Here is a 57,671-nt window from a genome sequence, read left to right as displayed (position 1 = left end):
ATGGCGTCACAAAATCTTTCTGCGCCAACGGTGATGTCTGCCCTTTCTGCAAATAATGTACAAACTGCGGCTGGTAATGATAACGGCTACTATGTCACTTACCGTAACAAAGTTGAAACAACGACCAAATCGGTTGAGCAATTAGGTAACTTAATTGTCGCTTCTCGTGGCGATGATTTAGTACGCCTACGCGATATTGCAACCATTGAATTAAACAAAGAAAGCGATAATTCTCGTGCAACTGCAAACGGTGCAGATTCTGTCGTATTAGGCATCAATCCAACTTCATCAGCTAACCCATTAACCGTTGCAGAAAAAATCCGCCCGCTCTTTGAAAGTATTAAAAAGCAACTACCGGATAGCATGGAAACTGACATTCTTTATGACCGCACTATTGCGATTAATAGTTCAATCCATGAAGTAATTAAAACTATTGTGGAAGCAACTGTTATTGTATTAGTGGTTATCTTGATGTTTATCGGATCGCTTCGCGCAATTTTAATTCCAGTTCTCACCATTCCGATTTCTTTGATCGGTGTTTTAATGATGTTACAAAGTTTAGATTTTTCTATTAACTTAATGACATTATTAGCGCTTATTCTCGCTATCGGATTAGTAGTTGATGATGCGATTGTAGTGTTAGAAAACGTAGATCGCCATATAAAAGAAGGGGAAACACCATTCCGCGCAGCAATTATTGGTACTCGTGAAATTGCCGTGCCTGTAATTTCCATGACTATCGCATTGATCGCGGTTTACTCACCAATGGCTTTAATGGGGGGTATTACTGGCACATTGTTTAAAGAGTTTGCTTTAACTCTAGCTGGCTCGGTATTTATTTCTGGTATCGTGGCATTAACGTTATCGCCAATGATGAGTAGTAAATTACTTAAATCCAACGCTAAACCAACATGGATGGAAGAACGCGTAGAACATACCTTAGGTAAAGTAAATCGTATTTACGAATACATGCTTGATCTAGTTATGCTCAATCGTAAATCAATGCTGGCTTTTGCAGTCGTGATTTTCTCAACGCTCCCATTTTTGTTTAATTCACTTTCTAGTGAATTAACTCCAAATGAAGATAAAGGTGCCTTTATTGCGATTGGTAATGCGCCATCTAGCGTAAATGTGGATTATATTCAAAATGCAATGCAACCATACATGAAAAATGTAATGGAAACACCTGAAGTCTCTTTTGGGATGAGCATTGCAGGCGCGCCAAATTCTAATGGTTCGTTAAATATCATCACATTGAAAGACTGGAAAGAACGCTCACGCAAACAATCTGCCGTAATGAATGAAATCAACGCAAAAGCGAAATCAATTCCAGAAGTCTCCGTATCTGCATTTAACTTTCCTGAAATTGATACAGGGGAACAAGGCCCTCCAATCGCTATTGTGTTAAAAACGGCTCAAGATTACAAATCGTTGGCAAATACCGCAGAGAAATTCCTAAGTGCGATGAAAGCCTCTGGCAAATTTATTTATACAAATTTAGATTTGACCTATGACACGGCGCAAATGACAATTTCGGTAGATAAAGAGAAAGCTGGTACTTACGGTATTACGATGCAACAAATCAGTAATACTTTAGGCAGTTTCTTATCTGGTGCAACAATTACACGAGTCGATGTGGATGGACGTGCTTATAAAGTCATTTCGCAAGTCAAACGTGATGACCGTTTATCGCCTGAAGCATTCAAAAACTATTACTTAACAGCAAGTAATGGGCAATCTGTGCCATTAAGCAGTTTAATCACAATGAAGCTAGAAACACAGCCAACTTCATTATCGCGCTTTAGCCAATTAAACTCAGCACAGATTAGCGCAGTACCAATGCCAGGTTCATCAACGGGAGATGCTGTTGCATGGCTACAACAATATGCGACTGACAATTTACCGCAAGGCTATACGTTTGACTTTAAATCTGAAGCTCGTCAATTAGTACAAGAAGGTAACGCATTAGCTGTCACTTTTGCCTTGGCTGTTATCATCATATTCTTGGTACTTGCTATTCAGTTTGAATCTATACGTGACCCAATGGTAATTATGATTTCCGTGCCATTAGCCGTAAGTGGGGCATTAGTGAGCTTAAATATTTTATCCTTCTTTGGCATCGCGGGAACAACATTAAATATCTACTCTCAAGTCGGGTTAATTACTCTCGTAGGATTAATCACCAAGCACGGTATCTTAATGTGTGAAGTGGCAAAAGAAGAGCAGCTAAAGCATGGTAAAACTCGAATTGAGGCAATCACGCATGCTGCAAAAGTACGTTTACGCCCAATCCTAATGACAACGGCGGCAATGGTAGCAGGCTTAATTCCATTGCTCTATGCTACAGGTGCGGGAGCGGTATCTCGCTTTAGTATGGGGATAGTGATTGTAGCAGGATTATCCATTGGTACTATTTTCACCTTGTTCGTATTGCCTGTGGTATATAGCTATGTCGCAACCGAACATAAACCATTACCGGTTTTTGATGAAAATAAAATAACCCACTAATTAAAACATAGAAAAAACAAACCGCACTTAGGTGACCCCAAGTGCGGTTTATTTTTTTAGATTATTTTTAGCCTAAGATTTTATCTAACTCTTGGCTAACTTCTTCCACTTTTTGTGTACCATCTAAACGGAAATATTGAGTATTCCCCGCTTTCGCTTCTGCTTGGTAATAATCAATTAATGGGCTGGTTTGTTTATGATATACGGCTAAACGATCTAATACAGTTTCTGGTTTATCATCTGCACGAATAATTAAATCTTCACCTGTCACATCATCTTTACCTTCCACTTTTGGTGGATTATAAACGATGTGGTAAGAACGGCCAGATGCTTGGTGTACACGACGGCCGCTCATACGTTCAACAATCACTTCGTCTGGCACATCGAATTCTAAAACAAAGTCAATTTTAACGCCTGAATCTTTCAGCGCATCGGCTTGAGGAATAGTACGAGGAAAACCATCTAATAAGAAACCATTTGTGCAGTCAGGTTGAGCAATACGATCTTTTACAAGGGCAACGGTTAATTCATCTGGTACTAATTTACCTTCATCCATTAATGCTTTGGCTTGTTTGCCAAGTTCAGTCCCCGCTTTGATTGCAGCACGGAACATATCGCCAGTTGAAATTTGTGGGATACCAAATTTGTTCATAATAAATTGTGCTTGAGTGCCTTTACCTGCGCCCGGTGCACCTAAAAGAATAATTTTCATAAAAAATCTCCATTAATAAAAAACGTGATTAAGATACTGATAAAGCATAGTGCGGTCAAATTTTTTATAATTTTTACCGCACTTTTATAGTGAATTAGCCGTATTATTTTCTTGATTCCAAGGTGCTACCCAAAATAAACAAAGCATGCCTGGAATCGCTAAAAATAAACAAAACCAAAAATACTGATAATACCCCACTGATCCCACAACATAACCAGAAAGCATACCTAAAACTTTACTTGGCAAAGCTGAAAGGCTTGTAAAAAGTGCAAGCTGTGTTGCGGTATAAAGAGGATTACTCTCACGCGCCATAAAAGCCACAAAAGCCGCAGTGCCAAGTCCAACGCCGATATATTCTGCCGCAATCACAACACCTAGTTTCCATAACTCGGCTGATGTAATAACATCAAAATGACCGAAAGCAGCCAACCAAATAAACCCACCAATTGTCACCAGCTGTACAAGCCCAAATAGCCACAATGCACGGTTAATACCTAGTTTTAGCATTATCACACCGCCAGCAAGCCCAGATAAAATGCTTGACCAAAGTGCGGTACTTTTTACAACAATGGCTATATCCTCTTTGCTAAACCCCATATCATAAATAAATTTGGTTTGTAGCGTTGTGGCAAAAGAATCCCCGAACTTATACAAAAACAAAAACAGTAAAAAACCGATAGCCTGAACGACGCCCTTACGCTGGAAAAATTCTTGTAATGGAATCCAAAATGCTTGATAGAACGGTTGATTAGATTGTTGCACGTTGATTTTGGGCTCTTTGGCTAAAAATAGTGTCATGAAGATGCCCGCTAACATACAAAGTGCGGTCCATAAAAAGACGGTTTCCCAAGGATAAATTGCCGCCAAATATAGCGATAATCCACCGGGAATTAATCCCGCAATTCGATAAGCATTAATATGAATAGTGTTTCCCAAACCTAATTCATGATCACTCAAAATTTCACGACGATACGCATCTAACACGATATCTTGTGTGGCTGAAAAAAAGGCGATAAGCAACGCAATATTTGCCACTGTGCTCAGTTGTGTGAGAGGATCAAAAAGGCTAATTATGTAAAGTAAGATCAATAATGCCACTTGTGAAAGTAACATCCAGCTACGACGACGCCCTAAAAAACTCGGGAAATAACGATCCAATAATGGTGCCCACAAAAATTTTAACCCATAAGGCAACATCACACCGGTTACTGCACCAATAAGCTCAATTGAGAGATGTTTATCCGTCAGCCAAACAGGCAACATTTGCAATAACACAAATAATGGCAAACCAGAATTAAAACCTGTGAATACGCAAATCAACATCTTGCGTGTAAAAAATTGGGAAGAAAGGGAATTTGACATAAAGTGCGGTTAATTTTGGTTGTATTTTAGAAACTTTGCCTTTCAATTAAAGGGTAAGTGTAAAAATGAGGGGGATTTTTAATCACATCCCCCAATGTTTAGCATTCTTCTTCCTAAAAAAGAAAAACAAATATTAGAGAATATTAATCTCTATACCCTTTTGGATTATTTTTCTGCCAGTTCCACGTATCTTGCATCATTTTTTCAAGACCACGTTCTGCCACCCAACCAAGCTCTTTTGCAGCTAAACTAGGATCAGAATAGCATGTCGCAATATCACCAGGACGGCGCTCTACAAGTTTATATGCAATGGTAATGTTGTTGGCTTTTTCAAATGCTTTTACCATATCTAATACGGAATAACCATGACCTGTACCAAGGTTATAAATATGTAAACCAGCATCATTTTCATGACGTTGAAGCGCTTTTAAATGCCCCACAGCTAAATCCACTACATGAATATAATCACGCACCCCTGTTCCATCAAGAGTGTCGTAATCACTACCAAATACAGAAAGTTGTGCTAATTTACCGATAGCAACTTGGCTAATATAAGGTAATAAATTATTTGGAATACCATTTGGATCTTCACCAATTAAGCCACTTTCATGCGCCCCAACCGGATTAAAATAACGCAAGATGGTCATGCTAAATTTTGGTTCCGCTTTTGCTGTATCACGTAAAATCTGTTCAACCATATATTTAGAGGTACCATAAGGATTGGTCGTACCGCCGACCTCACAATCCTCTGTAATTGGAATAATTTTTGGATCACCATAAACCGTTGCAGATGAGCTAAATACAAAGTTCCAAACACCTGCTTTTTTCATTTCTTGAATTAATACAAGGGTGCCAGCTACATTGTTCATGTAATATTCTGTCGGCTTTTGAACACTTTCCCCTACGGCTTTCAATCCAGCAAAGTGAATAACAGAGTTAATCTCATTTTCTGCAAAAATTTTTTGTAACAAAGCACGATCTAAAATATCGCCTTCATAAAACTTTGCGTCTTTGCCTGTAATTTGTTTTACACGCTCAAGGGATTTTGGTGATGAATTGCAAAGATTATCTAATACCACCACCTCTTTGCCAGCATTTAATAATTCTACAACTGTGTGAGAACCGATATAGCCGGCGCCACCTGTCACTAAAATAGCCATAATGATTTCCTTATTAATTATTGAGACTAAAAAATTATATCACTATTTTGTGTGATAAGAACGATGTCTTGTATGCCCTTGCGGTGGTACTGCACGTTTTAACCGATACGGTTTCGGCAGTTCAAGCAAGGCTTCTGTTTCATATTGGCTCACTGGGATAGAATGGCCAATATATTCTTCAATAGCGGGTAAATTCATCGCATATTCTTCGCAAGCAAAACTAATCGAAACACCACTTTCCCCTGCTCGTCCAGTACGACCGATTCGGTGAACATAATCTTCTCGATCATCGGGTAAATCATAATTGAAAACATGCGTCACATCAGAAATATGCAAGCCACGAGCAGCCACATCTGTTGCTACTAAAATATCTAAATCACCGTCGGTAAATTGTTTCAATAACGACAAACGTTTTTTCTGTGCTACATCGCCAGTTAGTAAACCAACACGATGCCCATCAGCCGCTAAATAACCCCAAATTTCTTCACAACGATGTTTCGTATTAGCAAATACAATACAACGCTCAGGCCATTCATCTTCCATTAAGGTTAAGAGAAGTGCCATTTTATCCTGATTAGATGGATAAAAAAGTTCTTCCTTGATTCGGTGCCCTGTTTTTTGTTCTGGTTCAATTTCAATATATTCAGGGTCATTCATATCTTCAAATGCTAATTCACGCACTTTATAAGAAAGTGTCGCTGAAAATAACATCGTTAAACGAGCTTGCGGAGCGGGGCATTTACGCAATAAATAACGAATATCACGGATAAACCCAAGATCGAACATTCGATCCGCCTCATCTAGCACGACAACTTGGATTTCATCTAAACCAATTACGCCTTGTTTCACATAATCAATAACTCGCCCCGTCGTACCAATCAAAATATCTACGCCACGCTCAATCGCTTGTAATTGTTTATCATAACCATCGCCACCATAGGCAAGAGCGGTCTTTAATCCACTCGCTTTTGCAAGAAATTCTGCGTCATTACTAATCTGCACAGCTAATTCTCGAGTAGGCGCTAAAATCAAAGCTCTTGGATGAGGATATTCAAGATTAGGATCTTGATGAGTTAAGAGATGGTGAAAAGTAGCCGTTAAAAAAGCCATTGTCTTGCCTGTACCAGTTTGAGCTTGTCCTGCGACATCTCGTCCATTTAAACTGATAGGCAAGGATAAAGCCTGAATTGGGGTACAAAAATCAAAGCCTTTTTTTGCCAAAGCATCTCGTACAATTGGATGTAGAAGAAGATCGGAGAATCGTTGTTGGCTTAAATAATCTTGTTGCATAAAAATCACATCTTAGAATAATAAAATTACGTTTAGCATAGCATGCTTAGGGAAAATCCTCAAAAAAGGACCGCACTTATAAAAATTAACCGATAGGGTTTCCTATCGGTTAATCTCTATTTAATGCTCCATTCGTCACTCACATTTGGATCCATTGCAAAATCAGCAGTATCACTTGGAATCGCTTTTTCTTCAGCCGCCCATTCGCCAAGATCGATTAACTGGCAACGTTTGCTACAAAAAGGTCGAAAAGTACTTTCATTTGTCCAAGGCACAGATTTTTGGCAAATCGGACAAGGTACTTCAATCATTTCGTCAGACATTTTTCTTTTCCGCTTGTTGTAAATAAAACTGGTGCAATTCTAGCACCTTTTGCTGCAAGTGCGGTAAGTTTTGGGCCAGTTCAGCATCATTATTAATCACATCATTCGCCCATTTTAAACGCGCTTGTTGAGAAACTTGAGAATTCATAATTCGTTGAATTTGTTCAAAATTATTGTTATCTCGTTGAGCTGAGCGAGCAAGTTGAGTTTGTGGACTCACATCCACCACCAAAATACGATCACAAAGTGCGGTCAATTTATTTTCTATTAATAAAGGGACGACAAATAATGTGTAAGGCGCAGTTTGTTCAGCGAGTTGTTGTTTCATTCGTTCACGAATAGCGGGATGTAAAAGATTATTTAACCACAATTTATCTTCATTATGGCTAAACACTCGTTCTCGTAAAGCCGCGCGATTAAGCTCGCCTTGTTCCGTTAAAATTTGAGTACCAAAATGTTCAACAATTTTAGACAATAAAGGGGAATCTTTCGCGACGACTTCTCTAGCAACCACATCCGCATCCACTAGAGGTACGCCAAGATCGGCAAATAAATTAGCAATCGTTGTTTTACCACTACCAATACCACCAGTTAAGCCAACAATATAAGTCATATGATTTCCCATAAAAAATTTCCAATATTATACAAAATAACGCTAGTAAAAATCAGTTCTCCAAGCCAATAGTTAGTGAACCATAACAAATTAGTTTATCTACATTATCATGCTTTTATATATTGAAAAATAAAAGAAAAATATAACCATGGAAAAACGACAACCCAAAGAAATGCACTAATAACAACAATAAATTTAAAACTAAAATGCAGCGTTTTATGACGAAAATGTTTCATAGCCAAATGCATTCCCATAAAACCACCTAAAAAGCTTAGAAGAAAAAATGTTTTTTCAGGAATTCTCCACTCGTTACGCACGGCACGAATTTTATCTCTCCACATAAAAAAATAAGCGGCGATATTGATCGCCGCTAACCATATAATCAACGAAAGAAAATAAATCATTTCGGATAAACTGGAAGACGTTTACAAATTGCTAATACTTTTTCTTTAGTTTCAGCAATCACTTGTTCTTCATTTTCTTTGCCTAAAGCATCTAAAACATCACACATCCAGCCAGCTAATTCACGCACATCATTTTCATTGAAACCACGACGAGTCACCGATGGTGTACCTACACGAATACCTGAAGTAACAAATGGTTTTTGCGGATCGTTTGGCACAGCGTTTTTATTCACGGTAATGTTTGCTTTACCTAATGCCGCATCAGCTGCTTTACCTGTTAATCCTTGTTTAATGAAACTGACTAAGAATAAATGGTTTTCTGTGCCATTTGAAACCACGTCATAGCCGCGTTGTTTAAACACTTCCACCATTGCTTTCGCATTTTTAATCACGTTTGCTTGGTATTCTTTATAAGCTGGTTCTAATGCTTCTTTGAAACATACTGCTTTCGCCGCAATAATGTGAACTAATGGACCACCTTGGTTTGCAGGGAATACGGATGATTGTAATTTTTTGTAGATTTCTTCATCGCCACAAGATGAAAGAATTAAACCACCACGCGGACCGCCCAATGTTTTATGGGTTGTTGTTGTCACAACATGTGCATGAGGTAATGGGTTTGGATATAAACCCGCTGCAATTAATCCCGCTACATGTGCCATATCCACAAATAAATACGCACCAACTTCATCCGCGATTTCACGCATTTTCGCCCAATCCACAACTTGTGAATAAGCCGAGAAACCCGCAACGATAAGTTTTGGCTTACATTCTAATGCTTTTTGACGAACATCTTCATAATCAATTAAGCCATCCGCAGTGATTCCATAAAGCACAGAGTTATAAATCTTGCCAGAGAAACTTACTTTTGCACCGTGAGTTAAGTGCCCACCGTGAGCCAAATCCATACCTAAAATAGTATCGCCCGCATTAATCAATGCACCATACACTGCAGCGTTTGCTTGTGATCCAGAGTGCGGTTGAACATTCACGTAATCAGCACCAAATAATTCTTTTGCACGATCAATCGCTAACTGCTCCACAATGTCTGCATACTCACAACCACCGTAATAACGTTTACCTGGATAGCCTTCAGCGTATTTATTAGTGAATTGTGAACCTTGAGCTTCCATCACACGCGGACTAGCATAGTTTTCAGATGCAATTAGTTCGATATGTTCTTCTTGACGACGATTTTCATCTTGAATCGCTTGCCACAATACGGGATCGTAATCAGCGATAGTCATATTTCTAGTAAACATTGTGTTCTCCTGTTATGTAATTTATGGCAGATAGTTTAACTGTTTATGGATAAAAACTTAATTAAAATTTCATTCCTAAATTTTCATCACTTAAATGAAATTAATTCATCATAATGATATGAATTATTTTTGCAATTCTCGTTCCACAGCTCGGTAACCAATGTCTCGACGATAAAAACGCCCAGACCATTGAATTTGCTCAGCCAATTTTAACGCTTTCTGTTGTGCCTCAAATACGCTTTCACTCAATGCCGTAGCGCAAAGCACGCGGCCTCCATTGGTAACTAACTTGCCCGCTTTCGCTTCTACGCCCGCCAAGAAAACTTTCTCATTTTCGACAGCACTTTGAGGCAAACCGCTGATTTCATCGCCTTTGCGGTAATCACCCGGATAACCTTCTGCTGCTAATACGATACCTAAAGAAGCCTTCGAGTTCCATTGGGATCTTACTTCATCCAATTTGCCATCACAGGCTTTAAGACAAAGTTCCACCAAATCCGATTCCAAACGTAACATAATCGGTTGGGTTTCCGGATCACCGAAACGACAGTTAAATTCGATCACTTTCGGCTGTCCATTTGGCATGATCATCAAACCGGCATACAAGAAACCCGTGTAAACATTGCCTTCTGCCGCCATGCCGTTAACCGTTGGATAAATCACTTCTCGCATAATGCGATCATGAATTTCTGGTGTCACCACTGGCGCAGGCGAATACGCGCCCATACCGCCAGTATTTAAGCCTGTATCATTTTCGCCCACGCGTTTATGATCTTGACTAGTCGCCATAGGTTCGACGTTTTTGCCGTCCACCATGACGATAAAGCTCGCCTCTTCTCCATCTAAAAATTCTTCAATGACCACTCGACTGCCGGCTTCACCAAAGGCATTGCCGGAAAGCATATCGCGCACAGCCTCTTCCGCTTCTTGCAACGTCATCGCGACGATCACGCCTTTGCCTGCCGCCAAGCCATCCGCTTTAACGACAATCGGCGCGCCTTTTTCACGCAAATAAGCCAATGCCGGTTCGACTTCGGTGAAGTTTTGATATTCCGCTGTTGGGATTTTATGACGAGCTAAAAAATCTTTGGTGAATGCTTTTGAACCTTCCAATTGTGCCGCCGCTTGAGTCGGGCCAAAAATTTTTAGTCCAGCCTTACGAAATTCATCAACCACACCAATCACTAACGGGGCTTCCGGTCCTACAATTGTCAATCCAATTTGGTTATCTTGAGCAAATTTCACTAATGCGGGAACATCAGTCGCAGAAATATTCACGTTTTCTACTTTGTGTTCCAATGCGGTACCCGCGTTGCCTGGTGCGACAAAAACTTTATCTGCTAGTGGAGATTGTGCAGTTTTCCAAGCCAAGGCGTGTTCACGACCGCCATTTCCGATGATGAGGATGTTCATGTTGTAGTCCTTGTGTCTTTTTGAATTTAATCCCCTCTTTAGCAAAGAGGGGTAGGGGAGATTTAGCAGAAGTTATTTCAACCTCATAGTACATTTAGCATCGTTTAAATCTCTCCCCAGCCCCTCTTTACGAAAGAGGGGGGATAAGTAAAAAAGTAAGTCGCTCATTGAGCGAAGTGACGACATAAATTAATGTCTAAAATGCCGCATTCCGGTCAATACCATCACCATATTATGCTCATCTGCGGCATCAATCACTTCCTGATCGCGCATTGAGCCGCCTGGATGGATAACACATTGAATCCCTACTTTCGCCGCCGCATCAATGCCATCACGGAATGGGAAGAAAGCATCAGATGCCATCACACAACCCGCTACAGTTAAACCTTCATCCTGCGCCTTAATACCCGCAATCTTCGCAGAATATACGCGGCTCATTTGGCCTGCACCAATGCCGATAGTTTGATTGTCTTTGGCATAAACGATGGCATTGGATTTCACAAATTTCGCCACTTTCCAGCAGAATAATAAGTCTTTTAATTCTTGTTCAGTTGGTTGACGTTTACTGACCACTTTTAAGTCATCCAAGCCCACCATACCTAAATCCGCATCTTGCACCAACAAGCCGCCATTCACGCGTTTGAAATCTAAACGTTGGGTACGTGCTTGCCATTCTCCACATTCAAGCAAACGTACATTTTTCTTACGTTTCACCACTTCTTGTGCTTCAGTAGAAACTTTCGGTGCAATAATCACTTCAACGAATTGGCGCTCCACAATTTCATTCGCAGTTTTTTCGTCTAATTCACGGTTAAAAGAAATGATGCCGCCAAAGGCTGAGGTTGGGTCTGTTTGATAGGCACGGTTGTAGGCCTCTAAAATGTCTTTGCCTAAAGCCACACCACACGGATTGGCGTGTTTAACAATCACGCAGGCCGGCTCATCAAATTCTTTCACACATTCAAGGGCTGCATCGGTGTCGGCAATATTATTGTAAGACAAGGCTTTACCTTGCAGTTGGTTTGCTGTTGCCACACTCGCTTCTTTTACATTGAGATCCACATAAAATGCGGCATTTTGATGGGCATTTTCGCCATAACGCATAGTTTGTTTACGCACGAAATTCAAATTTAAAGTCCGCGGGAATTGACCGCACTTAGCCTCTGAATCTTCTTCAGCAGCAACATGATAAGGTTTCACCAATTGTCCGAAATAATTGGCAATCATGGAATCGTATTGCGCGGTGTGTTCAAATGCTTTAATCGCAAGGTCAAAACGGGTTTCAAGCGTTAAGCTGTTTTGATGTTTATCCATCTCTGCAAGAATTGCATTGAAATCATGATTATTCACCACGATCGCCACATCTTTATGGTTTTTCGCTGCAGAACGTACCATTGTTGGGCCACCAATATCGATATTTTCTACCGCATCAGCCAAGGTACAATCTGGTTTAGCCACGGTGGCTGCAAACGGATATAAATTCACGACAACCATATCAATGCCTTCAATGCCATGTTGCTGCATGATGGCATCATCTGTACCACGACGACCAAGAATCCCGCCATGCACTTTTGGATGTAAGGTTTTCACGCGACCGTCCATCATTTCTGGGAATCCCGTATAATCAGACACTTCAGTCACCGGTAAACCATGTTGCTCCAATAATTTTGCGGTACCGCCTGTGGAAAGTAGTTTTACACCACGCTGTACTAAGCCTTGAGCAAATTCTACGATACCGGTTTTATCAGAAACACTCAGTAAAGCCTGACGAATTGGACGATCTGTCATTACATTTTCCTTCATTAAATAGTTAAAAATAAGCAGAGTGAATTATAGCGCAAACGTTTGCGCAAATATAGAAAAGATTAAATAAAATGTAATCAGAATAAAGTGCGGTAAATTTTAAGCATAAAAAAGCCCACATAAATGTGGGCAAATAAAAGGATTAAATTATGAAACTACAACTAAACTACTTTTTAAAAAACTTGTTATCTAAGGCACAAGCACCTGCACCAAAAAATACAAAATATAAGAAGAGTACAGAATAAAGTAACGCAAGCTCACCGCCATTTGCAATTGGAAATAGTAAATTCCCTTTTCCAGCCACATGCATAAAGAAATACGCAAAAGCCATTTGGCCAGATAAAATAAACGCAGCTGGGCGCGTAAATAATCCTAAAATTAATAAGATTGAGCCAACAATTTCAATCACGCCACCTACAATCATCATAGAGTCACCGACTGAACCATTTCCACCCGTCATGGAAATTGGGAACTCCCAAAATTTTGCTGTGCCATGTAAGATAAACATGTAAGCAGCAGTGATGCGTAATAGCGTTAATACATAAGGGCGATATTTTTCAAGATTGTTCATTTGCTTTCCTTTTGTTTAAAGATGAATTAAAACGGCGTCATATTAATCTTTAACGGATAGTTAAACAATAATCAAAATTGAAAAATACTTTTCACCAAAAGTAAAAAATAACTAAAGTAGCTTTTCAATCCAACTAGAAAAAGAATCAGCATCCATAAAGCCCGTTACCCTACTTCCTTGAATCTCATTATTTTGCTTATCAAAAAATAAAATTGTGGGTAATCCCATCACATTAAAGCGCTCCATTAATGCTTTATTTTCTGGGCTATTCTTTGTCATATTCACTTGTAACAATAAGATATTTTGAAATTGCTGTTGCACTTTTGGATCTGAAAAAGTCAGCTTTTCAAATTCTTTACAAGCAACACACCAATCCGCGTATAAATCCAACATTGCGATCGAATGCGGATTTTCCGCTAAAGTGCGGTCAAGTTCTTCAATATTTTTAATTTGCTTAAATTTAACCTGAGAAACAGGCTTATTTTCTACCGCACTTTCTGTTGTTGCCTGAGTTTGCCAAATCCAATTTTGCAAAGGTTGTACGGAAACCATAGCCAACGCAAAACTAATAATTTTAATGGAATAGCCAAAACCACTCTTAGGCATCTGCAACGCAAACCAAATAAAGAATGCTGTCGCTAATCCAGCCCATAAGCGTGGCTCCCATACTTCAGGCAAAATACGAGAAAGTAAAAACACAGGTAACGCTAACATAACAAAGCCGAATGTTTGTTTCACTGTGTTCATCCACTCACCTGATTTTGGCAAAATTTTATTACCAAACAATGTGATTAACATTAGCGGCACGCCCATACCAAGTGCGAGTAAATAAAGGGTTGCTGCGCCTGTGAATAAATCACCACTTTGCGCAACATAAAGTAAAGCACCAGAAAGTGGTGCAGATGTGCAAGGTGATGCCACAAGCCCAGCAATCATGCCCATCGCAAAGGAACCGCCAAAAGCACCTGAGGTTTGTTTTTGGCTCCATGTATTCAATTTATTTTGTAAGCTATTTGGCAATTGAATAGTAAATAAGCCAAACATTGAAAGGGCAAGAACAACAAATAAAATAGAAAGCCCGATCATCACATAAGGATGTTGCAAGGCAATTTGAAACGGCAAACCGATAGCCGCTACTGCGAGCCCTAACAAGGTGTAAGTCAGTGCCATGCCTTGAACATAAAGAAAAGCTAAACTAAACGCTCGCATCATATTTGGACGTTGTTGCTGACCGATAACAATGGCAGAAAGCAACGGTAACATTGGCAATACGCAAGGCGTAAAAGCCAATCCTAATCCCAATAAGAAGAAACCAAAAATCGCCCATTTACTATGGAATAAACCATCAGCTAAACGATCTTGTTCAGATAAAAGTGCGGTATTTTTTTCAAGTGTTTTTTCGACAGTTTTCTCTTGAGAAACGGCTAAATCCCCAATTCGTAATACTTTAGTTTCAGGCGGATAGCAAAAACCTTCGGTACATCCTTGATAAGTGATTTCAAGCTGATCATCAGAATGACTAAATGCTCCGCTAAATACGCCATCAATTGAGCGAGTAAACACCTTCACTTCACCAAAATAAGGATCTTGATGTAATTCAGCGGTTTGCTGAGCATGCAAAGTGAGAGAATCCGATTTACCCACTAATTCAGCACTGATCTTATCTTGATATAGATAATAGCCATCGGCAATGTCCCAATGAACCTGTAACTGACTTTTATCCGTAGATAAAGTGGCAGAGAATGCAAAAGCATCATCTACTTTCAAGAAAGATTGTTTTTTATCAAATAGGCCTGCATTAGCTGCAAGTGCGGTAAAAATCAGTGTAAAAAAAAGAAAAAGTTTTTTCATAGAATTGAAAGAAAAAGTAAAAATGCGCGAAATTCTATCACAAAGAAACTTGAATATCTAAAACTATGATTTAGATCATAAAAAGGAAAATCTTATAAAAAATAACCGCACTTTTTTATTGTTACAACAATGTTACACCGCTAGAATGGAATCATGATAGCATACATCAAAATAAGTATAAGGATGGAAAATGGCTACTCCACAAATTCTCGTTGTTGAAGATGAAATCGTTACCCGAAATACGCTTAAAGGGATTTTTGAAGCGGAAGGGTATGATGTGCTTGAAGCAGAAAATGGCGCAGAGATGCATCACATGTTAGAAAACCACAATATAAATTTGGTTGTAATGGATATTAATTTACCGGGTAAAAACGGTTTATTATTAGCAAGAGAGCTCCGCGAAGAACTTAACTTGCCACTTATTTTCTTAACTGGTCGTGATAATGAAGTCGATAAAATTCTAGGGCTAGAAATCGGTGCTGACGATTATTTAACCAAACCTTTTAACCCTCGAGAATTGACTATCCGTGCACGAAATTTATTGCATCGCACAATGCCACATCAAGAAAAAGAAAATACATTTGGTCGAGAATTCTATCGTTTTAATGGCTGGAAATTAGATTTAAATAGTCACAGTTTAATTACGCCAGAAGGTCAAGAATTTAAACTTCCTCGCAGTGAATTTCGTGCAATGCTACATTTCTGTGAAAATCCAGGAAAATTACAAACCCGCGAAGAATTACTAAAAAAAATGACTGGACGTGAATTGAAACCTCAGGATCGTACCGTAGATGTCACAATTCGACGCATTAGAAAACATTTTGAAGATCATCCTAATACCCCAAATATCATTATGACGGTACATGGTGAAGGATATCGTTTTTGTGGGGATATAGAATAAAGTCATTATTTCTATCAACTGAGAGACTATTTTAAAATTCCTTTTTGAAATTAATTTCCCATTTTGATAGAATCCATACGCTTTTATTGTGATTATCACAATGAAAAGTGAGTTCGGATGAAGGTAGCTGGAGAGCGGGGAATTGACCCCACACCGACGATGTAAAATCTTTCAGGTGCGATGGCAGGGACTGTTACTGGACGAACCCTTGGAGAGATCCATTTTAGAAATGGACGCCGAAGGCGCAAAAGAGCGGTTAATTTTTTAATCGTTTTTCAAACGCTCAGGCAAAAGGACAGGGGCAAAAGACAATCTATCGTAAGTGTGGAAATTATCTATCTTTTCACCGCACTTTCTTTTCCATTGTATCTTTTCGTCTTCTTGTCGTGTTTATTTTTGATTTAAACGACGAGGAATCACATGACAATTGAGTCAATTCTTTCAGCTATTGATAGCTTTATTTGGGGCGCACCGCTACTCATACTCTTATCGGGCACAGGGCTCTATTTAACGCTACGTTTAGGCTTTATTCAAATTCGCTATTTACCACGTGCATTGGGCTATTTATTTAAAAAAGATAAAGGTGGAAAAGGTGATGTCTCATCTTTTGCCGCACTTTGTACCGCATTAGCAGCAACGATCGGAACTGGGAATATTGTGGGTGTTGCAACTGCTGTACAAGCAGGTGGACCTGGCGCTATTTTTTGGATGTGGTTGGTCGCCTTGTTAGGAATGGCAACAAAATATGCCGAATGTTTACTTGCGGTTAAATACCGTGTTCGCGATAAAAATGGCTTTATGGCTGGCGGCCCAATGTATTACATTGAACGCGGGCTAGGCATCAAATGGCTAGCAAAATTATTTGCATTATTTGGTGTAATGGTTGCCTTTTTTGGGATCGGTACATTCCCACAGGTCAATGCGATTACCCATGCAATGCAAGATACTTTTAATATTCCTGTTTTAGTTACTGCAATTATTGTGACGCTTTTAGTCGGCTTAATCATTCTTGGTGGTGTAAAACGCATCGCAACTGCATCATCGGTAATTGTGCCGTTTATGGCGATTTTATACGTCACAACTTCACTGGTTATTATCCTTTTAAATATAGAAAAAGTACCAGATGCGATCTCATTAATTATTTATAGTGCTTTTAATCCGCAAGCTGCGCTAGGTGGGGCTGTTGGCTTCACTGTAATGAAGGCTATTCAATCAGGCGTCGCTCGAGGTATTTTCTCCAATGAATCTGGTTTAGGAAGCGCACCAATTGCAGCTGCAGCGGCACAAACTCGTGAGCCTGTTCGCCAAGGCTTAATTTCTATGACAGGAACATTCTTGGATACCATCATCGTTTGTACAATGACAGGTATTGTATTAGTGTTAACAGGCGCTTGGAATAACCCTGAATTAGCGGGTGCAACAGTCACAAACTACGCCTTTGCACAAGGTTTAGGGGCATCAATTGGCGCAACGATTGTAACCGTCGGTTTATTATTCTTTGCATTCACAACTATTTTAGGCTGGTGTTACTATGGTGAACGTTGCTTTGTTTATCTCGTTGGGATTCGTGGCGTAAAACTATATCGTTTAGCTTATATTGTGTTGGTAGGGTTAGGCTCATTCTTACACTTAAATTTAATATGGATTATCGCTGATATCGTAAATGGTTTAATGGCCTTTCCAAATCTCATCGCACTCATTGGATTGCGAAAAGTTGTGATTGAAGAAACAAAAGATTATTTCCAACGCTTGAAAATAAATCATCACGATCAAGATGAAATCGTAGAATAATCAAATGAAAAAAGGTATGGATACAATCAATATTCACACCTTTTTTCTTATCACAATCTCTCATCTTAACAACTTATCTTAGAAAGAAAAGCAGCTTTTTTCAGAAATTAGACATAGATCATATTTTTAAAAATTACTTTGACATTTCCTCTTAAAGCCCTTGAAAACCCGAATTAAGAAAGCTATTTTGTAGTTAAAGAAAACTGTAAATCACGCAACAAAGAGGTAAATGCTATGACACTTAATATCACCAGCAAACAAATGGAAATCACCCCTGCAATTCGTGAACACGTGGAGGAAAGACTCGCGAAATTAGGTAAATGGCAAACACAGTTAATTAACCCCCATTTTGTTTTAAACAAAGTACCGAATGGATTTACTGTAGAAGCATCTATTGGCACGCCACTGGGCAATTTATTGGCAAGTGCAACCTCAGATGATATGTATAAAGCAATTAATGAAGTTGAGGAAAAATTGGAACGCCAGCTTAATAAACTTCAACATAAAAGTGAATCTCGTCGAGCAGATGAACGCTTAAAAGATTCGTTTGAAAGCTAATATTGAAAATAAACTAAACAAAGAAAAGCAAAAGAGCGGTGAAATTTTTCACCGCTCTTTTTTCTTAACTAGGATTAGATTTGTGTTAAATCTACATTTTTAGTTTCTTTTGACGCTAATAATGCCAATAGGGTCATGAGTGCATTGATTGCTAAATAAATACCTACGCCCATCACACCAAATGATGCATTAATTTTTAAAGAAATCATCGCCGCAATCGTTGCACCAATAATGGATGCCAAATTATAGGCGAGAGATGCGCCTGAATAACGCACTTCCGTTGGAAATAATTCTGGTAATAGCGCAGCCATTGGACCAAATGTCATCCCCATGATCGCCATACCAATTACTAAAAATGCAAATACACTCATTGGTGTACCATTTTCTAAGAAGAATGGCATGGTTAAACCGAGCACACCAACAGCTACAGTCACCCAAATTAACCATTTACGGCGACCAATTTTATCGGCATAAACACCAGAAATACTGATAAAGATACCAAATACAATAGCACTAATTAATAACAAGCCAGTAAATGTATTTGCTGGGATACCTAAGCCAAGCGCATAACCTGCTTCAGAAAGCTTTGGTGCTGTTCGAGAATATGCCTGAGCAAAAGCCGTCATAATGTAAAACAGAGAATAAGTTGCCACCATGATAAATGTGCCAATAACCATTGGTTTTAAGTGTTTAGTAAAAACAACACTCACTGGTGCATTCAATTTTTTCCCTTTTTGCTCCGCTTCCACAAATACATGGCTTTCGTGCAAAGTTAAGCGAACATATAAGCCAACCGCAACTAATAAAACAGAAGATACAAACGGAATACGCCATGCCCATTCCACAAGCGCATCTTGACCGAGGAAATAGCTAACTAAGAAAAATGTTGCATTCGCTACAAATAAGCCAATTGGCGCACCTAATTGAGGGAAAGTACCGTACCAAGCTCGTTTGCCTTCTGGCGCATTTTCTGTGGCGACTAAAGCTGCACCGCCCCATTCACCACCGAGTCCAATACCTTGACCAACACGGCATACGCAAAGCAAAATTGGCGCCCAGATACCGATTTGAGCATAGTTAGGAAGTAAGCCAATTACTACCGTTGAACCACCCATTAAAACAAGGGAGGCAACCAAGGTTTTTTTACGACCAATTTTATCGCCGAAGTGACCAAATAATGCCGAACCAATAGGACGTGCAAAAAATGCAAGCGCAAGCGTAGAAAGAGAAAGTAAATCATTAGAAAGCGGATCATCGCTATGGAAAAATTGCGTATTGAAAACTAATACAGCGGCAGCCGCATAAATATAATAATCAAAAAATTCGATTGCAGTACCGACCATCGAGGCTAACGCCACTTTCATCGGATTATTACGAAGTTGTGTAGACATTGTGTTTCCTTAGTAGTTTATTATAAAGAGAAAGGATTGAATCCTAGCATTTTAACTAAGGTCTAGCAATTTTTAATATGCAATTTTCTATTTTTTCAGAGAAATATTTTGAATTTTCTAAATGTGAGTTATGCCCAGCGGAAGGAATGGTTACTAAATTAATTTGATTTTCTTTGGCTAAAACTTGGAACTTATGATCTCGTTCCCCACAAAAATAAAAAAATGGCAAAGAACTTAACCGCACTTTTTCACTAAAATCAGGTTGTTTAGATAGACTTGTCGCCAGCAGCATCTTGCCAATATTTTCACCGCAATTTGATTTTCGTTTTTCAACTAACTGCAGTCTTTCTTCTGCGGTCAAATGAGAAAACACGGGCTGTTGATACCAATCATTTAATACATTTTCTGGCGATTCTTGTATAAAACGTTGCGCCCACTCAAAATCCTGCTTAAAACGGGCCTGCTTTTCTTCGTTGGTTTTTAAACCTAGATTCACCCCTTCTAAAATAACACCTTGCAAATTAGAGCGTTCCACCTGAGCTTTCAGCGCATAGTACAAAGCGCTCCGTCCACCTAGAGAATACCCAACAAGAAAATACGGTTCATTTTTCACCGCACTTTTAATTTGCTGAGCCAAATACTCCGCCGTTTCTTCAAAATTTGTGACTTCAATATCTTTAGCTTGCCCGTGAAAAGGCAAATCTAACGCAATACAATTAAAGTGCGGTAGATTTTCAATAACTTTTTGCCAGTCCTCTTTTGTACCAAGAAGTCCGTGAAGAAAAATGATGTTTATCATTGAAGGGATTATTGATAGAAATAATAAAATATGGCGGGGCTAAAGCCCACCTACAGAATACTTAAGCACCAATCACGGCGTGACTAATTTGCTCGATTAAGCGTTTATATAAACCGCTACCATCACTCGGATTCGTTTTAATTTCAATTAACGTTGCCTTGCGACGACTATAAGCCTGTTTCACAACAGAATTGAGATCTGCCCAAGTATAAGGATGAGCGTATTTAAGATCGAACATTGCCGCGATTTGAGAAAAATCGCCATTATGCGGTAATCGGTAGAACTGATCTTTGACTTGTTCATCCACAGGTAACATATCAAAAATTGCGCCGCCATTATTATTGATCACAAAGATTACAGTTGGTTGCGTAACATTTTTGAATAATGCGAAAGAATTCAAATCATATAAAGTGGACGTATCGCCAATCACTGCAACAACAGGTTTATTTGAACCAATACCAATTCCAGCAGCCGTAGCCAACAAACCATCAATTCCACTTGCGCCACGATTGGTATAAACAGGGTAACTTTCTGGTAATTGAGTTAGCGCATCAACCAGACGAACAAGTAAACTATTACCTAAAAATAAAACACCGTTATAAGGTAAAAGTGTTGGTAAACGTAATGCGAGCGAGGCTTCCGTTAAATTTCCGCCTACTTGCTGTTCAATAAAGGTCGCACAGAACTTAGATAAAGCTAACGGCTCAAGCAACCAAGGCTTTTGGCGTAAAGGAGGATGTGCACGCAACCAATGATGTACTTTAGCATTAAATCTTGTCAATGAATGATGGTAAGGATCTAGTGCTTTACCACTTTGTTCAACCAACCAAAATTCACCTTTAAACGCCTGTAAGAATTGATTAATTCGTTTACTAATAAAGCGTGCACCAAATTGAATAACAATATCAGCTTGCAGAAGCTTTTCACGAACAGTTTGATTCGCTAGCCAAATATCTTCATAAGGCGTCGTTGGAACAACACCAGATTGAATATCCGTCAGTAACACCCAGCCCATTGCACTTGCCCAAGAGTTAATGCCCATAGCTTGTTCTGCAGGTAATTGACCAACCACAACGACACCACGTTTGGTACGCCAATGATCCCAATTTTCATGCATTAATACTTCGTTCTGTTGCGCTTCCACATTCATCCAAGGCTTAGTTTGAATTAACCAGCGTTGTAACGGCTGCAGCCAAGTGTGAGAATCGACTTCCTCATCAGTTGCATCATACAGTGGCTCGTCAAATGGTACATTAATATGAACAACGCCACCTTGTTGTTTTTGTTGGAAGGCAGCCTGTTCAAGTAGAGAAATTAACCACTGCGCAGAATAATCCGTATTCGGTTTAGGTAAATTAACATTTGCAACTGGATACTGACCGAACATATTTTGCTGTAAAATGGCCTGATTTGCACCGCACTCCCAAAGTTCTGGTGGACGATCCGCAGTTAAAACAAATAAATTCACACCTGTTTGGCGTGCTTCAATAATGGCAGGATAAAGGTTTGCAGTTGCCGTGCCTGATGTCACAATAATGGCAACAGGTGATTGAGTTGCCTTAGCAATACCCAAAGCAAAAAAACCTAAACCACGTTCATCAAAATGTGTATGACAAGTGACCGAACCCGCATTTTGCAAACGTACAGCTTCAAGAGTTAAAGGTGTCGAACGCGAACCTGGCGCGATACAAACGTGAGAAACGCCTTGGCGCACCAAGGTTTCTAAAATCACTTTCGACCAACAACGATTAAACACGCTTACCGACATTTTTTTCTCCGTTATCATTTTTCTTCTGCAAACAAGGAAATTAACCCTGCTGCTTTACGTTCAATTTCTTTCCATTCTTCCAATGGCTGCGAGCCCGCCACTATGCCCGCACCAGCAAATACACGAATACGATGACCTTCAATAAAGGCAGAACGAATCGCTACACAAAACTCTGAACATTCATCGCTCATCACGCCCAATGTTCCCGCATACCAGCCACGATCAAAGGTTTCTATTTCTGACAAAATTATTTTGGCCTGTTGCTGTGGCAAACCAGATACTGCAGCTGTAGGATGAATCGCTTTTAATATATTTACATCTGCATAATGTGCGGTCAAATTTGCACGAATTTTACGAATCAAATGTTGTACTTTGCGTAACGGTTTCAATTCTACATTGCTTACATCAAAACTTTCTACTTGATTACGTAAATTCTGCGAAATATCTTCTACGACCAACCAATTTTCTTTTAAATTTTTCTCGTCATTTAACAACCAATTAGCTTGAGATTGCGTTTCTTCCTCACTTTCAGAAACTGATGCGGTCCCTGCCAAAGCTTCGGTTAGCAACAAGTTATACTCACGAACAAATAGGCGTTCTGGCGTAGAACCAACAAAAACTGAATGAGGATTTTCAGCCCACAAAAAATGATAACAACCTTGATTTTGTTTTTCGCTTTCTGCTAAAAAATCGTACGCATTAATCGCTTGCTTTAAATGAAAAGTGGTTTCATTGGCTAATACAATTTTTGTCAGTTCTCCACTTTTAATTTCTACCAAAGCCTGATTTACCCAATCACACCAAGTTCTTTCGTTAGCTCGAGGCCCTGTATGCAAAGGAATTTGTTTTGGCAAAGCAGAAAGTGCGGTGATATTTTCAAAAGTTTTTAGGTGGGCTAAGGTATCATTAGCACTTTGTTCATCTTTCACAAAAAATGATACCAACGCGCCTTTCTCATCCTGTTCAACAAGAATTTTGGGTAATACAAATTGTGCGGTACCTTGAAATTTCAAACCACCTACCAGTGGAAAACCACTTTCTTCAATAAACTCTTGCGCTAAATTTAACTGTGAAAATGACCGCACTTCACCAATAGCAGCTAATGCTTTTGCTTCATCTCGAAAATGTAAATAAAATTGTGGATACGCAGATTGACCTTTCAGCCACGCCAACAAATCGACCTTGTCCAGTTTCACCTGAAAACGGACAAGTTCATTCGTTGATTGCTGTAAATATGCGTGAATTTGCGATTTTAACTCGCCTATTGCCTGCGCTAAATAACTCATTAGATTTTGTTTTAAATACACAAAAAATTAGCCGTATTCTACCGCAGATTGTTAATGACAAAAAATTTTTTTACAAAATCTTTTCAATATTGAAAATTCAGCGTAAATTAACCGCAATTTTCTCGAAAAATTTATTAGAAACAAAAGGATTTCACTATGCGATTATTCCCAAAATCCGACAAATTAGAACACGTATGTTATGACATTCGCGGACCAGTGCACAAAGAAGCACTACGCTTAGAAGAAGAAGGCAATAAAATTTTAAAACTTAATATCGGCAATCCCGCACCTTTCGGCTTTGAAGCACCTGATGAAATTTTGGTTGACGTATTACGTAATTTGCCGTCAGCGCAAGGCTACTGTGATTCAAAAGGTTTATATTCTGCTCGTAAAGCCATTGTTCAATATTATCAATCAAAAGGGATTCACGGTGCGACCGTCAATGATGTATATATTGGCAACGGCGTATCTGAGCTTATCACAATGGCTATGCAAGCATTACTCAATGATGGCGATGAAGTACTCGTGCCGATGCCTGATTATCCGCTTTGGACTGCTGCGGTAACACTTTCTGGCGGTAAAGCCGTTCATTACCTTTGTGATGAAGAAGCAAATTGGTTCCCCGCTATTGATGATATTAAAGCGAAAGTGAATGCGAAAACTAAAGCGATTGTCATCATCAACCCGAACAACCCAACGGGTGCAGTGTATAGCAAAGAATTATTACAAGAAATTGTAGAAATCGCTCGCCAAAATAATTTGATTATCTTCGCTGACGAAATCTACGACAAAATTTTATATGATGGCGCAGTACATCATCATATTGCCGCACTTGCTCCTGATTTATTAACCGTTACTCTGAATGGTTTGTCAAAAGCTTATCGAGTTGCAGGCTTCCGCCAAGGTTGGATGATTTTAAACGGCCCAAAACATAATGCGAAAGGTTATATTGAAGGCTTGGATATGCTGGCATCAATGCGTTTATGCGCTAACGTACCAATGCAACATGCAATTCAAACCGCACTTGGTGGCTATCAAAGTATTAATGAGTTTATTTTGCCAGGCGGTCGATTACTTGAGCAACGTAATAAAGCCTATGATCTCATCACTCAAATTCCGGGTATTACTTGCGTGAAACCTATGGGGGCGATGTATATGTTCCCGAAAATTGATGTGAAAAAATTCAATATTCACAGTGATGAAAAAATGGTACTGGATTTACTCCGCCAAGAAAAAGTACTACTTGTGCACGGTAAAGGATTTAATTGGCATTCGCCAGATCACTTCCGTGTTGTCACCCTTCCTTATGTGAATCAACTTGAAGAAGCCATTACAAAATTAGCAAGATTTTTGTCGGATTACCGTCAATAATGTATGCTTTGACAAAATTACAAAGGGGACTGAATGTCCCCTTTTTTATTATAAATTTCAAAAATAAAGTGCGGTCATTTTTTTGACTAAATTTATTTAGCCATTTTTATCTTTAGCGGCTTTATAAAGCTCCATCGCTTCAGGTAATAAACGTTGTAAGTTTTCTTGACGAGACTGATCACTAGGATGAGTAGAAGCTAACACATCAAGAGCCCCTCGAGAACCACCAGACACTTTTGCCATTTTTTGCCACAATCCTGGCGCTACCTGTGGGTTGTATCCAGAACGAGCCATTAACATTAGTCCGACTTCATCTGCTTCAGTTTCAGCGCTACGAGAATAAGGTTTGTCTAAAGCAAAATCTTTAGTAAGCGAAACCAAATCAGTCACATCCGTCCCTACTGCAATAGATAATGCTGTTCCTCCAATGGCACCAACAATATTACTCACGGTTCCAAAGTTAGTTTTAGCTTTACCATGCTCTTTTAATGCATGAGCCATTTCATGCCCCATTACAACTGCGATTTCATTATCATTAAGTTGTAAAGTATCAACTAACCCAGTATAGAACGCCATTTTACCGCCTGGCATAGCCCAAGCATTCAATTCTTTTGACTTAATAACATTAATTTGCCAGTTAAACTGCTGTCCAGTTTCATTAGCTTGGTTTGCATAATTCACCATTTTATGAAACACATGGTGAATTCGTTTTGCAGTATTTGATGAAGTATCAATTGCACCATGAGTACGAATTTTTCCCATTTCTTGTGCATAACTACTCGCAGCCTCTCGATTTATAGAAGCCGAATCAGCACAAGCCGTTATAAGTGAACTAGCTAATAGCGCAAAAGCAAAACTTTTCAGTTGTTTTTTCATAAGTTATCCTTTTTTGAACTGAAGCAGATTATATAAATTTATTATTTTTTGTCGATATAAATATATTGCACTTTCCTTTTGCACTACTATAATAGTGCAAATTTATTTTAGAGGCATTTTATGACACAACAAAGATCACCTTCTCTCTTGGGCGGTGCTATGATCATCGCTGGTACAGCTATTGGTGCAGGCATGCTGGCTAACCCAACTTCAACGTCTGGTGTATGGTTTATTGGTTCGATTCTGGCTTTAATTTATACTTGGTTTTGTATGACAACATCAGGATTAATGATCCTAGAAGCTAATCTACATTATCCAACAGGTTCAAGTTTTGACACCATCGTTAAAGATTTATTAGGAAAAAGTTGGAATATTATCAACGGCCTTTCCGTTGCTTTCGTCTTGTATATTTTGACTTATGCCTATATAACCTCAGGCGGAGGCATTACACAAAATCTACTCAACCAAGCATTCAGTTCTGCTGAAAGTACGGTGGATATTGGAAGAACTTCAGGATCTTTAATTTTCTGTCTTATCCTTGCAGCCTTCGTGTGGCTTTCAACCAAAGCTGTGGATCGTTTCACAACCGTGTTAATTGTCGGGATGGTTGTCGCGTTTTTCCTTTCTACTACTGGTTTATTAAGCTCTGTAAAAACAGAAGTTTTATTCAATACCGTTGCTGAAGGCGATCAAACATATTTACCTTATTTATTCACCGCACTTCCAGTTTGCTTGGTGTCTTTTGGTTTCCACGGAAATGTGCCGAGCTTAGTAAAATATTACAATCGTGATGGTCGCCGAGTCATGAAATCAATCTTTATCGGTACGGGATTAGCACTTGTGATTTATGTTTTATGGCAACTTGCTGTGCAAGGCAATTTACCACGCAACGAATTTGCCCCAGTAATTGAAAAAGGCGGCGATGTTTCCGCATTACTAGAGGCGTTACATAAATATATTGAAGTAGAATACCTTGCCGTCGCATTAAATTTCTTTGCTTATATGGCAATTGCTACGTCATTCTTAGGCGTAACTTTAGGCTTATTTGACTATATTGCGGATCTGTTTAAATTTGATGACAGATTGTTAGGACGAACAAAAACTACGTTGGTGACATTTTTACCACCGCTATTATTAAGTTTACAATTCCCTTATGGCTTTGTGATTGCCATTGGTTATGCAGGATTAGCAGCAACCATTTGGGCTGCAATCGTACCTGCACTTCTTGCTAAAGCAAGCCGTCAAAAATTCCCACAAGCGAGTTATAAAGTTTACGGTGGCAATTTTATGATTGGCTTTGTGATCTTATTCGGTGTGTTAAACATTGTGGCACAAGTCGGCGCAAACTTAGGATGGTTTGCCAATTTCACAGGATAAGTTTTACTCGATACAATAAGGGCGTATATCATGCGCCCTTTTTATTTGTAATATAGGATACGAGATGAATAATAAAACTAGCGTTTATGACAAAGAAAACTTCTTTGATCTTTATCAGAAACTCCGCGCAAATCCAATTAGTCTCAATGAAATTGTCGAAAAGCCCACCATGCTCTCATTATTGCCTGATTTAAAAGGGAAAAAATTACTCGATTTAGGCTGTGGCACGGGAGGGCATTTACAACTTTATCTAGAACGAGGCGCGGCTAAAGTGATTGGAACCGATCTTTCAGAAAAAATGCTCGAACAAGCTGAAAAAGATCTACAAAAGTGCGGTGAATTTTCAGGGCGTTTTTCCTTATATCACTTACCAATGGAAAAATTAGCTGAGTTACCAGAACGTCATTTTGATGTGATTACTAGCTCTTTCGCCTTTCATTATATTGAAAATTTTCCAGCATTATTATCAGCCATCCATAACAAACTCTCGTCTAATGGCATATTGGTTTTCTCACAAGAACACCCAATAACCACCTGCCACAAAGAAGGTGATCGCTGGGAAAAAAATGACAAAAAACAGCAAGTTGCTTATCGTTTAAATCATTATCGAGAAGAAGGAAAACGCGATAGAAATTGGTTCAAACAGCCGTTTCAAACCTATCATCGAACAACAGCGACAATTATCAATAATTTAATTCATGCAGGGTTTCAAATCGAGCAAATGGAAGAACCAATGCTTGCCGATCAACCGCAATGGCATAATGAATTTAAAGATTTATCCCACCGCCCACCATTGTTATTTATCAAAGCAAGAAAAGTAGAGAAATAAACAAAATAAACTGGTTTTTAACCGCACTTTATGGTATAAATCGCCCCGCTGTTTTTGCCTTTCAAAAGCAGCTTTTTAATTACTAACAACACACACATATCAACAAGGCTTAATCGGGGTGCCAAACGGTCGATTAGCTGATATGTGGAGGCTCAACCCCAACAAAAGGAAAATATTATGGCACAAGTTTCAATGCGCGACATGATCAACGCAGGCGTACACTTCGGACACCAAACTCGTTACTGGAACCCACAAATGAAACCTTTCATTTTTGGTGCTCGTAACGGTGTTCACATCATCAACTTAGAAAAAACTTTACCTTTATTCAACGAAGCTTTAGCGGAATTAACTCGCATTGCTAGCAACAACGGTAAAGTATTATTCGTTGGTACAAAACGTGCAGCATCTGAAGCAGTTCAAGCAGCAGCATTAGATTGTCAGCAATATTACGTAAACCACCGTTGGTTAGGTGGTATGTTGACTAACTGGAAAACCGTTCGTCAATCAATTAAACGTTTAAAAGATTTAGAAACCCAATCTCAAGACGGTACTTTTGATAAATTAACCAAAAAAGAAGCGTTAATGCGTAGCCGTGAGATGGAAAAACTTGAATTAAGCCTTGGCGGTATCAAAGATATGGGTGGCTTACCAGATGCGTTATTCGTTATCGGTGCTGACCACGAACATATCGCAGTTAAAGAAGCAAACAACCTAGGTATTCCTGTATTTGCTATCGTTGATACTAACTCAACTCCAGCTGGCGTAGATTTCGTTATCCCAGGTAACGATGATGCGACTCGTGCTATCCAACTTTACGTTTCTGCAGCTGCAGCAGCGGTTAAAGAAGGTCGTGGTAACGAAGCTCAAGTTGCTGAAGAATTAGCAGCTGACGCAGAATAATTTAAGTTTTACAATAAGGCGAAGCCCTTTAATAATCAAACGATTAATTGGCATAGGGGCTAAAATTTAGCCCCTATATTTTTATCTAAAAGTGCGGTCAAAATAAACCGCATTTTCGACAGAGGATTTTTAAAATGGCTGAAATCACAGCATCATTAGTAAAAGAACTTCGTGAACGTACCGGCGCAGGTATGATGGAATGTAAAAAAGCATTAGTTGAAGCAAACGGTGATATCGAGTTAGCAATCGACAACATGCGTAAATCTGGTCAAGCTAAAGCAGCTAAAAAAGCAGGCCGTGTTGCAGCTGAAGGTGTTATCCTTGCTCGTGTAGAAAATGGTTTCGGTGTATTAGTTGAAATGAACTGTGAAACTGATTTCGTAGCAAAAGATGCTGGTTTCTTAGGTTTAGCAAACGAAGTAGCTGATTTCGCAGCAGCAAACAAAGGTACAACTATCAAAGCATTACAAGCACAATTCGAAGAAAAACGTGCTGCATTAGTCGCTAAAATCGGTGAGAACATGAATATTCGTCGTGTTGCTTACTTAGATGGTCAAGTAATTGCCCAATACTTACATGGCGCAAAAATCGGTGTATTAGTTGCGGGTGAAGGTTCAGCTGACGAACTTAAAAAAGTAGCAATGCACGTAGCGGCATCTAAACCTGAATTCGTAAATCCAGAAGATGTATCAGCAGAAGTAGTTGAACACGAACGCCAAATCCAAATCGACATCGCTGTTAACTCTGGCAAACCAAAAGAAATCGCAGAGAAAATGGTTGAAGGTCGTATGAAGAAATTCACTGGTGAAGTTTCATTAACAGGACAACCATTTGTAATGGATCCTTCTGTATCAGTAGGCGACTTCTTAAAATCAGTAAACACTTCTGTTTCTAACTTCATCCGTTTAGAAGTTGGTGAAGGTATCGAGAAAAAAGAAGAAGACTTTGCTGCTGAAGTAGCAAAAATCACTGGCGGTAACGCGTAATTCTTTAAAGATAACGATATGTTAATAAGCCCAACTTAAGTTGGGCTTATTTGTTTTATAGGATAAGTTGTGCTTAATTAACGGACTTAAACTTTTTAGTTACGTTTAGTAAAATAAAAAATCTACACTTTAATAGTAAACTTTTAAAATGTGGATTTTGTCATAAAACTTCAGAAAAAATTAAGAAACTTTCTTTTCTAACGCTTTTAAACGTTTATTTATTCCATCAATACCTAACGTCAGTGCCGCTGTTTTACGCCATTCTTTATTCGTTTGCAATGGAATACCAGAGGAATATACGCCAGGCTCTGTAATTGGGCGCATAACCATTCCCATTCCAGTAATCGTGACTTTATCACAAATTTCCATATGGCCATTAATCACACTTGCACCGCCAATTAAGCAATAGCGCCCAACAGTCAAGCTACCCGCCATGATAACGCCACCAGCAACCGCTGTACCTGTGCCGATATGAACATTATGTGCAATTTGACAAAGGTTATCGATAATAACGTTGTCTTCAATAATTGTTGCATCTAATGCGCCTCTATCGATACAGGTATTTGCACCAATTTCAACATTATTACCAATTATTACTTGACCTACTTGTGGAATTTTAATCCAGCGGCCACGATCATTTGCGTAACCAAAACCATCACTACCGATGACTGTTCCTGATTGAATTAAGCAATTAGTGCCAATCTCAACGTTATGGTAAACAGTTACATTAGCCCAAAGTTGAGTGCCTGAACCTATCTTGGTATTTTTACCAACAAAGCAATTTGGACCAATGATCACATTATCACCAAGTACGACACCTTCCTCAATCACTGTATTGGAGCCAATTGAAACATTCTCACCTAAAGAAGCACTATCAAAAATTACCGCACTTTTTGCAATGCCTTGCGCAGCCTTTGGTGTGCTATCCATATATTGACCCAAAATTGCGTAAGCTACATAAGGATCTTTAACAATAAGTAAATTGCTTTCTGAAGAACAGTATTCGACATCCTCTTCAGAAACAACCAAAATTCCTGCTTTAGAATCTTTCAATAATGCACGAAATTTTGCATTAGAAATAAAAGTAAGTTGATTTGATTGGGCTTTATCGAGTGGAGAGATATTCTCAACAACAACATCGGCGTTACCGCGAACGGTAGCGCCGATTTGAGTTGCCAATTCTTGTAAAGAATAGGATTTTTGCATTATGAGAACCTATTATTTTTTCTCTTCTGCTTTAGCAGGTGCTGATTTTTCACTAGCAGGAATAGATTTTAATACTTCTTCTGTGATGTCTTTACCCTCTACCGCAAATACAACTGAATTTGCATCAAGCACATAAGTATAACCTTTAGCTTTTGCTAAATTATTTGTCGCAGTTTGAATACTATCTAATAATTTACCACGCTCTTCTGCTTGACGTTTTTCATTTTGTGCTTGGAATTCCTGAACTTTTTTATCTTGTTCCTGCATTAATTTTTGTAATTCAGCATCTTCAGCCGCGCCTAATTTATTAATTTCCTCTTGGCGTTTTTGAATATCAGCTTGACGTAAACGAGGCGCGTCTTTTTCTAAAGCTGCAACTTTTGCTTCTACTTTTTTACGCGCAGCTGCGATTTTATCATCAACTTCTTTTTTACTTGCAGCTAATTTCTCAGCTACAGGCTTAAATTCAGCATCAAGTTTATCCGCTACCGCTTGGCGATCTGGGTGATTTTGGAAAATATAACCTGCATTAATGAAAGCAATTTTTTCTTCCGCTGCAGCATAACCTGAAGCAAGCGCGATGCCTAAAGCAAGTGCGGTTACTTTTGCGATGTTTTTCATTTGATAAATATCCTTAATTAAATAGTGGTTTGTTTAATGTTTTCTCTGCCTAATAAAATTAGGCAGAGAATGTTATCTTTGAATTTAAATGATGAAAAAAGTTCAATTTAAATTAGAAAGAACCACCAATACTAAATTGGAACTGTTCTACATCATCATTTTCATATTTTTTGATCGGTTTAGCATAAGAGAACACTAACGGTCCAATAGGTGATTGCCATTGGAAACCAACCCCAGCAGAGGCACGAACTCGACTAGCTTTTCCATAATCAGGTAAATTTAACGCAGCAATACTTGCGTTTAATGCTTTATCGGATTTCCATTTTGTATTCCATACACTTGCCGCATCCACAAATAATGAGGTTCTAACAGAATTTTGGCCTTTATCTCCTACAAATGGAGTTGGCACAATTAACTCTGCACTAGCTGTAGCTATTGCATTACCACCCACAACATCTGTGCTTGGCACCCATTTATTTTGGGTTGGATTTAAATAAATAGCATTAGGTCCAACAGCACCATATGCAAATCCACGTAAAGAGCCAATACCGCCCGCAGAATAATATTGATAGAATGGCAAGCGTTTGTTACCAAATCCATTTGCATAGCCAACAGATGCTTTTGCCGACATTACCCAGCGATGATCTCGATCTAATGGATAGAAACCTTGAACATCTGCACTTAATTTATAATATTTATTGTCTGAGCCAGGAATAGTAACTCGTCCACCAAGACTCGCTTTAACCCCTTTAGTTGGGAAATATCCTCTATTGAGACTGTTATAGTTCCAACCGAATGAAAAATCAAAGTCGTTTGTTTTAATGGCATTTCCATTAAAGTTCATTGATTTCATATATAGTTCACGGCTATATTCTGTCGCGAAGTTACTAATTTTATTATAGGTGTAACCTAATCCTACATAGTAAGAGTTATTTTCATTTACAGGGAAACCTAAAGTAACGTTACCACCATAAGTCGTACGTTTATAATTAGAAGATGTGTCATTTCTAGAGTTGTCATAGTTTTCAAAGAAAACATTTCCACCTAAACTGACTCCATCTTTCGTAAAATAGGGCTCAACATAACCTAAATTTACGCTAGTACCATAGTCATTACGCGTTCCACCAAGGCTAACTGAAGCACCAGTTCCCAAGAAATTATCTTGTTTGACACTAGCTTGATAACTAATACCACTCTCTGTACCGTAACCAATACCAAAGTTGATACTACCTGTATTACGCTCTTTAACTTTATACACAACATCGACTTCGTCATCCGTACCTTTTACAGGATCAATTCGGTTTTCTACGGTTTCGAAGAATCCTGTACGATCTAAACGGATTTTACCTAACTCAACTAATTGCGAGTTATACCATGCCCCTTCTTGTTGGCGCATTTCTTGACGTAAAGTACTATCTGCTGAAACAGTATTTCCTTCAAAGCGTAGTTGACGAACAGTTAAACGTCGACCAGCATCAACAACAAAAGTAATTGCTAACGTTTTATTTGCATCATCAAAATCAGGTACAGCATTCACCGTTGCACTACCGTAACCGCGTTCACCCAATTTTGCTTTAATAGCATTTTCAACATCGGCGATATCACTGCGACGGAAAGTGTCATTTAAATGTAATGAAGAAAGTAACGGTTCAAGTTCAGAAGCCATACCACCCACATTACCAACAATACGAGCACTTCGAAGGTCATACTGTAAACCTTCATTTACATCAATGGTTACATTTACTTTCGTTTTTTCATCATTTAGCTGTACATCAGTTTTAGTGATTTGTGCTTTAGCATAACCATTATTTAAATAATAATCACGAATTGACTGTAAATCTTTATCGAACTGAGCGCCTTCAAATTTATTACCCCATAATTTCCACCAAGAATCAGGTTGTAATTCCATTTGCTCTTGCAACGTACTGCTACTAATAGATTCATTACCATTGAAAGTTAATGATGCTAATTTTGCTGTATCATCTTCATTGATCTGAATTAAAATTTCAGCACGATTATTTGGTAACGTATTTACAATAGGTTCAACGGTTGCGTTATAGCGACCTACACTTGCATAGTGCTCTTTCACACTTTTTGCAAATTCATTTAATTTTTCTCGAATTAAAACATCGCCAACTTTAAACCCGTTAGCATCTAAGTTTTGTTTAAGTGCTTCAGTTGGAATAACAGAGTTACCTTTGATTTTAACATCTGAAATGATCGATTTAGCCACAACGCTAACAACAAGTACATCGCCTTCTTGATGTGCATTCACATCATCGAATCGACCACTTACGAATAACGAGCGAACAATATTAGCAACATTTTGATCTGTTACACGCTGTCCTGCTCGCACAGGCAAACTTGCAAGAATAGACTGCTCTAGGTCACCTTGCGCACCTTCAATACGAATTTCTTTAGCAACGAAAGGCGCAGCCAATGCGCTTACCGTTGTACCGAATAATAAACTTGCTATGAGAAGTTTTTTCATCGACTGTATCCTATATAAAAATTATAGACGTAAAAAATCATTAAATAACGCAAACGCTGTTAATGTTAGCAACAACGCCGCACCAATTCGATAACAGACATTTTGTACCTGTTCAGAAATAGGTTTTCCTTTTATTGCTTCAACTGCAAGAAAAACCAAATGGCCACCATCTAACACAGGCAACGGAAATAGATTCATAATACCCAAATTAACACTGACTAATGCCATAAAACTCAAAAAATAAATAAATCCAATACTTGATGATGCTCCCGCACCTTTAGCAATAGAAATTGGCCCACTTAAATTATTTAATGACAAATCACCGCTAATCAGTTTTCCTAATACTTTTAATGTTAAAAGAGAAAGCTGAGTTGTTTTTTCAATACCTTTTTGAACTGATTCAAGAATACCATATTTTAACTCTGTGCGGTACTCATCACCTAATTTTATAAAAGTAGGACTCACGCCTACAAACCATTTTCCACTCTGATTACGCACTGGAGTGATAATTTTGTCAAGAGTTTCCCCATTACGTTCAACTTTAATAGAAAAAGATTTGCCTTGTTCGACCTGTTTTATAAAATCTTGCCAAGAAAGTGCGGTTAAATTTTCTTTTAAAATTTTATCACCGATTTGTAAACCTGCTTTCTCAGCGGGAGAACCTTGAACAACTTTAGAAAGCACCATTTCCACTTTAGGACGCATAGGCATAATCCCTAATGCCTCAAAAGCACTTTCTTTTTCAGGATCAAAAGTCCAATTTGTAAGATTTAAAGTACGTTGTTGTTCAATATTGGAACCAAAAGAAGAAAGGGTAATCTCAACATTAGGCTCCCCCATTTTTGTGGCAAGTAGCATATTGATGGTTTCCCAATCTTGAGTTTCTTCACCATCAACCGCTAGAATTTGCGTATTGGGTTCAATGTGCGCTTGTGCAGCAATTGAACTTGGCGTTATCGATTCAATCACAGGTTTAACACTTGGCATTCCATAAAGATAGAGGACAAAATAAGCAAAAATCGCGAAAATAAAATTTGCCAAAGGACCTGCGATAATCACAAATGCGCGTTGTAATACGCTTTTACTGTCAAATGCTTGTGACTTTTGTTCAACTGGAACCGCTTCATTACGTCCATCAAGCATTTTTACATAGCCGCCTAAAGGAATCATTGAAACAGCAAATTCTGTACCATGCTTATCGACACGTTTCCAAATTACCTTACCAAAGCCAATTGAAAAACGATGGACTTTTATACCGCACTTTCTAGCAGCCCAAAAGTGACCATATTCGTGAACGGATACTAATACCGCTATAGCAATGACAAAAGAACCTAGCGACCACAAAAATGACATTCAGAATCCTTATAACACAAAGAAATAGAAGTAGCTGAAAAAAGGTACCGCTGCTGTTAGGCTATCAATACGATCCAATATGCCACCATGACCCGGAATTAATTGGCTGCTGTCTTTCACACCAGACTCACGCTTGAACATACTTTCAGTTAAATCACCCAACACAGAGATTGCAACTGTTGCAACAGAAAGAATAACAAATCCAGTAATATTTCGCTCACCAACTAAAGCATCGCCAGAGAAATAAATAAATACAAAAGCAAGCACTAACGCAGTAATTAAACCACCAACAACGCCTTCCCAACTTTTACCTGGTGAAACTTTTGGCGCAAGTTTACGTTTACCAAATGCGCGTCCGCTAAAATAAGCACCAGAATCAGCCGCCCAAACAAGCACAAATACATAAAGTAATAAAAATAAGCCGTGATAAGGATCATGGGTATAGTGTTCTAAACGTAAACGTAATACAGCCGCGATAAATGGGATTAAAGTAGAAAAAGCAAATAAAAGCTGTAAAAGAGGATTTTCAGACCAAAATTTAGCTGATTTAGGATAACTCACTACAAGCAATAAAGCTAAAATCCACCAACCAACAGCGTTCATCAATAAAAGCTGAAGATGCTGCTCAAACACACGACCCGCATCTAAATAGTTGCCCTCAGTATAGAGCCATAAAAAGATAAAGGCACCTAAAAAAGCAGCAACACAAAAACGCGCTAAAGGCTGTTTAAGGCGGGCAAACTGAGTCCATTCCCAAACGCCTAAAGTCGCTACTGCCCCTAAAGCGAGGGCAAAATAAAAAGGCGTGAATAAAAATAGCGCACATAACACCGCTGCGATTAACACAATGGCAGATAAAACTCGTTGTTTAAGCATAATTTTAATCCATTTATTGAATTATTCTGTCCCACCAAAACGGCGATGACGTTGTTGATAACAGGCGATGGCGCGGTTAAATTCCGCCTCATCAAAATCTGGCCACAGCACATCAGAAAAATAAAGTTCTGCGTATGCAGTTTGCCATAATAAAAAATTACTAATTCGTTGTTCACCACTGGTACGAATCAATAGATCAACGGGTGGTTCATCTTGTGTAACCAAATGACGCTGAAAAGCAATTTCATCAATCTCTTCAACGCTCATTTCATTATTTTTTACTTTTTCTGCAAGTTGTTTTGTCGCTTGTACAATATCCCAACATCCACCATAATTTGCAGCGATATTGAGCGTAAGTGCGGTATTTTTTTCTGTTAAATTTTCCGCTTTTGCAATTTTTTCTTGTAAAGATTCACTAAAACGAGATACATCGCCAATAATTTTCAGCCGAATATTATTTTTATGTAATTTTTTTACTTCGCGATCTAAAGCTTGCATAAAAAGCGCCATTAACGCGCTGACTTCTTGCTCTGGTCGATTCCAATTTTCGCTACTAAAGGCATAAAGTGTAAGAAAATTCACGCCAGTTTGGCGAGCATAACTTACCGCACGGCGAACGGCAGATACGCCATTAGTATGACCAAAAATACGCATTTTATTTTTCTGTTTTGCCCACCGCCCATTACCATCCATAATAATGGCAACGTGTTTTGGAATATTGTTTTGATCGAGTTCTATCATTATTTTTATTATAAAAAGATCCCTATAAATTCGGCTGTGAACTATATCATAAGTTGTATTTGCTTGCTATGGATTAGCGAGCCCTAATCTACACTTTATTTTTTACATAATTCATTTTTATAATAAAGAAAAATAAGCAAAACGAAGAATTTATGCCTGCGATTGAACAAAATAAAGACGGTATTAGATTAAGAATATTCTTACAGCCAAAAGCCAGTAAAGATCATATTGCTGGCATTCACGATGATGAACTAAAAATTACCATTACTGCGCCACCCATTGATGGTCAAGCAAATGCGCATTTATTGAAATTTTTAAGTAAATCCTTCAAAGTACCCAAAAGCAGTATTATTTTAGAAAAAGGGGAATTGAGCCGACACAAACAAGTTTGGATTCCTGAACCCAAATTAATTCCAAAAGAAATTCAAAATCTATTGTAAAAACAAAGAAAAAATCACCGCACTTTGGACTCTCACCCTATCAATTTATGCGGTTTTACGGTATTCTATGCCACATTTTCTATTGTCAAAATGCTGCAGAAGTGCGGTTAAAATTTAAGGTGATTTTATGCAAGAACAATATCGCCCCGATATGATCGAACCAAAGGTTCAACAATATTGGGCAGAAAATAAAGTTTTCAAAGCAATCAAAGACGAATCTAAAGAAAAATATTACTGTCTTTCTATGTTCCCATATCCATCGGGTCGCCTGCATATGGGGCATGTGCGTAACTACACTATTGGTGATGTAATTTCTCGTTATCAACGCATGCTAGGCAAAAACGTATTACAACCATTTGGTTGGGATGCTTTCGGCTTACCGGCAGAAGGTGCGGCGATCAAAAATAAAACTGCGCCTGCTAAATGGACGTACGAAAACATCGCCTACATGAAAAAACAACTTCAGCTTTTAGGCTTTGGTTTCGACTGGGATCGTGAAATCGCAACCTGTAAACCGGAATACTACAAATGGGAACAATGGTTCTTCACTGAGCTTTACAAAAAAGGCTTAGTGTACAAAAAAACCTCAACCGTAAACTGGTGTCCGAATGATGAAACCGTACTCGCAAACGAGCAAGTACACGAAGGTTGTTGCTGGCGTTGTGATACACCAGTGGAACAAAAAGAAATCCCACAATGGTTTATAAAAATTACTGACTATGCAGAGCAATTATTAGGTGGTTTAGATACCCTTCCACAATGGCCTGACATGGTAAAAACCATGCAACGCAACTGGATCGGTCGTTCTGAAGGGGTAGAAATTACCTTTGATGTTGCAGATACCAACGAAAAAGTAGCGGTTTATACCACCCGTCCAGATACCTTTTACGGTGTGAGTTATTTAGGCATTGCGGCAGTACATCCATTAGCTAGTTTGGCAGCTCAAAACAATCCCGAATTAGCCGCCTTTATCCAAGAAGCGAAAAACGCCAAAGTAGCAGAAGCTGATCTTGCGACAATGGAGAAAAAAGGAATGGCAACGGGCTTATTTGCCATTCATCCATTGACGGGTGAAAAATTACCAATTTGGGTTGCGAATTTCGTGTTAATGCACTATGGCACAGGTGCTGTCATGGCAGTTCCTGCTCATGACCAACGCGACTTTGAATTTGCTCAAAAATACAGTTTACAAATCAAGCAAGTTATTGAACCCATTGCTGATGAAGAAATTGATTTAACCAAACAAGCTTTCGTTGAACACGGCAAACTCATTAACTCAGCTGAATTTAATGGTAAAGATTTTGATGGTGCTTTCAACGGCATTGCAGATAAATTAGAAAAATTAGGTGTTGGAAAACGTCAAGTGAATTACCGTTTACGTGACTGGGGCGTTTCTCGCCAACGTTATTGGGGGGCCCCAATTCCGATGCTAACCCTTGAAAATGGCGATGTAGTACCTGCACCAATGGAAGATTTACCCATTATTCTTCCTGAAGATGTGGTAATGGATGGCGTGAAAAGCCCGATTAAGGCGGATCCAAACTGGGCGAAAACCACTTTCAACGGTGAACCTGCATTAAAAGAAACCGATACCTTTGATACCTTTATGGAATCCTCTTGGTATTACGCGCGCTACACTTGTCCAGAATATCAAAATGGCATGCTTGATGCGGAAGAAGCAAACTATTGGCTACCAGTGGATCAATATATCGGTGGTATTGAACACGCAACAATGCACTTGCTCTACTTCCGTTTCTTCCACAAATTATTACGCGATGCAGGATTTGTAACCAGTGACGAACCAGCCGATAAATTATTGTGTCAAGGTATGGTGCTTGCAGATGCCTTCTACTACACCAGTCCGACCAACGAGCGTATTTGGGTAAGTCCAACTCAAGTGACCCTTGAGCGTGATGAGAAAGGTCGCATCATTAAAGCCACCGATCCTGAAGGGCGTGAACTAGTCCATAGTGGCATGACCAAAATGTCGAAATCCAAAAATAACGGTATTGACCCACAAGAAATGGTAGAGAAATATGGTGCCGATACTGTTCGTCTCTTTATGATGTTTGCCTCCCCAGCGGAAATGACCTTGGAATGGCAAGAATCTGGCGTAGAAGGTGCGAAACGTTTCTTAGGACGTGTTTGGAATTTGGTATATCAATATCAACAAAATCCAGCAAAAACTAGCCTAGATATCACCGCACTTTCAGCAACACAAAAAGCGCTTCGTCGTGAAGTACATAAAACCATTGCAAAAGTGAGTGATGATATTGGTCGCCGTCAAACATTTAATACTGCAATTGCAGCAGTAATGGAGTTGATGAATAAACTGACTAAGGCTTCCTTAGAAAGCGATCAAGATCGTGCGGTCATGGCGGAAGCGTTAAGTGCAGTTGTTCGTATGCTTTATCCAATTACGCCACATATCTGCTTTGAATTATGGCAAGCGCTAGGAAATGAAAGCAACATCGATACCGCTGAATGGGTGAAAGCTGATGAAGCCGCAATGGTAGAAGATGAAAAACTCATTGTTGTGCAAGTAAATGGCAAGGTTCGTGGAAAAGTGACTGTTCCTGCAACGTCTTCAGAAGAAGAAATTAAAGACGCAGCCAAATCAGATCCTAATGTTGCAAAATTCCTTGATGGAAAGGAAATTCTTAAAGAAATCTATATTCCATTAAAAATGTTGAATTTTGTGGTTAAACCATAATCCGTAGAATCTGTGGAATATTGATATTTCACAGATTCTCTCTTTATTAGTGTATGGATTTTAAATTTATACACTCCACAATAAAGGTAATTTTTATGATTAAATCAATCAAAGCATTGTTCATTGTTGCAAGCATTACCGCGCTTTCTGCTTGCGGCTGGCATTTTCAAAACGGTACATTAATTCCACAAGAATTACGTACTCTTACATTTGAAAGCCCCGATCCATACAGCGAAATGTCAGTTGCGATGCGTAATCAGTTACAAGCGAACAATGTTCAACTCGTCAATTCTACTCAAGGCATTCCTGTTTTGCGCATCAATAAATTCCGCGAAAATGATGAAGTCGCTTCGGTATTTAAACGCGGTCGCGAAGCTGAAAAAGTATTGATGTTAGAAGTGGAAGCAAGCATTCGTTTAGCGAATGGTGAAAGCCACCCAATCACGGCAAAAGTCAACCGCACTTTCTTTGATAACTCTCGCGCAGCATTAGCTAAATCCGCCGAACGAGAAGTAATTTGGAATGATATGCGGGAACAAGCTGCCCGTCAGCTTATTACCAAAATGGTTGTATTAGAAAAACAGGTTAAACATAAATAATGAATCGCATCTTCCCAGAGCAATTGAATCAACATCTTTCCCAACGTTTAGCTAAAGTTTACTTTTTGGTAGGGCAAGATCCATTGTTACTGAGTGAAAGTGAAGATGCCATTTATAAAACAGCCAACCAACAAGGATTCGATGAGAAAAATAACATTCAAATTGATAGCCAAACTGACTGGGCACAACTCATAGAATCCTGTCAGTCCATGGGATTGTTTTTTAATAAACAAGTCATGGTATTAAATTTACCTGAAAATTTCACCGCACTTTTACAGAAAAATCTGCAAGAATTTATTTCGGTTCTACATGACGATATCTTGCTGATTTTACAAATTGCAAAGCTAGCAAAAGTAAATGAAAACCAAGCATGGTTTATTGAACTAAACCAATATGAAACCAGTGCGATTCTTGTAAATTGCCAAACGCCTACAGCTGAAAATCTCCCTCGCTGGGTAAAAAATCGTACCAAAATGATGGGATTAGACGCTGATGATGAAGCAATCCAACAACTTTGTTATAGTTATGAAAACAATCTGCTCGCACTCAAGCAAACTTTGCAGCTTTTAGATTTACTTCATCCCGATCATAAACTTAATTACAATCGTGTTATTAGCGTGGTGGAACAATCCTCAATTTTTACACCATTTCAATGGATTGATGCGTTGCTTGTTGGAAAGGCAAATCGTGCCAAACGAATTTTAAAAGGGTTACAAGCTGAAGATGTGCAATCTGTTATTTTATTACGCATACTACAGCGAGAATTATTTACGTTGCTTGAACTTACCAAACCACAGCAACGTATTGTGACAACGGAAAAACTTCCAATTCAACAAATTAAGACTGAATTTGACCGTCTAAAAATCTGGCAAAATCGCCGACCGCTCTTTTTAAGTGCGATTCAACGTTTAACCTATCAAAAGCTCTACGAAATTATCCAAGAACTCGCCAATATTGAACGTCTTGCTAAACAAGAATTTAGCGATGAAGTGTGGATTAAACTCGCTGATTTGTCTGTGAAAATTTGTTTGTAATCGCTATTGTTTTTTTTTTGCACTAAAATGGTATAATAAAATGCCACATCGGCAATGACTTATTAATTAACTTTCGTGAGGATATCATGATGAAAAAAACACTAGCTACACTTATTTTAATGGGATTTGGTTTTTCAGCTTCTGCAGCTGATTTGTCTGCAAGTTGTAAAACTTATTTCGCTGAAATTGATTCTTTCTTAGCATCAATGCCAGCTGCGCAAGCAAATGCAATGAAAGCACAATATGAATCAAGCAAACAACAATTTGCATCAATGCCCGTAGCGGCACAAGATCAGGCTTGTAATCAAGCGGCAGAGCAACTTAAACAAATGAAAGCAGCAATGCCGAAATAATTTGGAAAAGAATCAATAGATGTTATATAAACCCTAGTCTGACTAGGGTTTTATTTTATGGGATGGAGAGCTTCATTCAATAAGCGATGAATTAATTTAGCATTAGCTGGCGGGAACTGTCCTGCATCTAATGCGCGTTGCTCAACCCAAAAACCTTCTTGCCCCTCTCGCCCAAAAGGCTCACCAATCCATTCATCTACGACATAAAAGAAAAAAGAAATAATCTTTGTTGGATATTCAAATTGGAAGCGTTCGTAAAGTTCAGCATTTAATACCACAATGCCAATTTCCTCTTCCAGTTCACGTTTTAAAGCTTGTTCTGGGGTTTCTCCCGCATCCACTTTTCCACCAGGAAATTCTAAAGATTGGGCAAAATCCTGTCCTTCTAAACGCTGCGTTAAATAGATCTGCCCAAACTCATTACGAATAATACCCGCAGCAACTTGTATAATTTTTTTATCCATTTCTTCTATCCAATAGCACCTATGAAAAAAGTGCGGTGAAAAATCACCGCACTTTGGCTAATCATTAATGGCGAGCTGCACGACTGCCATGACAATGCTTATATTTTTTACCCGAACCACAAGGACAAGGCTCATTGCGTCCAATACGACGATCTGAATAATCTCCAGAATCTGAATTCTGGATTGCCTGACCATTTTCATCCACAGGTAAATTATTTTGATTGATACGAGCAGCCATCTCCTGACGAGCACGTTCAGCTTCTTCCATTTCTTCCTGAGTACGCACACGTACACGCGTTAACGTCGTGATAACGTGGTGTTTTAAAGAATCCAACATTTCCGTAAACATACGGAAAGATTCTTTTTTGTACTCTTGTTTTGGATCTTTTTGCGCATAACCGCGTAAATGAATACCTTGGCGTAAATAATCCATTGCAGCTAAGTGTTCTTTCCAAAGCTCATCTAAGGTTTGTAACATGACGCCTTTTTCAAAGTTGCGCATGGTTTCTTCACCAGCGAGTGCTTCTTTTTCTTTATATTCTTTTTCGGCGACTTCGACGATGCGTTCACGCAAGTTTTCTTCGTGAAGATTATTATCTTCTTCCAGCCAATGAGAAATTGGTAATTCCATACCAAACTCTTGAGCCAAACGTTCCTCAAGCCCTTTAATATCCCATTGTTCTTCCAAAGATTGCGGTGGAATATATTGATCAATCACGCTATTAAATACATCGTGGCGAATGGCGTTGATAGTTTCAGAAATATCATCATTATCAAGCAAATAATTGCGTTGCTCATAAATTGCATGACGTTGGTCATTTGCCACATCATCATATTCAAGTAGGTTTTTACGACCATCGAAATGGAAGGCCTCAACTTTTGCTTGAGCTGATGCGATCACTTTCGCCAACATTTTCGATTCCATAGCCTCACCAGGCACGGTGAACGCTTTACGCATTAAATTAAGTTTACCTTCATTTAAATAAATGCGCATTAAGCCATCTTCCAAAGAAAGATAGAAGCGAGAAGAACCAGGGTCACCTTGACGGCCAGAACGACCACGCAACTGGTTATCGATACGGCGAGATTCATGACGCTCTGTACCGATAATATGCAAACCACCTGCTTTCATTACAATCTCGTGGTTCTTTTCCCACTCAGCTTTAAGCGCTTCAATTTGTTCTTGAGTTGGATTTTCTAATTTAGCAGCCTGCGCTTTCCAGTTACCCCCAAGGATAATATCCGTACCGCGACCCGCCATATTCGTTGCGATAGTCACCGCACCAGGATAACCTGCTTCAGCCACGATTTCCGCTTCTTGTTGGTGGAATTTCGCATTCAACACATTGTGTTTGATGCCCACTTTATCTAAGGCCTTAGATAATTTTTCTGATTTTTCTACTGAAATCGTCCCCACTAACACTGGTTGCTGGCGTTCTACACAATCTTTGATGTCTTCAATAATCGCATTAAATTTATATTGTTCATTTTCAAACATAACATCTGTGCGATCATCACGAATCATTGGACGGTTTGTTGGAATCACAACAGTTTCCAAGCCGTAAATTTGTTGGAACTCAAACGCTTCGGTATCCGCAGTCCCCGTCATACCCGCAAGACGCTCATATAAACGGAAGTAATTTTGGTAAGAAATTGACGCAACAGTTTGGTTTTCACTCTTAATTTCAACCCCTTCTTTTGCCTCAATGGCTTGATGTAAACCATCTGACCAACGACGCCCTGCCATTGTTCGACCTGTGTGTTCATCAACAATCACGATTTCACCATCTTTCACAATGTAATCGACATCTTTTTCAAACAATGTGTGAGCACGCAATGCAGCCATAACATGGTGAAGCAACACGATTCGACCAGGAGAGTACAAAGAATCCCCTTCAGGCATTAAACCTTGCGCAATCAACCAATCTTCTACTTTTTCTTGGCCACGTTCAGTTAAGTGCGCCTGTTTAGATTTAAGATCTAAGGTAAAATCACCTTCACCTTGGTATTCTTCTGTATCTTCTTTTTCTTGTTTAATTAAGTTTGGAATCAGTTTATTGACTGCAATATAAAGCGCAGAACTGTCTTCAGCTTGACCAGAAATAATCAATGGCGTACGCGCTTCATCAATTAAGATGGAATCCACTTCATCCACCAGCGCATAGCCTAAAGTACGTTGGAAACGCTCTTCTTTTGAGTGGGCTAAATTGTCACGTAAGTAGTCAAAACCAAGTTCACTATTAGTTGCATAAGTAATATCTGCTGCATAAGCTGCGCGTTTTTCTTCAGGCGGTAAACCAGGAATATTTACGCCTACACTCATACCTAAAAATTCAAATAACGGACGGTTAGTTTCTGCATCTCGGCGAGCAAGATAGTCATTCACTGTCACAACATGAACGCCTTTCCCTTCAAGGGCGATTAAATAACAAGGCAAAGTCGCCGTTAATGTTTTACCTTCACCAGTGCGCATTTCTGCGATACAGCGGTTAGTCAATACCATCCCACCGATAAGCTGAACATCAAAATGTCTCATACCAAGCACGCGCTTACTTGCTTCACGTACCGTTGCGAATGCTTCTGGCAAAATTTGTTGCAAAGTTTCGCCCGCACTTAAACGTTGACGGAATTCACCTGTTTTTGCACGAAGTTGTTCATCTGTGAGGGCTTCAAACTCAGTTTCTAATTTATTGATTTTTGCAACTTGTTTTCTTAATTTACGTAAAATACGGTCGTTACGGCTACCAAAAATTTTCGTTAAAATGCTCATAATTTCTCTTTTTAAATATATAAGTTAAATAGTTAAATGCGTATGAAATACTTTCTTTCATGCACAATAATTTTTTTAAAATAGCGCTATTTCAATAGCAATATTCTTCACAGAAAATTAAATAAGCAAGGGACCAGCTCGAATTGGCGCACTAAGATTCAACACTTCAGCAAAAAAGTACGGTTGAATTTTAGGTTGTTTTTCAGTTTGACGGGAAATTGAAGATTGAGGAATGGCTTGTCGTTGCACTTCACGTGCTACTTTTACCGTTTCTAACGCTTGTTGAATGGAAACACTCGAGGAATAATTTTCCGCGTTATTTTGATTTTCAAAACTTTGTGCGTTAGGCAAAGCAAAAATCGCGATGATACTTAAAAGTAATCGCGACCAAAAATTCGGTTTGACAGTACCTGAAATCATCATCTCGTTGTTTATTATGAAAATTGCGTGTATTGTAGCGGAAATCTAAACTAATGTCATTTACTGGGGGCAGACTTTATGGAAAACAAGGCTGAACGTTATCAAAAAGCAGTCAATATTACGGATGTGCTTGAGCAATCGCCCTTTGCCAAAATAATGAAAAAAGGTCTTGCCATCAATGAACTTAATCAAAAATTTAACCGCATTTTTCCACAGGAATTTAACGGCAAATTTCGTATTGGTAATATGACAGATAACTCAATTTTTATTGAGACTGCAAATGCCATTGTTCGCCAAGGAATTTTATTCAGACAGACTGAATTATTGAAACTTATTCAAGAAGAATTTCCGTATGTAAAACGACTTGAGATAACAATAAACCCTGGTTTTTAAAAGCTAAGAATAGGAGAAAAGGGAGATTTAATATCAATCAGACTTTTTTAACAATGCTTTCTCTATTTTTTTCTCTTCGCGTCTCTTCTGAAAAAATACGCTTAATTTCTGACTACACTCTTCTACCAATACACCAGATGTAATCTCCAGAGTGTGATTCATTTTATAATCATCAAAAAAATGGAAACGTGATCCAACAGCCCCAGTTTTATAATCAGAAGCGCCGAACACAAGGCGTTTAATTCTACTATGCAAAATCGCCCCAGCACACATGGTGCAAGGCTCCAATGTTACATAAAGCGTGGTATTCAGTAAACGATAATTTTTGAGATGTTTTGCTCCGTCTCGCAAAGCGATAATTTCAGCATGTGCGGTAGGATCGCTTTGAACAATGGAGAGATTCCAACCTTCTCCAATAATATTTCCAGCGTCATCAACCAAAACCGCCCCCACAGGAATCTCACCTAACGCTTCCGCTTTATCCGCAAGATCAAGGGCATGGCGCATCATTTTCTCGTCAAATTCTGACCGCAATTTTGCTACATCCATTAGACGGAAAACGGATATTTAATTGGCTCGTGGGATTGATAGCCAATGACTTTAAAATCATCCATCGTGACCCAAGTTTCTAAATCTTCAAGCGTTTTTATATCTGGATTGATTTCTAATTTTGGCAATGGAAAAGGCTCGCGTTTAAGTTGCACATCACGCATTAACTCAAGCTGATCTTCGTAAATATGCGCATTTACAATTTTATGATATGACTTGCCTGCTTTTTTGCCCGTAATCTGTGCCATAAGCGCCAAGAAAGTAAACACCTGAATTTGATTGAAATTCAATCCAAGTGGAACATCACAGGAACGTTGATAACTAGTAAGATGTAAAGTATCGCCCACAAGAGAAAAAGTATGCGTATGCATACAAGGACGAAGACAACCAAGATCAAATTCCCCTGGATTAAAGAAGGTTAAAATTTCCCCTCTATCATCAATGCCCTTGGTTAAATTATTAACAATTTTGCGTAGCTGATCGATGGTTTCACCATTAGGCTTACGCCATGCTCTGCCTTGCACACCATATACGCGCCCCATATCGTCAACACCTCTACGGTGCGGATTCGCGAGCCATACGGTATTTTCATTCGCATTGGCATCCCAAGTTTTAGTACCAAGTGCGCGGAAATCAGCGGCATTGTTATATCCACGAATATAACCTAAAAATTCAGCAATTGCCGCTTTCCAATAACTTTTACGCGTAGTAATCAGCGGAAATTGATTATTAGCCACATCATATTCTAAATCCGCATTAATAACGGTGAGACAGCGCTTACCTGTACGCTCATTGGCAACCCATTCACCTTCATTAACAATGCGACGACAAAGATCAAGATATTGCTTCATAAAAATCTCCTATTTTATTACCGCACTTTTGCGTGAATACGCCCAAGCCATAATTAAAACTCCACCAATAATCATCGGCAAGCAAAGGGCTTGGCCACGCGTAATGACGCCAAAGAAATTTTCAACTTCAGGTTCACGCACATATTCCACAATAAAACGGAAGACGCCATAACCAATTAAGAATAAGCCTGCAACAGAGCCCATTGGACGTGACTTTTTAATAAAAATATTTAGAATTGCAAACAACACTATGCCTTCTAGAAAAGCTTCATAAAGTTGTGATGGATGACGAGGAAGTAATAGCGGATCATTCGGGAAAATCATTGCCCAAGGCACATCCGTTTCGCGTCCCCACAGCTCAAGATTAATGAAATTACCAATTCGGCCTAAACCTAAACCAAACGGAATCAAAGGCGCAACAAAATCAGCCGTTTGCCAAAAATTACGTTTTTGTGAATAAGACGTCCAAATCATGGCAACAATGACGCCTATTAATCCGCCATGGAAAGACATTCCACCTTCCCAAACACGGAACAAATAAAGTGGCTCTTGTAAGAAATGATCCAAATTATAAAAAAATACATCGCCAACACGTCCGCCAATAAATACGCCCATAAAACCGTTGAAAAGTAAGGTATCAACTTGATCCACTGTCCAACCGCTATTTGAGCGACTAGCACGGCGAACCGCAAGCCAACGTGCAAAAATAAAACCCAAAAGGTACATCAAACCATACCAACGTAAGCCGATATTGCTATCACCAAGAGTAAAAATAGTTGGGTCAAAATGAGGCAGAAGCAAATAATTTGAATTCATAATTTTCTCTATCTAATAAACATATCAACAGCAATGGTAATTAATAAAAGTGCAAATCCTTTCTTTAAAGTTGGCACTGGTAGTTTTGAGGTGGCTGTCGCACCAAGTTTTGACGTGAAAAAGGATGTGGCAGTAATACATAACACGGCAGGGAAATAAATGTAACCTAAGGAATATTCCGGCATTACTGCATTCCCCCAGCCACTTAACATAAAACTGAACATTCCAGAAGTTCCGAGTAACATGCCACAAAAAGCCGAGGAACCAATAGCCTTTTTCATATCGATACCGCGAGAATTTAAAAACGGCACAATAAATCCACCACCACCGATGCCTGCTGCACTAGATGCCATGCCAATTAGAATGCCACCAATAATAGACGATTGAGTCGTCAAAGGTTTAACTGTTTTATTTGTCTTAGGTTTAATAGATAAGACCATTTTAACTGCGAGATAAACCACTAAACAGGCAAATAATTTACTAGAAATATCGCGATCAAGTTTTCCGATAAAAAAACCGCAAATAAACACGCTAACCATGATGCTCGGAGCAAGTACCTTCACCGCACTCCACACAACATTACCTAACTTATGATGTCGTTGAGCTGAAGAAAAGCCAGTAATAACAATCGTTGCGAAAGAGGTTCCAAGTGCGGTAGACATCAATAAAGGTTCTGGCACGCCCACCATTGGCAATAAGTACACTAACACAGGAACAATCAGCAATCCGCCACCAATACCAAAAAGCCCCGCAAAAAAGCCAGCAACCGCCCCCACAAGCAAACAAAGTAAAATAAAGCTAAGCATTATGAATTCCTTGTTTTATTAAAAGAACGTTTTGGAAATTTTGAACCATTATATTTTTTAGGATGAGTATAAGATTTTTGCTCCAATTCTCGTGTAGGTTGATATACAGGAGGATTTTCTGAGAACAACACCCCCGAAAACTCTTTCATCGCTTTGCGATACACTTCTTTTTTGAACGACACGACTTGACGAACTGGATACCAAAAACTCACCCAACGCCATCCATCAAATTCTGGCGATTTGGTCGTTTGCATATTGATATTTTTTTCATCGCCAACAAGCTGCAACAAAAACCAGCGTTGTTTTTGCCCTATACACATCGGTTTGCTGTCATAACGCAACAAACGCTTTGGTAATTTATAACGCAACCAATGTTTAGATACATATAAAATGCGCACATCTTTAGGCTGTAGCCCAACTTCTTCGTACAGTTCACGGTACATCGCTTGCTCGGCACTTTCATTATCATTAATGCCACCTTGCGGAAACTGCCACGAATTTTGCCCACAGCGCTTCGCCCAAAGCACTTGCCCTTTGCGATTACAAATCACAATACCCACATTTGGACGGTAGCCATCAAAATCGATCACTATCGTTTTACCTTAAATTTTTCATATAAAAATAGTCTGCAGATTGTTTCATAAATCAGTGTTTTTATCAACCAAAGGGCGGATTACGCAATAAAATATACAGATTGTGGATAACATTGTGAATAACAGATTTCTGATTGTGAATTGAGCACGTAAAAATGGGAAAGGATCCTTATCTCATCAAACTTGAAAATAAATTGAGTTATTTCCAATCAAAAGATCTTAAACAAAAATAAACCGCACTTTTCACATATAAAAATGGAAGAAAGTGCGGTAAAAAAATACAATTTTTAAAGGAACTCCATTCACCAAAGAGCTTTTAGCTATCTCTTTGAGTTATTCAATATTTCTGTGGATAAAATTGTGGTTGAGAAAATCCATAATGTTGTATAACTCAAAAAAACCTTTCCAAGACAATTTCAAGAGAAAATTTATCCATTTAAATTCAATTGCTTAGCAACAAAACATGACAATATCTTTAATACACAGAATCCTCTAATTTTTGATGTCTAATTTTTAAACAAATTATTTTAGGCTGGCAAAATAACGTTCCCAATCGAAATATTGACCAGGATCGATCTTACGTCCTGGCGAAATATCACAATGCCCAACAATTCGTTCTTTCGTAATTTTAGGGTAATTTTTCATGATTAAGTTAGTAAGCTCTTGCAATGCCAAATACTGCTCATTAGTAAAAGGCTGCTCATTACTACCTTCTAACTCAATTCCAATGGCAAAATCATTACATTTTTCTCTCCCTTGAAAGCTAGATAATCCAGCATGCCAAGCCCTTTGGTTAAAATTAACATATTGTGTGATTCGCCCGTCTCGTTCAATCAAACAATGGGCAGAAACACGCATTTGATGAATTTCTTCAAAATAAGGGTGAATCTTAGGATCTAATTTCCCTTGAAAAAAATCATCCACATATCCGCCACCAAATTGTTCTGGCGGTAAGCTAATGTAATGGATCACAAGAAGTGAAATATCCTCTAAATCTGGGCGTTCATCAAAATGCGGAGATGGAATTTGTCGACAATCAGTCAGAAATCCTTTCTCAATATCTTTTATTTTTCGCATACATTTTTCCTATTTTTGCGATCAGGATCGCAGAAAAAGTGCGGTCTGTTTTACAAAACAATTTTCCCTTTTCACAATATTTCAGCCAATAAAGGCTTAACGAAAGGAAAATAAATGAAACTAACTACACAAACTACCTTGAATAAAGGGTTTACTTTAATTGAATTGATGATAGTCATCGCCATCATCGCGATTTTAGCTACTATCGCTATTCCTTCTTATCAAAATTATACCAAAAAAGCCGCGGTATCCGAATTACTGCAAGCTTCTGCACCTTATAAGTCAGATGTGGAATTATGCGTTTATAGCACAGGTAAACCGTCCACTTGCTCGGGAGGAAGAAATGGAATTGCGGCTGATATTACAACAGCAAAAGGCTATGTAAAATCAGTGACAACAAGCAACGGTGCAATAACAGTAGAGGGCAATGGTACATTAGACGGAATGAGTTACACACTTACTGCTGAAGGCAATAGTGCAAACGGCGTTACATGGAAAACTACCTGTGGCACAACGAATGCCGATATTTTCCCTGCTGGATTCTGTTCAAAATGATCGACTTAACTAGTGCCAAACCTCGTGTAAAAGCACAAAATGGCGAGATATTTACGATCTCGCCAGATTTATGGGGGCGTAATCAGCAACAACAGTCTCTGCTCTTACGTTATTTTGCTTTACCACTCAAAGAAGAAAATAATCGTCTTTGGTTAGGTGTTGATTCCCTTTCTAATCTTTCCGCCTGTGAAACTATTGCGTTTATAACCGGTAAACTTGTTGAGCCTGTTTTATTAGAAAGCACTCAACTTAAAGAACTATTACAACAACTTGCCCCTAATCAACTTCAAGTGGAAGAGCAAGTTAAATATTACCAACATCAAGAACAGTCTCATCTTGACCAACAAGATGATGAACCCGTCATTCGCTTGCTTAACCAAATTTTTGAATCTGCTTTACAAAATAATGCCTCAGATATTCATTTAGAGATCTTATCGGATCATTTCCAAGTGCGGTTTAGAATTGACGGTGTTTTACAAGCTCAGCCTCCACTTAGCAAAAATTTGGCGAATCGAATTATTTCTCGCCTAAAACTGCTCGCTAAATTAGATATCAGTGAAACCCGCCTTCCACAAGATGGACGATTTCAATTTAAAACTACGTTTTCCGATATTCTTGATTTCCGTCTTTCAACGTTACCAACCCATTGGGGAGAGAAAGTTGTCCTAAGAGCACAGCAAAATAAACCAGTAGACCTCAGCTTTTCTGAACTAGGCATGACTGAAAGTCAACAGAAAGAATTTCAACGCGCGCTTAGCCAACCACAAGGATTAATTTTAGTAACTGGCCCAACAGGAAGTGGGAAAAGTATCTCACTTTACACCGCACTTCAGTGGCTAAATACGCCAGATAAACATATTATGACCGCTGAGGATCCCATTGAAATTGAACTTGATGGCATTATTCAAAGCCAAATTAATCCACAGATTGGATTAGATTTTAGCCGTCTATTGCGCGCTTTTTTACGCCAAGATCCCGATATCATTATGCTAGGTGAAATTCGCGATGAAGAAAGTGCAATGATTGCACTACGTGCCGCCCAAACGGGGCATTTGGTGCTTTCAACTTTACATACCAATGATGCAATATCTGCCATTTCCCGCTTACAACAACTCGGTATTCAACAACATGAAATTGAAAATAGTTTACTGCTCGTTATTGCGCAGCGTCTTGTACGAAAAATCTGTCCAAAGTGTGGTGGAAATTTAATAAATTCTTGTGATTGCCATCAAGGTTATCGAGGTCGAATCGGCGTATATCAATTTCTACATTGGCAGCAGAATGGCTATCAAACGGATTTTAAAAATTTACATATGAGTGGTTTAGAAAAAGTGAGCCAAGGTATAACAGATGAGAAAGAAATTGAACGTGTGTTAGGTAAAAACTCATGACTAAAAAACTCTTTTATTATCAAGGTAGTAACGCATTAAATCAGAAACAAAAAGGCTCAATTATTGCGGATACGAAACAACAAGCATACTTTCAATTAATAAGCCGCGGGCTTACTCACATCAAATTACAACAAAACTGGCAATTTGGGGCAAAGGCCAAAAATTCAGAAATTAGCGAATTACTCAATCAATTAGCAACATTGCTACAATCCGCAATTCCGTTAAAAAACAGCCTGCAAATTTTACAACAAAATTGCACTCAAATTATGCTCAATGAATGGCTTGAGCGACTGCTTCAATCTATTGAATCTGGTTTAGCATTATCACAGGCAATTGAACAACAAGGGAAATATCTCACACAACAAGAAATTCAACTGATTCAAGTGGGAGAAATAACGGGAAAACTTTCCGTTGTTTGTAAAAAAATAGCCACACATCGTAGCCAATCTTTAGCATTACAACGTAAATTACAGAAAATTATGTTGTACCCATCAATGGTGTTGGGAATTTCTCTATTATTGACACTCGCATTACTGCTTTTTATCGTGCCTCAATTTGCTGAAATGTACAGTGGCAATAATGCCGAATTACCAACAATAACCGCAATATTGCTCTCTATATCTAATTTTCTTAAGCAAAATATTGGGATTTTGCTATTTTTCACTTTTAGTTTTTTTCTATTTTATTACTTTTATCTAAAACGCCAGACTTGGTTTCATCAAAAGAAAAATCAACTTATTTCTATCACGCCTATTTTTGGCACAATTCAAAAGCTTTCACGTTTAGTGAACTTTAGTCAAAGTTTACAAATTATGTTGCAGGCTGGCGTACCGCTTAATCAAGCACTAGAGAGTTTTCTCCCTCGCACACAAACGTGGCAAACCAAGAAAACCCTCGTAAATGACCTAGTATTAGATAAAGAAGTGCGGTCAATTTTACAATGGGTTTCTCAAGGCTATGCGTTTTCTCATAGTGTAAGTAGCAATCTTTTCCCGATGGAAGCACAACAAATGCTCCAAATTGGCGAACAAAGCGGAAAACTCGCTTTGATGCTAGAGCACATAGCGGATAATTACCAAGAAAAACTTAATCATCAAATTGACTTACTCTCACAAATGCTGGAACCATTAATGATGGTGATCATCGGCAGTCTGATTGGGATTATTATGATGGGAATGTATTTACCTATCTTTAATATGGGCTCTGTTATTCAATGATTTACTTCGCAATGTTTTTATTAGGCGGTATCTTAGGGATCGCATTGTGGTTCTACCTATCTGGTTTTATTACACGTTTGCAGCAAGAGATTTATGCGACTTACGTTGAATTATTTCCACAAAACTTTCTGTCATTTCAGCCTAGCTTTTCCTCTATTCAACAAAAAAAGTGCGGTCATATTTTGAGGTATTTTTTAAGTGTTGGAGTTGGATTTATATTTTTACAAATAGCCTTCAAGGACTCTACTTTCGCTATATGGCTAGGACTCACACTTCTTATCCTTTGGGCAATCAGTTATCTTGATTGGCACTATCAACTTATTTCTACTACGCCCTGTTTATGGTTAGTTACGATCGGATTATTTGGAGCAGACAATCACTTTTCATTGCTTACGTTATCTGAAAGCATAAAAAGTGCGGCAAGTTTTTTTATTGTTTTCTATGCAATCTATTCGATTGCAAAATTCTATTACGGAAAAGAAGCCTTTGGACGGGGAGATTATTGGCTAGCAATGGCATTAGGAAGTTTTATTCATTTAGAAACCTTACCGCACTTTTTATTATTAGCCTCAGTTCTTGGAATATGTTTTTCGCTTATTCATAGGAAGAAAAAAGAATTTTTACCTTTTGCCCCTTTTATGAACTTATCGGCCGTCATCATTTATCTCGTCAAATATTACGGATATTAAAAAGGGGAAAACATAATATTTTCCCCTTGTTCTTCATAGAAGTGCGGTTGCTTTTACGAACGTTTCATCACTTCAAAAAACTCTTCGTTGGTTTTCGCCATCATCAGCTTATCAATCAAGAATTCCATTGCATCCACTTCATCCATTGGATTAAGAATCTTACGAAGAATCCACATTTTTTGTAATTCATCAGATGTTGTGAGTAAGTCTTCTTTACGAGTACCAGAGCGTTTAAAGTCAATAGCTGGGAATACGCGTCTTTCTGCGATTTTACGAGAAAGGTGTAATTCCATATTACCTGTACCTTTAAATTCTTCGAAAATAACCTCATCCATTTTCGAACCGGTATCAACTAGCGCAGTCGCAATAATCGTTAAACTGCCGCCTTCTTCCACGTTACGTGCAGCACCAAAGAAACGTTTTGGACGATGCAACGCGTTAGCATCCACACCACCAGATAAAATTTTACCTGAAGCGGGGGTTACTGTATTGTAAGCGCGTGCTAAACGTGTAATTGAGTCAAGCAAAATCACCACATCTTTTTTATGCTCTACTGAACGTTTCGCTTTTTCGATTACCATTTCTGCCACTTGAACGTGACGAGTTGCAGGCTCATCAAAAGTAGAAGCAATTACTTCGCCTTTTACTGAACGTTGCATTTCTGTCACTTCTTCTGGGCGTTCATCAATCAGCAATACGATAAGCTCTACATCTGGATAATTATGCGTGATACTTTGCGCAATGTTTTGCAGCAACATGGTTTTACCTGCTTTTGGTGGAGCAACAATCAAACCACGTTGACCTTTACCAATTGGTGATGCTAAATCCAAAATACGTGCGGTTAAATCTTCTGTTGAGCCATTGCCTCGCTCCATTCTTAAACGAGAGTTAGCATGTAATGGTGTTAAGTTTTCAAATAAGATTTTGCTACGGGAAACTTCTGGTTTGTCGTCATTGACTTGATCAACTTTTAAAAGTGCAAAATAGCGTTCGCCTTCTTTTGGTGGACGGATTTTACCTTCGATTTTATCACCAGTTTGAAGGTTAAAACGACGAATTTGACTTGGGGAAACATAGATATCATCAGGACCTGCAAGGTAGGAACTGTCAGCAGAACGAAGGAAACCAAAACCATCCGGTAAGATTTCTAACACGCCGCCGCCGAAAATATCTTCACCGCTTTTGGCGTGCTGTTTTAAAATTGCAAAAACAATATCTTGTTTACGCAAACGAGCTAAATTCTCTAAGCCCATTTGTTCTTCGCCAAGTTTCACAAGATCAGAAACAGGCGTATTTTTAAGTTCTGTTAAATGCATAATGAATAAATGTTGGAATTAATAAGAATTGATTATTCGAATGGTGGGCTTGCACCCTTTGAATGGCGCGTAAATTACCACTAAAACCCTGTACTGTCTAGCTTTTATTAGCATTTAATATAAAAATCATCGCACTTTTTTTAGAACTTATTTTGGAAGTTTAGCCGTCTAGATTGTTATTTATTTGATTTTTCATTAGAATACGGACAATTTGTAAGGTTATCGATAAGCTCTAAGGGAAATTATGGCGGATTGGGACGGAAAATATATCAGCCCTTATGCAGAACATGGCAAAAAAAGTGAGCAAGTAAAAAAAATTACAGTATCCATTCCCATTAAAGTACTGGAAATTTTGACTAATGAACGCACTCGCCGCCAATTAAAAAGTTTACGTCACGCGACTAACAGTGAATTGCTTTGTGAAGCGTTCTTACACGCATTCACAGGACAGCCTTTACCCACCGATGCAGATTTAATGAAAGAGCGTAATGATGAAATCCCCGAAGATGCCAAAGTGCTTATGCGTGAATTAGGTGTCGATCCAGAAAGCTGGGAATATTAACCGCACTTTTCATTTATCCTTTTAATCCATTCAAAATTGAACATTCAGGGCAATCATTGCCCTGACAATTATCATGCCAACGCTGCAATTCTTGTACCATTTTTTGTAACTGTTCTATTTGTTGATTCAACATCGCAATATGTTGAGCCGTTAGCGCTTTCACTTCGCGGCTGCTACGCTTAGGATTATCTTGTAGTGCTAATAATTGTGCGATTTGATGTAGCGAAAATCCCACATCGCGTGAGTGGCGAATAAAATGCAACCTTTCTAAATCACTTTCTCCATAATTTCTATATCCCGACAAACTGCGAATAGCGGGTTTAATTAAACCCATTTTTTCATAATCACGGATTTGTTTCGTAGATAAACCTACTAATTTTGCGGCTTCACTAATATTCATAAAAAATTTCTTGACCTTAACCTTACGTAGAGGTTTATAGTGTAGCCATCAATAAAACAACTAACAAGGAGTAAAAATGAAAACTATCACATTAAACATAGAAGGCATGCATTGCGGCGGTTGCGTAAAAAGCGTTACTCAAGTTTTAACTGAATTAGATGGCGTACAGTCTGCTGATGTTCAACTAGAAGGTAAAGCAAATATTACTTTTGATGAAAATCGAGTCAATGTTGCACAGTTGATTGAGGTAATTGAAGATGCCGGATTTGA

Annotated in this window: 55 protein-coding genes and 1 riboswitch (1 of these 56 running past the window's edge); of the genes, 21 read left to right on the top strand and 34 right to left on the bottom strand. The window is 38.7% G+C overall.

Translation table 11 applies throughout. The features are described 5' to 3' along the window. A protein-coding gene (locus tag HMPREF9096_RS07665; RefSeq protein ID WP_009499753.1) for an efflux RND transporter permease subunit crosses the window boundary here: on the top strand, window positions 1-2,508 show its 3' portion. It extends 573 nt beyond the left edge of the window; 2,508 of the gene's 3,081 nt are visible here — the last part of the coding sequence; its start codon lies off the left edge, out of view; it ends in the stop codon at window positions 2,506-2,508. 67 nt (window positions 2,509-2,575) lie between these two features. Here the strand turns inward: HMPREF9096_RS07665 and adk are convergent, their stop codons facing one another. From adk to HMPREF9096_RS07725, 12 genes are all read right to left on the bottom strand, one after another. Beyond that, complete coding sequence (gene adk / locus HMPREF9096_RS07670) at window positions 2,576-3,220, bottom strand: adenylate kinase (RefSeq protein ID WP_009499752.1); 645 nt, start codon at window positions 3,218-3,220, stop codon at window positions 2,576-2,578. Between the two features lie 84 nt (window positions 3,221-3,304). After that, window positions 3,305-4,543: an MFS transporter gene (locus HMPREF9096_RS07675; protein WP_009499751.1), complete on the bottom strand. Its 1,239-nt coding sequence runs from the start codon at window positions 4,541-4,543 to the stop codon at window positions 3,305-3,307. A 182-nt stretch (window positions 4,544-4,725) separates the two neighbouring features. Further along, window positions 4,726-5,742 (bottom strand): UDP-glucose 4-epimerase GalE, encoded by a 1,017-nt coding sequence (gene galE, locus HMPREF9096_RS07680; protein WP_009499750.1) that lies wholly within the window; start codon window positions 5,740-5,742, stop codon window positions 4,726-4,728. Window positions 5,743-5,784: 42 nt separating this feature from the next. Next, a complete protein-coding gene (gene rhlB / locus HMPREF9096_RS07685) occupies window positions 5,785-7,032 on the bottom strand; it encodes an ATP-dependent RNA helicase RhlB (protein WP_009499748.1) in 1,248 nt (415 codons plus the stop codon). Window positions 7,033-7,148: 116 nt separating this feature from the next. Then, window positions 7,149-7,355, bottom strand: a complete 207-nt coding sequence (gene yacG / locus HMPREF9096_RS07690) for a DNA gyrase inhibitor YacG (protein WP_005634195.1) — start codon at window positions 7,353-7,355, stop codon at window positions 7,149-7,151. After that, window positions 7,348-7,968: a dephospho-CoA kinase gene (gene coaE, locus HMPREF9096_RS07695; RefSeq protein ID WP_032803251.1), complete on the bottom strand. Its 621-nt coding sequence runs from the start codon at window positions 7,966-7,968 to the stop codon at window positions 7,348-7,350. Before coaE ends, yacG begins: the two co-directional genes overlap by 8 nt. Window positions 7,969-8,075: 107 nt before the next feature. Next, on the bottom strand, window positions 8,076-8,372 hold the full coding sequence (locus tag HMPREF9096_RS07700; protein WP_009499746.1) for a DUF1294 domain-containing protein: 297 nt from the start codon (window positions 8,370-8,372) through the stop codon (window positions 8,076-8,078). Beyond that, window positions 8,369-9,634: a serine hydroxymethyltransferase gene (gene glyA, locus HMPREF9096_RS07705; RefSeq protein WP_009499745.1), complete on the bottom strand. Its 1,266-nt coding sequence runs from the start codon at window positions 9,632-9,634 to the stop codon at window positions 8,369-8,371. Before glyA ends, HMPREF9096_RS07700 begins: the two co-directional genes overlap by 4 nt. A gap of 123 nt (window positions 9,635-9,757) precedes the next feature. Then, the gene (purD, locus tag HMPREF9096_RS07710; RefSeq protein WP_009499744.1) at window positions 9,758-11,047 is read right to left on the bottom strand and encodes a phosphoribosylamine--glycine ligase; all 1,290 of its coding nucleotides are present in this window, start codon (window positions 11,045-11,047) and stop codon (window positions 9,758-9,760) included. A 189-nt stretch (window positions 11,048-11,236) separates the two neighbouring features. Then, the gene (gene purH, locus HMPREF9096_RS07715; RefSeq protein WP_032803228.1) at window positions 11,237-12,835 is read right to left on the bottom strand and encodes a bifunctional phosphoribosylaminoimidazolecarboxamide formyltransferase/IMP cyclohydrolase; all 1,599 of its coding nucleotides are present in this window, start codon (window positions 12,833-12,835) and stop codon (window positions 11,237-11,239) included. 181 nt (window positions 12,836-13,016) lie between these two features. After that, window positions 13,017-13,421, bottom strand: coding sequence for a DoxX family protein (locus HMPREF9096_RS07720; RefSeq protein ID WP_009499742.1), 405 nt, complete (start codon window positions 13,419-13,421; stop codon window positions 13,017-13,019). Between the two features lie 111 nt (window positions 13,422-13,532). Then, window positions 13,533-15,272: a protein-disulfide reductase DsbD gene (locus tag HMPREF9096_RS07725; protein ID WP_009499741.1), complete on the bottom strand. Its 1,740-nt coding sequence runs from the start codon at window positions 15,270-15,272 to the stop codon at window positions 13,533-13,535. Window positions 15,273-15,462: 190 nt separating this feature from the next. On the opposite strand from HMPREF9096_RS07725, the gene arcA reads away from it, so the two are divergent. The 3 genes from arcA (at window position 15,463) to raiA (ending at window position 18,522) form a co-directional block, all read left to right on the top strand. Beyond that, window positions 15,463-16,173, top strand: coding sequence for a two-component system response regulator ArcA (gene arcA / locus HMPREF9096_RS07730; RefSeq protein WP_005627543.1), 711 nt, complete (start codon window positions 15,463-15,465; stop codon window positions 16,171-16,173). A gap of 198 nt (window positions 16,174-16,371) precedes the next feature. After that, a riboswitch (glycine riboswitch) is annotated at window positions 16,372-16,482 on the top strand. A 111-nt stretch (window positions 16,483-16,593) separates the two neighbouring features. Then, window positions 16,594-17,964, top strand: a complete 1,371-nt coding sequence (locus HMPREF9096_RS07735; RefSeq protein ID WP_009499740.1) for a sodium:alanine symporter family protein — start codon at window positions 16,594-16,596, stop codon at window positions 17,962-17,964. A gap of 234 nt (window positions 17,965-18,198) precedes the next feature. Continuing rightward, window positions 18,199-18,522 (top strand): ribosome-associated translation inhibitor RaiA, encoded by a 324-nt coding sequence (raiA, locus tag HMPREF9096_RS07740; RefSeq protein WP_009499739.1) that lies wholly within the window; start codon window positions 18,199-18,201, stop codon window positions 18,520-18,522. A 74-nt stretch (window positions 18,523-18,596) separates the two neighbouring features. Here the strand turns inward: raiA and HMPREF9096_RS07745 are convergent, their stop codons facing one another. The 4 genes from HMPREF9096_RS07745 to HMPREF9096_RS07760 all read right to left on the bottom strand — a co-directional run bounded on the left by HMPREF9096_RS07745 (window position 18,597) and on the right by HMPREF9096_RS07760 (window position 23,766). Continuing rightward, complete coding sequence (locus HMPREF9096_RS07745) at window positions 18,597-19,913, bottom strand: MFS transporter (RefSeq protein WP_005634220.1); 1,317 nt, start codon at window positions 19,911-19,913, stop codon at window positions 18,597-18,599. A 55-nt stretch (window positions 19,914-19,968) separates the two neighbouring features. After that, window positions 19,969-20,712 (bottom strand): 2-succinyl-6-hydroxy-2,4-cyclohexadiene-1-carboxylate synthase, encoded by a 744-nt coding sequence (menH, locus tag HMPREF9096_RS07750; protein WP_009499738.1) that lies wholly within the window; start codon window positions 20,710-20,712, stop codon window positions 19,969-19,971. Between the two features lie 61 nt (window positions 20,713-20,773). Further along, window positions 20,774-22,480: a 2-succinyl-5-enolpyruvyl-6-hydroxy-3-cyclohexene-1-carboxylic-acid synthase gene (menD, locus tag HMPREF9096_RS07755; protein ID WP_032803227.1), complete on the bottom strand. Its 1,707-nt coding sequence runs from the start codon at window positions 22,478-22,480 to the stop codon at window positions 20,774-20,776. Window positions 22,481-22,494: 14 nt separating this feature from the next. Further along, entirely contained in the window at window positions 22,495-23,766 is a 1,272-nt protein-coding gene (locus tag HMPREF9096_RS07760; RefSeq protein ID WP_009499736.1) for an isochorismate synthase, read from the bottom strand. Window positions 23,767-23,922: 156 nt separating this feature from the next. On the opposite strand from HMPREF9096_RS07760, the gene HMPREF9096_RS07765 reads away from it, so the two are divergent. After that, window positions 23,923-25,137 (top strand): pyridoxal phosphate-dependent aminotransferase, encoded by a 1,215-nt coding sequence (locus tag HMPREF9096_RS07765; RefSeq protein ID WP_005637314.1) that lies wholly within the window; start codon window positions 23,923-23,925, stop codon window positions 25,135-25,137. A 96-nt stretch (window positions 25,138-25,233) separates the two neighbouring features. On the opposite strand, the gene HMPREF9096_RS07770 is transcribed toward HMPREF9096_RS07765, so the two are convergent. Continuing rightward, a complete protein-coding gene (locus HMPREF9096_RS07770) occupies window positions 25,234-26,013 on the bottom strand; it encodes a M48 family metallopeptidase (protein ID WP_009499734.1) in 780 nt (259 codons plus the stop codon). A gap of 120 nt (window positions 26,014-26,133) precedes the next feature. Between HMPREF9096_RS07770 and mtr the strand changes: the two genes are divergently transcribed. The 4 genes from mtr to tsf all read left to right on the top strand — a co-directional run bounded on the left by mtr (window position 26,134) and on the right by tsf (window position 30,105). Beyond that, window positions 26,134-27,390, top strand: a complete 1,257-nt coding sequence (mtr, locus tag HMPREF9096_RS07775) for a tryptophan permease (RefSeq protein WP_009499733.1) — start codon at window positions 26,134-26,136, stop codon at window positions 27,388-27,390. A 64-nt stretch (window positions 27,391-27,454) separates the two neighbouring features. Then, complete coding sequence (locus HMPREF9096_RS07780) at window positions 27,455-28,219, top strand: class I SAM-dependent methyltransferase (protein ID WP_009499732.1); 765 nt, start codon at window positions 27,455-27,457, stop codon at window positions 28,217-28,219. A 177-nt stretch (window positions 28,220-28,396) separates the two neighbouring features. Then, complete coding sequence (rpsB, locus tag HMPREF9096_RS07785; RefSeq protein ID WP_005645552.1) at window positions 28,397-29,119, top strand: 30S ribosomal protein S2; 723 nt, start codon at window positions 28,397-28,399, stop codon at window positions 29,117-29,119. A 134-nt stretch (window positions 29,120-29,253) separates the two neighbouring features. Beyond that, entirely contained in the window at window positions 29,254-30,105 is an 852-nt protein-coding gene (tsf, locus tag HMPREF9096_RS07790) for a translation elongation factor Ts (protein WP_009499731.1), read from the top strand. Between the two features lie 180 nt (window positions 30,106-30,285). On the opposite strand, the gene lpxD is transcribed toward tsf, so the two are convergent. From lpxD to uppS, 6 genes are all read right to left on the bottom strand, one after another. Then, on the bottom strand, window positions 30,286-31,311 hold the full coding sequence (gene lpxD, locus HMPREF9096_RS07795) for a UDP-3-O-(3-hydroxymyristoyl)glucosamine N-acyltransferase (protein WP_009499730.1): 1,026 nt from the start codon (window positions 31,309-31,311) through the stop codon (window positions 30,286-30,288). Window positions 31,312-31,323: 12 nt separating this feature from the next. Next, window positions 31,324-31,932 carry an OmpH family outer membrane protein gene (locus HMPREF9096_RS07800; RefSeq protein WP_009499729.1) on the bottom strand — a complete coding sequence of 203 codons (609 nt, stop codon included), beginning with the start codon at window positions 31,930-31,932 and terminating at the stop codon, window positions 31,324-31,326. 112 nt (window positions 31,933-32,044) lie between these two features. Further along, a complete protein-coding gene (bamA, locus tag HMPREF9096_RS07805; RefSeq protein WP_009499728.1) occupies window positions 32,045-34,423 on the bottom strand; it encodes an outer membrane protein assembly factor BamA in 2,379 nt (792 codons plus the stop codon). A 21-nt stretch (window positions 34,424-34,444) separates the two neighbouring features. Next, window positions 34,445-35,776, bottom strand: a complete 1,332-nt coding sequence (rseP, locus tag HMPREF9096_RS07810; RefSeq protein ID WP_009499727.1) for a sigma E protease regulator RseP — start codon at window positions 35,774-35,776, stop codon at window positions 34,445-34,447. Between the two features lie 9 nt (window positions 35,777-35,785). Beyond that, the gene (locus HMPREF9096_RS07815; protein ID WP_009499726.1) at window positions 35,786-36,652 is read right to left on the bottom strand and encodes a phosphatidate cytidylyltransferase; all 867 of its coding nucleotides are present in this window, start codon (window positions 36,650-36,652) and stop codon (window positions 35,786-35,788) included. Between the two features lie 21 nt (window positions 36,653-36,673). Then, window positions 36,674-37,393, bottom strand: coding sequence for a polyprenyl diphosphate synthase (uppS, locus tag HMPREF9096_RS07820; protein WP_009499725.1), 720 nt, complete (start codon window positions 37,391-37,393; stop codon window positions 36,674-36,676). 152 nt (window positions 37,394-37,545) lie between these two features. Here uppS and yggU point away from each other — a divergent pair, with 152 nt between their 5' ends. The 5 genes from yggU (at window position 37,546) to HMPREF9096_RS07845 (ending at window position 42,532) form a co-directional block, all read left to right on the top strand. Next, window positions 37,546-37,833: a DUF167 family protein YggU gene (gene yggU / locus HMPREF9096_RS07825; protein WP_009499724.1), complete on the top strand. Its 288-nt coding sequence runs from the start codon at window positions 37,546-37,548 to the stop codon at window positions 37,831-37,833. A gap of 127 nt (window positions 37,834-37,960) precedes the next feature. Beyond that, entirely contained in the window at window positions 37,961-40,546 is a 2,586-nt protein-coding gene (leuS, locus tag HMPREF9096_RS07830; protein ID WP_009499723.1) for a leucine--tRNA ligase, read from the top strand. Window positions 40,547-40,641: 95 nt separating this feature from the next. After that, window positions 40,642-41,145: an LPS assembly lipoprotein LptE gene (gene lptE, locus HMPREF9096_RS07835; protein ID WP_032803226.1), complete on the top strand. Its 504-nt coding sequence runs from the start codon at window positions 40,642-40,644 to the stop codon at window positions 41,143-41,145. Further along, a complete protein-coding gene (holA, locus tag HMPREF9096_RS07840; RefSeq protein WP_009499721.1) occupies window positions 41,145-42,179 on the top strand; it encodes a DNA polymerase III subunit delta in 1,035 nt (344 codons plus the stop codon). The genes lptE and holA overlap by 1 nt, the downstream gene beginning before the upstream one ends. Before the next feature lie 86 nt (window positions 42,180-42,265). Beyond that, window positions 42,266-42,532, top strand: coding sequence for a DUF5339 domain-containing protein (locus HMPREF9096_RS07845; protein ID WP_005631218.1), 267 nt, complete (start codon window positions 42,266-42,268; stop codon window positions 42,530-42,532). Window positions 42,533-42,582: 50 nt separating this feature from the next. Here the strand turns inward: HMPREF9096_RS07845 and mutT are convergent, their stop codons facing one another. The 3 genes from mutT to secM form a co-directional block, all read right to left on the bottom strand. Further along, on the bottom strand, window positions 42,583-42,996 hold the full coding sequence (mutT, locus tag HMPREF9096_RS07850; RefSeq protein ID WP_005627484.1) for an 8-oxo-dGTP diphosphatase MutT: 414 nt from the start codon (window positions 42,994-42,996) through the stop codon (window positions 42,583-42,585). Between the two features lie 64 nt (window positions 42,997-43,060). Then, window positions 43,061-45,766 (bottom strand): preprotein translocase subunit SecA, encoded by a 2,706-nt coding sequence (gene secA / locus HMPREF9096_RS07855; protein WP_009499720.1) that lies wholly within the window; start codon window positions 45,764-45,766, stop codon window positions 43,061-43,063. A gap of 117 nt (window positions 45,767-45,883) precedes the next feature. Then, complete coding sequence (gene secM, locus HMPREF9096_RS07860) at window positions 45,884-46,186, bottom strand: secA translation cis-regulator SecM (RefSeq protein WP_009499719.1); 303 nt, start codon at window positions 46,184-46,186, stop codon at window positions 45,884-45,886. A gap of 78 nt (window positions 46,187-46,264) precedes the next feature. Here secM and HMPREF9096_RS07865 point away from each other — a divergent pair, with 78 nt between their 5' ends. Then, window positions 46,265-46,579 carry a DUF721 domain-containing protein gene (locus HMPREF9096_RS07865; RefSeq protein WP_009499718.1) on the top strand — a complete coding sequence of 105 codons (315 nt, stop codon included), beginning with the start codon at window positions 46,265-46,267 and terminating at the stop codon, window positions 46,577-46,579. A gap of 33 nt (window positions 46,580-46,612) precedes the next feature. Here HMPREF9096_RS07865 and tadA read toward each other — a convergent pair whose 3' ends face one another. The 6 genes from tadA to ampD form a co-directional block, all read right to left on the bottom strand. Then, window positions 46,613-47,128: a tRNA adenosine(34) deaminase TadA gene (gene tadA, locus HMPREF9096_RS07870; protein WP_009499717.1), complete on the bottom strand. Its 516-nt coding sequence runs from the start codon at window positions 47,126-47,128 to the stop codon at window positions 46,613-46,615. Next, window positions 47,128-47,979 carry a thymidylate synthase gene (locus HMPREF9096_RS07875; protein WP_009499715.1) on the bottom strand — a complete coding sequence of 284 codons (852 nt, stop codon included), beginning with the start codon at window positions 47,977-47,979 and terminating at the stop codon, window positions 47,128-47,130. The genes tadA and HMPREF9096_RS07875 overlap by 1 nt, the downstream gene beginning before the upstream one ends. A 9-nt stretch (window positions 47,980-47,988) precedes the next feature. Continuing rightward, on the bottom strand, window positions 47,989-48,795 hold the full coding sequence (lgt, locus tag HMPREF9096_RS07880; RefSeq protein WP_009499714.1) for a prolipoprotein diacylglyceryl transferase: 807 nt from the start codon (window positions 48,793-48,795) through the stop codon (window positions 47,989-47,991). A gap of 8 nt (window positions 48,796-48,803) precedes the next feature. Continuing rightward, complete coding sequence (locus HMPREF9096_RS07885; RefSeq protein ID WP_009499713.1) at window positions 48,804-49,601, bottom strand: sulfite exporter TauE/SafE family protein; 798 nt, start codon at window positions 49,599-49,601, stop codon at window positions 48,804-48,806. After that, a complete protein-coding gene (gene rppH, locus HMPREF9096_RS07890; RefSeq protein ID WP_005637259.1) occupies window positions 49,601-50,191 on the bottom strand; it encodes an RNA pyrophosphohydrolase in 591 nt (196 codons plus the stop codon). The genes HMPREF9096_RS07885 and rppH overlap by 1 nt, the downstream gene beginning before the upstream one ends. A 525-nt stretch (window positions 50,192-50,716) precedes the next feature. Further along, complete coding sequence (gene ampD / locus HMPREF9096_RS07895) at window positions 50,717-51,271, bottom strand: 1,6-anhydro-N-acetylmuramyl-L-alanine amidase AmpD (RefSeq protein ID WP_009499712.1); 555 nt, start codon at window positions 51,269-51,271, stop codon at window positions 50,717-50,719. A gap of 114 nt (window positions 51,272-51,385) precedes the next feature. Here ampD and ppdD point away from each other — a divergent pair, with 114 nt between their 5' ends. The 4 genes from ppdD to HMPREF9096_RS07915 are packed head-to-tail and all read left to right on the top strand — an operon-like array spanning window position 51,386 to window position 55,123. Beyond that, complete coding sequence (ppdD, locus tag HMPREF9096_RS07900; protein ID WP_009499711.1) at window positions 51,386-51,826, top strand: prepilin peptidase-dependent pilin; 441 nt, start codon at window positions 51,386-51,388, stop codon at window positions 51,824-51,826. Then, window positions 51,823-53,217 carry a GspE/PulE family protein gene (locus HMPREF9096_RS07905; RefSeq protein WP_009499710.1) on the top strand — a complete coding sequence of 465 codons (1,395 nt, stop codon included), beginning with the start codon at window positions 51,823-51,825 and terminating at the stop codon, window positions 53,215-53,217. The genes ppdD and HMPREF9096_RS07905 overlap by 4 nt, the downstream gene beginning before the upstream one ends. Continuing rightward, window positions 53,214-54,434: a type II secretion system F family protein gene (locus HMPREF9096_RS07910; RefSeq protein WP_009499709.1), complete on the top strand. Its 1,221-nt coding sequence runs from the start codon at window positions 53,214-53,216 to the stop codon at window positions 54,432-54,434. The genes HMPREF9096_RS07905 and HMPREF9096_RS07910 overlap by 4 nt, the downstream gene beginning before the upstream one ends. Further along, a complete protein-coding gene (locus tag HMPREF9096_RS07915; protein WP_009499708.1) occupies window positions 54,431-55,123 on the top strand; it encodes an A24 family peptidase in 693 nt (230 codons plus the stop codon). Before HMPREF9096_RS07910 ends, HMPREF9096_RS07915 begins: the two co-directional genes overlap by 4 nt. A gap of 53 nt (window positions 55,124-55,176) precedes the next feature. Here HMPREF9096_RS07915 and rho read toward each other — a convergent pair whose 3' ends face one another. Next, window positions 55,177-56,439: a transcription termination factor Rho gene (rho, locus tag HMPREF9096_RS07920; RefSeq protein ID WP_005629550.1), complete on the bottom strand. Its 1,263-nt coding sequence runs from the start codon at window positions 56,437-56,439 to the stop codon at window positions 55,177-55,179. Window positions 56,440-56,683: 244 nt separating this feature from the next. Between rho and metJ the strand changes: the two genes are divergently transcribed. Beyond that, window positions 56,684-57,001: a met regulon transcriptional regulator MetJ gene (gene metJ, locus HMPREF9096_RS07925; protein WP_005634287.1), complete on the top strand. Its 318-nt coding sequence runs from the start codon at window positions 56,684-56,686 to the stop codon at window positions 56,999-57,001. Window positions 57,002-57,014: 13 nt separating this feature from the next. Here the strand turns inward: metJ and cueR are convergent, their stop codons facing one another. After that, window positions 57,015-57,401 (bottom strand): Cu(I)-responsive transcriptional regulator, encoded by a 387-nt coding sequence (gene cueR, locus HMPREF9096_RS07930; RefSeq protein ID WP_009499707.1) that lies wholly within the window; start codon window positions 57,399-57,401, stop codon window positions 57,015-57,017. A gap of 76 nt (window positions 57,402-57,477) precedes the next feature. Here cueR and HMPREF9096_RS07935 point away from each other — a divergent pair. Continuing rightward, window positions 57,478-57,671: heavy-metal-associated domain-containing protein (locus tag HMPREF9096_RS07935; RefSeq protein WP_009499706.1), on the top strand; the 194-nt coding region annotated here is incomplete at its 3' end.

Source organism: Haemophilus sp. oral taxon 851 str. F0397 (assembly GCF_000242295.1).
GTDB lineage: Bacteria > Pseudomonadota > Gammaproteobacteria > Enterobacterales > Pasteurellaceae > Haemophilus.
Note: the sequence above shows the minus strand (reverse complement) of the source record. Positions and strands in the feature narration are given on the sequence as shown.

Coding starts and splice junctions, on each gene's coding strand:
- purD (WP_009499744.1), bottom strand. CDS start 11,047: ATGAACATCCTCATCATCGGAAATGGCGGTCGTGAACACGCCTTGGCT.
- HMPREF9096_RS07875 (WP_009499715.1), bottom strand. CDS start 47,979: ATGAAGCAATATCTTGATCTTTGTCGTCGCATTGTTAATGAAGGTGAA.
- lpxD (WP_009499730.1), bottom strand. CDS start 31,311: ATGCAAAAATCCTATTCTTTACAAGAATTGGCAACTCAAATCGGCGCT.
- HMPREF9096_RS07770 (WP_009499734.1), bottom strand. CDS start 26,013: ATGAAAAAACAACTGAAAAGTTTTGCTTTTGCGCTATTAGCTAGTTCA.
- HMPREF9096_RS07760 (WP_009499736.1), bottom strand. CDS start 23,766: ATGAGTTATTTAGCGCAGGCAATAGGCGAGTTAAAATCGCAAATTCAC.
- HMPREF9096_RS07800 (WP_009499729.1), bottom strand. CDS start 31,932: ATGAAAAACATCGCAAAAGTAACCGCACTTGCTTTAGGCATCGCGCTT.
- rseP (WP_009499727.1), bottom strand. CDS start 35,776: ATGTCATTTTTGTGGTCGCTAGGTTCTTTTGTCATTGCTATAGCGGTA.
- HMPREF9096_RS07735 (WP_009499740.1), top strand. CDS start 16,594: ATGACAATTGAGTCAATTCTTTCAGCTATTGATAGCTTTATTTGGGGC.
- HMPREF9096_RS07865 (WP_009499718.1), top strand. CDS start 46,265: ATGGAAAACAAGGCTGAACGTTATCAAAAAGCAGTCAATATTACGGAT.
- mutT (WP_005627484.1), bottom strand. CDS start 42,996: ATGGATAAAAAAATTATACAAGTTGCTGCGGGTATTATTCGTAATGAG.
- lptE (WP_032803226.1), top strand. CDS start 40,642: ATGATTAAATCAATCAAAGCATTGTTCATTGTTGCAAGCATTACCGCG.
- HMPREF9096_RS07845 (WP_005631218.1), top strand. CDS start 42,266: ATGATGAAAAAAACACTAGCTACACTTATTTTAATGGGATTTGGTTTT.
- HMPREF9096_RS07700 (WP_009499746.1), bottom strand. CDS start 8,372: ATGATTTATTTTCTTTCGTTGATTATATGGTTAGCGGCGATCAATATC.
- HMPREF9096_RS07675 (WP_009499751.1), bottom strand. CDS start 4,543: ATGTTGATTTGCGTATTCACAGGTTTTAATTCTGGTTTGCCATTATTT.
- adk (WP_009499752.1), bottom strand. CDS start 3,220: ATGAAAATTATTCTTTTAGGTGCACCGGGCGCAGGTAAAGGCACTCAA.
- uppS (WP_009499725.1), bottom strand. CDS start 37,393: ATGATAGAACTCGATCAAAACAATATTCCAAAACACGTTGCCATTATT.
- rhlB (WP_009499748.1), bottom strand. CDS start 7,032: ATGCAACAAGATTATTTAAGCCAACAACGATTCTCCGATCTTCTTCTA.
- metJ (WP_005634287.1), top strand. CDS start 56,684: ATGGCGGATTGGGACGGAAAATATATCAGCCCTTATGCAGAACATGGC.
- coaE (WP_032803251.1), bottom strand. CDS start 7,968: ATGACTTATATTGTTGGCTTAACTGGTGGTATTGGTAGTGGTAAAACA.
- ampD (WP_009499712.1), bottom strand. CDS start 51,271: ATGCGAAAAATAAAAGATATTGAGAAAGGATTTCTGACTGATTGTCGA.
- raiA (WP_009499739.1), top strand. CDS start 18,199: ATGACACTTAATATCACCAGCAAACAAATGGAAATCACCCCTGCAATT.
- HMPREF9096_RS07765 (WP_005637314.1), top strand. CDS start 23,923: ATGCGATTATTCCCAAAATCCGACAAATTAGAACACGTATGTTATGAC.
- yacG (WP_005634195.1), bottom strand. CDS start 7,355: ATGTCTGACGAAATGATTGAAGTACCTTGTCCGATTTGCCAAAAATCT.
- HMPREF9096_RS07720 (WP_009499742.1), bottom strand. CDS start 13,421: ATGAACAATCTTGAAAAATATCGCCCTTATGTATTAACGCTATTACGC.
- glyA (WP_009499745.1), bottom strand. CDS start 9,634: ATGTTTACTAGAAATATGACTATCGCTGATTACGATCCCGTATTGTGG.
- cueR (WP_009499707.1), bottom strand. CDS start 57,401: ATGAATATTAGTGAAGCCGCAAAATTAGTAGGTTTATCTACGAAACAA.
- leuS (WP_009499723.1), top strand. CDS start 37,961: ATGCAAGAACAATATCGCCCCGATATGATCGAACCAAAGGTTCAACAA.
- HMPREF9096_RS07910 (WP_009499709.1), top strand. CDS start 53,214: ATGACTAAAAAACTCTTTTATTATCAAGGTAGTAACGCATTAAATCAG.
- HMPREF9096_RS07745 (WP_005634220.1), bottom strand. CDS start 19,913: ATGTCTACACAACTTCGTAATAATCCGATGAAAGTGGCGTTAGCCTCG.
- ppdD (WP_009499711.1), top strand. CDS start 51,386: ATGAAACTAACTACACAAACTACCTTGAATAAAGGGTTTACTTTAATT.
- galE (WP_009499750.1), bottom strand. CDS start 5,742: ATGGCTATTTTAGTGACAGGTGGCGCCGGCTATATCGGTTCTCACACA.
- secM (WP_009499719.1), bottom strand. CDS start 46,186: ATGATTTCAGGTACTGTCAAACCGAATTTTTGGTCGCGATTACTTTTA.
- arcA (WP_005627543.1), top strand. CDS start 15,463: ATGGCTACTCCACAAATTCTCGTTGTTGAAGATGAAATCGTTACCCGA.
- HMPREF9096_RS07915 (WP_009499708.1), top strand. CDS start 54,431: ATGATTTACTTCGCAATGTTTTTATTAGGCGGTATCTTAGGGATCGCA.
- tadA (WP_009499717.1), bottom strand. CDS start 47,128: ATGGATGTAGCAAAATTGCGGTCAGAATTTGACGAGAAAATGATGCGC.
- bamA (WP_009499728.1), bottom strand. CDS start 34,423: ATGAAAAAACTTCTCATAGCAAGTTTATTATTCGGTACAACGGTAAGC.
- HMPREF9096_RS07725 (WP_009499741.1), bottom strand. CDS start 15,272: ATGAAAAAACTTTTTCTTTTTTTTACACTGATTTTTACCGCACTTGCA.
- rho (WP_005629550.1), bottom strand. CDS start 56,439: ATGCATTTAACAGAACTTAAAAATACGCCTGTTTCTGATCTTGTGAAA.
- rpsB (WP_005645552.1), top strand. CDS start 28,397: ATGGCACAAGTTTCAATGCGCGACATGATCAACGCAGGCGTACACTTC.
- purH (WP_032803228.1), bottom strand. CDS start 12,835: ATGACAGATCGTCCAATTCGTCAGGCTTTACTGAGTGTTTCTGATAAA.
- yggU (WP_009499724.1), top strand. CDS start 37,546: ATGCCTGCGATTGAACAAAATAAAGACGGTATTAGATTAAGAATATTC.
- HMPREF9096_RS07780 (WP_009499732.1), top strand. CDS start 27,455: ATGAATAATAAAACTAGCGTTTATGACAAAGAAAACTTCTTTGATCTT.
- mtr (WP_009499733.1), top strand. CDS start 26,134: ATGACACAACAAAGATCACCTTCTCTCTTGGGCGGTGCTATGATCATC.
- holA (WP_009499721.1), top strand. CDS start 41,145: ATGAATCGCATCTTCCCAGAGCAATTGAATCAACATCTTTCCCAACGT.
- HMPREF9096_RS07885 (WP_009499713.1), bottom strand. CDS start 49,601: ATGCTTAGCTTTATTTTACTTTGTTTGCTTGTGGGGGCGGTTGCTGGC.
- menH (WP_009499738.1), bottom strand. CDS start 20,712: ATGATAAACATCATTTTTCTTCACGGACTTCTTGGTACAAAAGAGGAC.
- secA (WP_009499720.1), bottom strand. CDS start 45,766: ATGAGCATTTTAACGAAAATTTTTGGTAGCCGTAACGACCGTATTTTA.
- lgt (WP_009499714.1), bottom strand. CDS start 48,795: ATGAATTCAAATTATTTGCTTCTGCCTCATTTTGACCCAACTATTTTT.
- tsf (WP_009499731.1), top strand. CDS start 29,254: ATGGCTGAAATCACAGCATCATTAGTAAAAGAACTTCGTGAACGTACC.
- menD (WP_032803227.1), bottom strand. CDS start 22,480: ATGTCGGTAAGCGTGTTTAATCGTTGTTGGTCGAAAGTGATTTTAGAA.
- HMPREF9096_RS07815 (WP_009499726.1), bottom strand. CDS start 36,652: ATGCTTAAACAACGAGTTTTATCTGCCATTGTGTTAATCGCAGCGGTG.
- HMPREF9096_RS07905 (WP_009499710.1), top strand. CDS start 51,823: ATGATCGACTTAACTAGTGCCAAACCTCGTGTAAAAGCACAAAATGGC.